This is a genomic window from Corynebacterium sp. HMSC11D10 (assembly GCF_001806995.1).
GTDB classification, from domain to species: Bacteria; Actinomycetota; Actinomycetes; order Mycobacteriales; family Mycobacteriaceae; genus Corynebacterium; species Corynebacterium coyleae.
Window position 1 is genome coordinate 171,924 of sequence record NZ_KV787053.1, and the last position, 57,432, is coordinate 229,355.

Sequence of the window (57,432 nt, forward strand, 5' to 3'; positions counted from 1 at the left end):
ACGTTGCCGGCACTTCGGTGCCGCTGAAGCTCTACGACACCGCTGATCAGCAGGTGAAACCTGTGGATACCACGCCGGATGCGAAGGGCGAAGTGGGGTTGTATGTCTGCGGTATCACTCCATACGACTCGACCCACCTGGGACACGCTGCCACCTATCTCACATTCGACCTTGTGCAGCGTCAGCTGATCGCTAACGGTCACAAGGTGCACTATGTACAGAACATCACCGATGTTGATGACCCTCTGTTCGAGCGAGCCGAGCGTGACGGTGTGGATTGGCGCGAACTCGGCTCGAGCCAGATCGATCTGTTCCGCAGCGACATGGAGATTCTCTCCGTCATCCCGCCGCGCGATTACATCGGCGCGATGGAGTCTGTCGATGAGGTCATCGAGATGGTGCAGAAGCTTCTCGACGAAGGCGTGGCCTACACACTCGACCAGGGCGATGTGTATGCCTCGATCGATGCAACCGAGCAGTTTGGCTACGAGTCGAACCTCGACCGAGCAACGATGGAGGAGTACTTCGCTGAACGCGGTGGCGACCCGGAGCGTGAAGGCAAGCGCGACAAGCTTGACGCGCTGATCTGGCGTGGTCACCGTGAGGGCGAGCCAGCCTGGGACTCGCCGTTCGGCCTAGGTCGTCCGGGATGGCACGTAGAGTGCTCCGCGATTGCGACGAACCGCTTAGGAGCAAGTTTCGCGATCCAAGGTGGTGGTTCGGACCTTGCGTTTCCACACCACGAGTTCTCGGCCGCGCACGCAGAGGCCGCGCTGCACGTGGACCGGATGGCCGGCCACTATGTGCACGCGGGCATGATCGCACTTGATGGTGTGAAGATGTCGAAGTCACTAGGTAACCTCGTCTTTGTTCACAAGCTCACCGAGCAAGGCCACGAGGCTTCCGCGATCCGGCTGGCGGTGTTTTCCCAGCACTACCGGGAAGACCGTGATTTCTCCGACGCGATTCTTCACACCGCTGAGGAGCGACTCGACCGGTGGCGTGAGGCCCTGGCGAACGAGGTGTCTGAAGACGAGGCGCTCGGTGTCGTCGATAAGTTGCGCGCTGCGCTGGCAGACGACCTTGACACGCCCACAGCTCTTCGTGTGGTCGATGGAGCACGAGGCGACTACGACGGTGTGATTGCGACAGCACTTGAGGGGCTACTCGGTGTGCATCTCTAGGCCTCATCCAGCACAATGGTGGTCATGAGCGCAGCAGCACACACGATTCGTGCCCAGTTCCAGCCTGAAGTCGACGAGTTTATCGATGACCTGACGATGTTCGCCTCAGGCTCCTACCTTTCTGAGGAAGACAAGGAGTTGTGGGACGAGCCATTCGACCCGTCCGTGTTGCCCGAGTTGCGGAAAATGCTTGAGCAGTACCTCGACGAGGTCGACGCACTCGGTTCCCAGCCAGAGGACCAGCAACTGGTGGGGCTAGTTGGACCGTTCTACGAGCGCTTGGAGGCATTCAATGTCCGTCATGCGGACGCGGTGCTTGAGCCAGAAGAAAAGGCAGATATTGAGACGCTCGTGATTCGGGTGTGCACCGCGGCGGGCGCGACCGATGAGGCGCTAGAAGCGCTGCCGGAATTTGAGTAGGCAGCGTCCGGCGGCCGTCTTCTGGGATATGGACGGCACGCTGATAGACACAGAGCCGCTCTGGGGACAGGCGACCTACGAGTTAGGGGAGTTGCTTGGTCGGCCACTGACCCCAGAGGTTCGCGAGCGCACCATTGGCGGGAGTTTCCCGAACACGCTTCGCATTGTGGCGCAGTGGGCGGGGCACACACTGACTGACGGCGACGAACAGCGATATAAAGATTGGATGTTCGGTCGAATGGCTGAACTGTTTTCTGCAGGTATCGAATGCAACCCAGGGATTCTTGAAGTGCTGCAGTCGCTGAAGGAAGACCACAGGCCTATGTTCGTGACGACGAATACAGAACGCGTCCTGGCAGATCCGTGCATTGATGCGATTGGGCGTGCGTTCTTCACCGGCACCATTACTGGCGACGAAGTGATCCACCCGAAACCTGCCCCCGACATGTACCTCGAAGCAGCCCGGCGCGTCGGCGCCGCTCCGCAAGACTGTCTCGTGGTCGAGGACTCGTTCAGTGGCATGTCAGCTGCGGCTGCAGCGGGATGTGCAGTGTTGGGGCTCGCGGATCATGTACCTGCCGGTGTGTATCGGTTTGATCCCCACCTGTTTGTGGGGGCCAGTGCCGACGACGTTTACCGCTGGTTTGCTGCAGCCTGCAGCGCGTAGGTGTCACGCGCACAATCGTCGAGAGGCTTCGCTTTGCTACGTATAGTGGTGTGCCATGAGCACTCGTATTGAAGAAGACCTGCTTGGCAAGGCTGAAGTCCCCGCTGATGTGTACTACGGAGTGCATACGCAGCGAGCAGTAGACAACTTCAAGTTGTCGGCCAGCACCCTGAACGATTTGCCGGAGTTCATCCGTGGCATGGCCCAAGTCAAGAAAGCTACCGCTATTGCGAACCGTCGCCTGCATGTGTTGCCGCGCGAGAAAGCCGAAGCAATTGCGTGGGCCTGCGACCAGATTCTGGATGAGGGACGCTGCATGGATCAGTTCCCGATCGACCTATTCCAGGGTGGCGCGGGTACCTCGGCAAACATGAACACGAACGAGGTGGTGGCTAACCTCGCACTGGAATACGTTGGTGCTGAGAAGGGCTCCTACGACATCATCAATCCGAACGATGATGTGAATATGTCCCAGTCCACCAACGATGCGTACCCGACTGGTCTGCGTCTCGGTGTGTACTACGCGGTGCAGGGCTTGCTTGAGGAGCTCGACGAGCTGCAGAAGGCACTGCGCGCGAAAGGCGACGAGTTTTCCGACATCATCAAAATGGGTCGTACTCAGTTGCAGGACGCGGTTCCGATGACGCTGGGTCAGGAATTCACTGCGTTTGGCGCAAACCTCAATGAAGAGCAGCGCACCATCAGCAACGCTGCAACCTCGTTGCTGGAAGTCAACCTTGGCGCAACCGCAATCGGTACGGGAATTAACACTCCGAACGGCTACAAAGATCAGGTTGTCACGGCACTTCGCGAGGTCACCGGCCTGGACATCCAGGCCTCTCCGGATCTGATCGAAGCCACTTCGGATACCGGCGACTACGTCATGATGCACGGCGCTATCAAGCGTGCGGCAATGAAGCTCTCCAAGATGTGTAACGACCTGCGCCTGCTGTCGTCCGGTCCTCGCGCTGGTCTGAACGAGATCAACCTTCCGGAGCGCCAGGCTGGTTCCTCGATCATGCCGGCCAAGGTCAACCCGGTTATCCCGGAGGTTGTTAACCAGGTGTGCTTCAAGGTCTTCGGCAACGACGTGACGGTCTCCATGGCTGCTGAGGCAGGTCAGCTCCAGCTCAACGTCATGGAGCCGGTCATTGCTCAGTCCTTGTTTGAGTCGATCCGTCTGCTGGCCAATGCGGCACGTACGCTGCGCGAGAAGTGCGTTGTGGGCATCACTGCGAACAAGGACGTGTGCGAGGCTTACGTGACTAACTCGATCGGCATCGTCACCTATCTCAACCCGGTGATTGGTCACCATAACGGTGACATCATTGGCCGTGAGGCTGCTTCCACCGGTAAGAGTGTCTATGACCTGGTGCTGGAGAAGGGCCTTATTGAGGAAGAGGATTTGAAGCGGTTGCTGAGCAAGGAAAACCTCATGCACCCGGAATTCCGCGGCAAGCTCTACGTTGATGAGGACGACGCTAATTAGGTTTTAAAACCGCATTTCCTTCCGCGTCAGCGGTGAACCGGGGCAGGGTGGTAGCCAATCTCACACCTGCCCCGTTTCCTTTTGGTGTGATCAATACGGGATAATGGCGGAAGTTCTTACTAACCCGTAATGAAGGAGCGCACACCATGTTGGTTGCCCTGCACACCCTCATTCTTTTCGGGGCAATCGTGTTGGGTGCACGCATTGGCTCGATCGCGATCGGCTTCGCCGGAGGACTGGGGGTGTTGCTGCTCGGTGCGACAGGCATGCCGGTCACCGCAGATGCAATCCCGTTTGATGTCATCGGCATCATCATGTGCGTTATCGCAGCAATTTCTGCAATGCAGCTCGCCGGTGGCATGCAATACCTCGTGGATCTTGCGGAGCGACTCTTACGCAGAAACCCTAAGCGCATCACTGTGTACGCCCCGATGGTGACGTGGTTGATGACAGTCTTCGCGGGAACGGGGCATACGGCATTTTCCACGATGCCGGTTATTACAGAGGTAGCTAAGGAAGGAAACGTTCGTCCTTCACGCCCCTTGTCAGCGGCCGTGATCGCTTCACAGATGGCGATCGTCGCTTCACCAATCTCTGCAGCAGTTGTGTTCATGGCGTCAGCGCTTGAACCGCTTGGGGTGGGGTATCTCCAGATTCTTGCGGTGATGCTTCCTGCGACGTTCCTCGCAATTTTCCCGACGGCGTGGGTTGCCAACCATATGGGCAGTGAGCTTGACGACGACCCGGTGTACCGCAAACGCAAGGCCGCTGGACTCGTCGCAACGCATCAAGCTCATGATGATTACGTTGCCGCACCAGGAGCGAAGCGCTCGGTCGCTATCTTTCTGGCAGCGATCGTCATTGTGATGGTCTACGCAACGCTGATTTCGGATCAGATCGGTCTGATTGCGGAGCCAACAGTGCCGCGTAACGAGGCAATCATGGCCATCATGCTCAGCGCCGCGGTCGTCATCATTATGAGCACCCGCACTGCTGCCGCGGAGATTCTGAACACCCAAGTCTTTCGATCCGGCATGTCCGCATGTGTCTGCGTTCTCGGCGTAGCGTGGCTGGGTACGACGTATATCAACTACTACATCGACGACATCCAAAACATCGCCGGTAACGTGCTGACCTCAAAACCTTGGCTGCTCGCGGTCGTGCTCTTTGTCGCCGCATCACTGTTGTATTCACAAGCCGCTACGGCGAAAGCGCTCATCCCCGCCGCATTGGCGATAGGGGTCAGCCCACTCACGGCACTTGCAGCATTCCCGGCGGTCTCCGCACTATTCGTCCTGCCCACGTACCCAACGCTGCTCGCGGCAGTAGAGATGGACGACACGGGCTCGACCCGCATTGGCAAGTATGTGTTTGACCACCCATTCCTCGTCCCCGGAGTGGTCTGCATTTTAGTCAGCGTAATCCTGGGATACCTCATCGGTGCGGCGGTAGTGTGAGATGCATGACTGCACAACCATTGACTGACGTCGAAATCGCTCAAGCACACGAACTCGAACCCATCACCGACATTGCCGCCCGGGCCGGCGTGGATGAGGATGCGCTCATCCCGTACGGCAAGTACATGGCTAAGGTGGACATCAACAAAACCCCGAAGGGCAAGCCGGGCAAGCTCGTCCTGGTGACCGGTGTTTCCCCGACCCCGGCAGGTGAGGGCAAGTCCACCATGCTGATCGGCCTGACCGATGCCCTTGCCAAGCTTGGGCACAAGGCGATGGTGGCACTTCGTGAGCCTTCGCTGGGCCCGGTCATGGGCGTCAAGGGTGGTGCAGCCGGTGGTGGTTACTCTCAGGTCGTCCCGATGGAGCAGATCAACCTGCACTTCACCGGCGACTTCCACGCGATCACCAGCGCCAACAACACCTTGGCTGCGCTGATTGACAACCACATCCATCAGGGCAACGAGCTCAACATCGACCCGCGTCGTGTGACCTGGCAGCGCTGCGTGGACGTGAACGACCGCGTGCTGCGCAACGTGATCACCGGTCTCGGCGGCCCGACCTCGGGTGTTCCGGCAGAAACCGGCTTCACCATCACGGCTGCGTCCGAGATCATGGCGATCCTTGGCCTGGCCACGGACCTGGAGGACCTGAAGCGTCGCCTCGCAGCGATCACTATTGGCCTGACGTACGACGGCAAACCGGTCACTGCCGGCGAGATCGGAGCACAGGGCGCGATGGCCGCTCTACTCAAGGACGCTGTGAACCCGAACCTGGTTCAGACGCTCGGCGGCACCCCGGCGTTTATCCACGGCGGACCGTTTGCCAACATCGCACACGGCTGCAACACCCTCATCGCTACCCGCACGGCACTCGACTATGCCGACATCGTGCTCACCGAGGCCGGCTTCGGTTCTGACCTGGGTGCGGAGAAGTTCTTCGACATCAAGGCACGCTACGGTGATCTGGATGTCGCAGGTGCGGTGATCGTCGCTACGATCCGCTCGATCAAGCACCACGCTGGCATTGCGAAGGAAGACCTTAAGGCTGAAAACGTCGATGCGCTGGCAGAGGGCATCGTGAACCTGGAGCGCCACGTAGAAAACGTGCGCAAGTTCGGCGTCACCCCGGTGGTTGCGCTCAACCGCTTTGTCACCGATACCGACGCCGAGCTCGATTTCGTGCGTAACTGGGCAGAGTCCAAGGGCATTGCGCTTGCCGACGCCAACGTGTGGGCCGAGGGCGGCGCCGGCGCCACCAAGCTCGCTGAAACCCTGCTGGCGAACCTCACTGAGGGCGAATCACACCCGCTGTACGACCCGGCTGAGGGCGTGGAGAAGTCTATCGAAACCATCGCCAAGGAGATCTACCGCGCAGGCGAGGTGCAGTACTCCGCTGCAGCTCTGAAGGACCTAAAGACGTTGAAGGACAACGGCTTTGACAACCTGCCGGTCTGCGTGTCCAAGACGCAGTACTCCTTCTCCGACGACCCGACGGAGCTCGGTGCGCCAGAGGGCCACACCCTGCACGTACGCAACCTCATCCCGCGCACTGGCGCAGGCTTCGTCCTCGCGCTGACCGGTGATGTGATGACTATGCCGGGCTTGCCGAAGAAGCCGGCAGCCAACAACATCGACGTTGACGAGAACGGCGTGGTCAGCGGACTGTTCTAGTCCGTTTCCGGTCCCGGCTCCTCCTCTGCGCGGGAGCCAGGCCAACCGGGATACTCGGGTGGTGTGCCGCCAAACACTGGACACAGTGATTGGAAGGCGCACCACCCGCAAAGCTTTGACTGCTGTGGACGGAACGAGCCGGCTTTGCCGTCGGCTTCGATCTTCCACCACAACTCCGCCAGGTCGCGCTCGAAGTACTCCAGCTCCTCGCGCGAAGGCGTGAGGATCATCGAGTCCATCACCTTCAGGTACATCAGTTTCAGCTGGGTCGGCACAACGCCGAAGAGCCGCCAGTACACCAGCGCATAAAACCGCATCTGGAACTGCGCGTCCTGGGAGTAGCGGGGCAGTGGCTTCTTGCCGGTCTTGTAGTCGACAACACGCACCTCGCCGGTCTGCGCGATGTCCACCCGGTCGATGAACCCGCGCACGGGAACCCCGTTAGGCAACGTGAAGTCAACTGGCATTTCTTGCGCGTGCGCGTCGAACCCGAGTGGGTTTTCCATGGTGAAGTAGCCACGTAGGAGCGTGCGTGCATCTACGAGCAGCTGGTAGTCGTCTTCGACGGGTTCGGCGCAGGTGGGGTCGTCGATACGCATCTGCTCCCACGTCGGCTTGAGCCGCTTCACGGCGGCGGGGTAGGTGCGCTCCTCCCTGGGCCAGGAAAACATCTCCTCCAGGACAGCGTGCACCAGGGTGCCTTTCACCTGCGCTTCCGTGGATGGTTCCGGCAAGCGGTCGATCGCGCGGAACCGATACTGCAGCGGGCAGCGCTTGTAATCGGACGCGCGGGAGGGGGACAGGGCGAGTGGTCGTGGCGTATTGCTGGGAGTCATGGTGCCCAACATCTTAGAGTGGGGGTATGACACAGCCGTTCATCGATTTCATCAGCCAGAGTCCATCCGCCTATCACGCAGCGGAAAACGTCGCCAAAAGCCTCGAGGCAGCAGGGTTTACTCGCCGGGCATTGCTTGACGACGACGCCACCCGCCCCGGTGGCCACCTCATCATCAGCGATGGCGCCGTGATTGCGTGGTGGGTCCCGGAAAACCCCAACCCGCGGTTCCGTGTTGTCGGCTCGCACACGGACTCGCCTGGGCTGATGGCCAAGCCCGATCCGGATGTCGTGCGCGAAGGGTTCCGCCAGGTTGCCACCGAGGTCTACGGCGGGCCGATCCTGGCGAGCTGGTTCGATCGCGACCTCACCTTCGCCGGTCGAGTGGTGACCACCGACCGTAAGGAACACCTCGTGAACACGGGTGCGGTTGCGCGCGTTCCCAACCTGGCTATCCACCTCTCCCGGGGTGACATGCCGGAGATCGACCGCCAGGTCCACACCCAGCCGATCCTGGGTGTGGACCGTCCGCTGCTCGAGCTAGCGGCGGAGTCGGCGGGCCTTGCTGCAGACGACATCGTGGCGCACGAACTTATCACCGCGGACGCACAGCGGGGCGAGGTCATCGGTGATCTTCTGGCCGCTGGTCGCCTGGATAACCTGACCAGTGTGTGGGCGTCGCTCGAGGCGATGCTCGCAGCCAAGGACAATGCCCAGGACATCCTGGTGCTTGCGGCGTTTAACCACGAGGAGGTGGGCTCTGCATCCACCGCCGGAGCCGGTGGCCCGATGCTAGAGCGCGTCCTGACCAAGGTTGCGGCGGCATTCGGCGATCCGTCTGAAATCATCGCGAACTCCATCCAGGTTTCCGCCGACGCGGCACACGCGGTGCACCCAAACTATCCGGGCAAGCACGATCCGACGCACCACCCGCTGATCAATAAGGGACCAGTGCTGAAGATCAACGCCAACCAGCGTTACGCGTCCAATGCCGCCACAGAGGCCGAGTGGATCCTGGCGTGCCGCGCTGCCGGCGTGCCGCACCAAACCTTTGTGGGCAATAACGCTGTGCCGTGCGGGTCGACGATTGGCCCGATTTCCTCGACGCGTCTGGGCCTTCCGACGGTCGATGTGGGTGTGCCGCTTTTGTCCATGCACTCCGCGCGCGAGCTGTGCGGAGTGGACGACATGGATTACTTCGTGCGCGCACTGTCGGCTTTTTACACCGGCGCACAGTAGGGCATACTTACCGGCATGTATTCGGGACCGTTCCAGCCAGGCGACAAGGTGCAGCTCACTGACGCGAAGCGCCGCCACTTCACCATCGAGCTCAAGGAGGGTGGCCAGTTCCACTCCCACAAGGGCATCGTCAGTCACGATGACATCATCGGTGCCGACGAGGGCACGGTGGTCAAGTCCACGCTGGGTTCGGACTACCTCTGCTTCCGCCACCTCCTGGTGGATCACGTCCTGTCCATGCCCCGCGGCGCCGCGGTGATCTACCCGAAGGATGCGGCCCAGATCCTCGTTGAGGGCGACATCTTCATGGGCGCACGCGTGCTGGAGGCGGGTGCCGGCTCCGGCGCGCTGACCATGTCGCTGCTGCGCGCGGTCGGACCCGAGGGGCACGTGTACTCCTACGAGATTCGCGACGACCACCTGGCGTTCGCCAAAGACAACGTCGCTGAATACTTCGGTGGCGAACCGGAGTGGTGGACGCCGCGCCTCGGCGACTTCGGCGAGGTCACCCCGGAAGACCTCGACGGCCAGGTGGATCGCGTCATCTTGGACATGGTCGAGCCGTGGCACTTCATCGACACCGTGAAGAACGTGCTCATCCCAGGTGGTGTGTTCATGACGTACGTGGCCACCGTGCCACAGCTGATGAACATTATGGAGGCTATCCGCGAGGCGAAGTGCTTCACTGAGCCGCGCGCCTGGGAGACCCTGCTGCGCGAGTGGAAGGTCGACGGCCTGGCCACGCGCCCTGAACACCGCATGAACGCACACACGGCGTTTCTTGTCTGGACCCGCAGGCTCGCTGATGGTGTGACGCCGCCGCGCCCGCAGCGTAAGGCTCGTCGATAAGCACTTGCGTCCTATCGGCGATAGGTAGGCTCGGATCCATGGTTGGACACATTGAAGACGATGCTTTCGGGCCGGAATTGCGCAACCTCAAGCGCGAGAATCAAGATCTGGGGGCGCGCAACAAGCGGCTTGCGGAGTTGCTGAAGTCCAGCCGCGACAAGCTCAATGACCTCTACGTCAAGGTCGAGGAGCTCGGCGAGCCCGCGTCTACCTACGGCATCTACCTTGCCCCGGGTACTCGCGATGGGGAAGCGGAGGTGCACACATCAGGTCGGCGGATGCGCCTGAAGATTTCGCCGCTGGTCGAGCCGCAAACCCTTGTACCAGGCACGCTTGTGCGCCTCGGCGAGGGAACCGTTGTGGTGGAGGCCTGTGGGTTTACCCCAACTGGCCAGATTGCCACGATGGTGGAACGCATCGGCACAGATCGCGCCGTGGTGGCCGACCAGCAGGGTGCGGAGTCGCTGGTCATGCTCGCCGAACCGCTACTCAAAACCACGCGTGCAGGCGATACGGTGCTGGTGAACTCATCCGCCGGTTACGCGTTTGAGCGCATCCAGAAAACCGAGGTCAACCAACTCTCGCTCGAGGAGATCCCGGATGTGACCTACGAAGATATCGGCGGGCTGTCCTCCCAGATTGAGACGATCCAGGACTCCGTCGAGCTGCCGTTTTCCCACCCCGAGCTTTACGCCGCGTACGACCTCACCCCGCCGAAGGGCTTGTTGCTGTACGGCCCTCCGGGTTGCGGCAAGACGCTGATTGCAAAGGCTGTGGCGAACTCGTTGTCGCAGCGTATTGGCGACGGGGGACAGGCGCACTTCATCAACGTCAAGGGCCCCGAGCTGCTGAACAAATTCGTCGGCGAGACCGAGCGTCGCATTCGCCTCATCTTCGAGCGCGCTCGCGAGCTCGCCTCAGAAGGTAACCCGGTGATTGTCTTCTTCGACGAGATGGAATCTATTTTCCGCACCCGCGGTTCCGGTGTCTCCTCGGATATGGAAACCACCGTGGTGCCGCAATTGCTGACTGAGATCGATGGCGTAGAGGACATCGCGAACGTTATCGTCATCGGCGCGACGAACCGCGAGGAACTCATCGACCCCGCAATCCTGCGCCCGGGTCGCCTCGACATCAAGGTCCGCGTGTCGCGGCCGAACAAGGAGGAGTCGAAGGACATCCTCGCGCGCTACCTCACCGACGCGATCCCCCTTGCTGCTCCTCGCGAGGAACTTATCGACGCAGCCGCTGCCGCCATGTTCGCCCCGCGCCCCTTCGTGCGCCTCGAACTTGTCGACGGCACCGCCGAGGTACTGCACTACTCCGACTTCGTCTCTGGCGCTTTGATCGCCAACGTGGTGGACCGTGCGAAAAAGCTCGCGATCAAGGACCACCTCTCAGGTTTGTCCACCGCGGGAATCACCGCCGATCACCTGCGCGAAGCAGTACGCGACGAGCAGGACGAAAGCGAAGATATGCCGAACACTGCGAACCCAGACGAGTGGGCGCGTATTACCGGTCGCCACGGCAAGCGTGTCGTCGCTGCAGAAGTCATCGGGTAGCGGATCACTGCTTATTCGCCGTAGTGATATCGGCAGGCTGCGATGCGCACCTCCTCTTCGGTGAGTTTGTATACCAGCCGATGTTCACTCGTAATACGCCGGGACCAGTACCCGCTGAGTTCGTGCTTCAACGGTTCGGGTTTTCCGATGCCATCGTTGCCGTTACGTTGAATATCGCGGATGAGGACATTGATACGCTTCAGTACCCGTTTGTCGGTGGTTTGCCACTCCACGTATTCGGACCAGGCGTCCTCGTCCCAGCTGAGGATCATTCTTCATCCTCGATGAGTTCCTTGCGTACAGATGCGCCACGTTCGAGCCGCTCAATCCGTTGCTTGAGCACCCGCGCATTAGCAGGGGATTGCAGTAAGTAGTTGGTTTCCTTGAGTGATTCGTACTCAGCTAGAGAAACGATGACGACCGGGTCGTGACCTGCCCGGGTAATGACGACCTCTTCACAATTGTCGACGACATCGGAAAGCACCTCGGCGTAGTTAGCTCGAGATTCCGAATATGACATGACCTTCATTGTTCGCTCCCACCAGTATGATGACGTACAACTTTCTGTACAACTCTAAATAGAGTAGCGAATCAGCGTCAATAGGGGTGCATCGTTTGTCGAATGATGTCTACAGTCCGCGTGAAGTCTCCGTCACTCAGGTGCGCGAAACTAAGGACGAGACCGTCGCCGCCGTCCGTCCAGAGCGACGACTCGTGACCGCATTCGATGCCTGCCTCGAGCAAACGGGTCTCAAACGTGTCGCGCTCCAGGTGGGACGCAAACTGGACTGTGAAGTCGGCGCCGTCGCCCGGCGCGAGGCGTGCGTCGTCGAAGAGCGGTACCAGGCGGTCGTGCAGTACCTGTCGTCGTTGCGCTAGCGCCCGATGCACGGCGCGGGTGTTGCGGCGAACAACACCTCCGCGCAGCAGCGAGGCGATCGCGCGTTGCGTCACGGTTGCGACGGGCATGCCGAGGATGCCACGGACCTCTTTCAGCCGGGCCACGGTCGCGGGGGAGGCGACAACATATCCGGCGGCGAGTTCGCGCGAGAGCAGCGTGGAAAACGTGCCGAGGGTGAGCACGTCCGCTGCTGGCGCGAGCGTGGACAAGGTCGGTTGGGGAGCGATACGGTAGCGCAGTTCGGTGTTGAAATCGTCCTCGATTATTACCGTGCCGGTGCGGTTTGCCCAGTCCAAAAGCTCCGACCGGCGCGGCGCCGGCATTGCGCCGCCGAACGGGTAGAGGTGCGAGGGCGTGACCAACAGCGCATCTAAATCTGCGGGCAACTGCTTGACGACGACCCCTTCTGCGTCCGTTTCACACTCCACGACCTGGTGGCCACCGAGTGGGATGACACGTCTGAGTCCTGGGTGGCCGGGGTCCTCGACGCCCACCTTGAGGTCTGCCCCGAGCGCATAGAGGATGCACATGAGACCCTCGCGGGAGCCGCCGGTGGCGACGATTTGCTCCGGGGATACCGCCATGCCACGGGCAAGGCGGAGGTGCTCCGCGATGGCGTGGCGTAGTTCCGGCTCGCCGGATTTATCCACCCCGCCACCGGGTTCCGCTGCGGCCTCCCGCCAGGCCTTACGCCACGCCGTGGGTTTGATCGTCCCGGCGCTGCCGGGGGAGGGCTTCAGCGAGATCCGGGTGCGGGGGATCTTGGGCGAGATGCCGGTTGTCAGGTCATTTTCGTGCGCCGGCGCAACCGCAAGTTCGGGGTGGACCCGGGTCGGCGCGCCTTGCCGGGAGAGGAGGTACCCCTCGCCTTCGAGCTGGTCATATGCAGTGACAACGCTGCCGCGCGATACCCCGAGTTGCTCGGCTAGGGCACGAGTAGACGGGATTGCGTCGTTAGGCGCAAGCGCACCGGTAGCAACAGCGTCGCGGATCCCTGCCGCAATTTGAGTGGGAATGGGTGTGGGGTGGTCGCGCGAGACGTCGAGAAGCATCAACTGGTCCAAAGAATCTAAATATAACTGGCTCTTGGAATCTACCAGTTCGCCGTGCAGACTGAGCGGTATGTCTGATGTAGAACAGTTGAACCAGAAGTTCCTCGGCGGCGTGATTATGGACGTCGTCACCCCAGAGCAAGCGAAGATCGCCGAAGACGCCGGCGCGGTCGCTGTGATGGCCCTCGAGCGCGTGCCCGCCGATATTCGCGCCCAGGGTGGTGTGGCCCGCATGTCGGATCCGGACCTGATCGAAGGCATCATCAACACCGTCAGCATCCCGGTCATGGCCAAGGCCCGCATTGGCCACGCCGTTGAGGCGAAGATCCTCGAGCACCTGGGCGTGGACTACATCGACGAGTCCGAGGTGCTCAGCCCGGCTGATTACGTCAACCACATTGACAAGCGCGGTTTCAAGACGCCGTTCGTCTGTGGCGCGACCAACCTCGGCGAAGCACTGCGTCGCATCAACGAAGGTGCTTCCATGATCCGCTCCAAGGGCGAGGCTGGCACGGGTGACGTCTCGGAGGCCACCAAGCACATCCGCAAGATCACCAGCGAGATCGCTGGCCTGCAGGCGATCTGGGAGAACAACCGCGACGAACTCTACGTCGCCGCCAAGGAGCTGCAAGCTCCGTACGACCTTGTTGCGTGGGTTGCCGAGAACGGCAAGCTGCCAGTGCCGTTGCTCGTCGCCGGTGGCGTGTCCACCCCGGCTGATGCGGCCTTCATGATGGAGCTCGGCGCAGACGGCGTGTTTGTCGGCTCCGGCATCTTCAAGTCCGGCAACCCTGAGGCCCGCGCAAAGGCTGTGGTCAAGGCGACGCAGAACTGGAACGACATCGCGGTAGTCACCGAGGTGTCCCGGGGCCTGGGCGAAGCGATGGTGGGCATCAACGTCTCTGACCTGCCAGCACCACACCGCCTGGCTGAGCGCGGCTGGTAGGGCTCTTATTGAGGACTGCAAGACGGTAACAACCGAAAATGCTATTCGTACGTTAGCGTACTTCTAGCTAGCGAAAGATCGGGAAGATTAGCCAGCAACAGATTATGTTCGATTCGACGGTTTTGAGCATCGTTTTAGCCTCCTTAGGATTGCTGATCCCGCTCTTTTTGGCCTGGGCCGGCGATATAAGCGTTAAGAGGAGCACAAATCAGATTTCTGAGGAAATCGACATTCTCGAGCGATTAGCTCCCGATTCAGAAGTAAGGAGAGAACTAAGCGAAGGAATCGAGTTCTCGATTCGAAACCACCTAAGTCAGGTTGCAAGGAAATCCGCAGGCCGAACGGTGGTTAGCTTCTACGCCCCAATCGCCGTCCTCGTGATCATTAATACCTCGGTTTTTATGCTTACAGGGGCGAAGATGTCGTGGATTAACTGGGCCATATTCGCAGTCTCTTCCGCAGTTTCTCTATTTTACGCTATACAGCTGTTCTCGAGCCTTCGTGGCCTCGTAAGCGCGGAAGTAATGGCCGCGCGCCTAAATTGGCGATTGAGGCGAAACGAACAGCGCATTTCGAAACTTGAGGATCGGATTCAAACATCCAAGAGTTTAGTTGTCCAACACTCGGATTTTTTCCACCAATACGACGCTGCAGACGCCGAGGGGAAGAAATTACTGCTTCACCAGCATGCTATTTCTCTGCTCATCCACGGTGTGCGTCCGAGTGATGTTCGGAAGTTTGCTAAACAGTTTGCGGACGCCGAGGCGCCGTCAGTCGTAAACAATGCGATCTCAAACTTCAAATCGTGGCAAGCTCGGAACGAACCGCCTCCGTGGAATCCACAATCGGAATAGCAAGCAAACTGCGTCACTGCTCTCCAAAATTGCGGACCCCACCCACTAGGCTTGGTCCTCATGACGCGTTACATGGGTACCGAGACCGAATACGGCATCACTTGCCCCGATAATCCGCTGATCAGCCCGCTAGTTACCTCCACTCACGCGGTGGTGGCGTACGCGGCGTTGCGCACAAAAGCGCGTACGCGATGGGACTATGCGGAAGAAGCCCCGCTGAAGGACGCCCGTGGGTTCGATCTGCAGCGCTACCGCAGTGTGCCGGTGGTGGACGCGAATGCGATCGGGGTGGCGAACGTTGTCGTCGCTAATGGTGCGCGTTATTACGTTGACCACGGCCACCCCGAGTACTCAAGCCCAGAATGCTCGAACGCTTTGGACACCATGATTTATGACGCAGCGGGCGATCACATCCTCAATGACGCCGCTGCTGACATCCGTCACCTGTGGGAGGAGCAGGTTTCCGTCCTCGCCAATCACGATCCGTGCCCGCCGCTGAAGTTCTACAAGAACAATGTCGATGGCAAGGGTCGCTCGTACGGCAGTCACGAGAATTACCTGTACTCGCGCCACACCAATTTTGAGCGGCTCACGCAGGCGTTGATTCCGTTCTTCGTCACTCGCCAGGTGATCATCGGCGCGGGACGCGTCGGAATCGGCCAGGCATCGGAGAAGCCTGGTTTCCAGATCTCGCAGCGCGCAGACTACTTCGAGCAGGAGATCTCGCTCGAGACGACGCTTAACCGCGGCATTGTGAATACCCGCGACGAGCCACATGCACCGGAGGAGGACTTCCGTCGCCTCCACGTCATCGTGGGCGATGCGAATATGAGTCAGTACTCGAACTTCCTCAAACTCGGTATGACGAAGTTGGTGCTCGACGCCATTGAGCAGGACGTGGACTTCTCAGACCTGCGACTGAAGGACCCCGTCGCGGAGATCCATGCGGTTAGCCACGATCCGGCACTGACGCACGAGCTTTCGCTTGTCGACGACACCACGCGCACCGCAATCTCCATCCTGCGGACCATCCGTGAGCGGTGTGCAGGCCTTGAGGGACTTGGGGTCGTCGATAAGCAAGTGCTCGAAATGTGGGGCGAGATTCTCGACGACTTGGAGCGCGATCCACTCTCGACGGCTGACCGGCTGGACTGGACCGCAAAGTGGTCGCTGATCCAGCGTTTCGAGCAGCGCGGCGCGACGATGGCGAAGCTGCAGGCGATTGACCTGCAGTACTCGGACATTGACCCGTCGCATTCGCTGTATCACGCGCTTGTCCGCAAGGGTGCGATGCACACGATGGTTGATGCGGAAACGATCAAACGCGCCGCCGCAGAACCGCCACGCGACACGCGAGCGTACTTCCGCGGCACTGCCGGCCAAAAGTTCGGCGAAAACCTGGTCGCCTCTAGCTGGCAGTCCATGCTGTTTTCTGTCGACGAGCAGCTCTACCGGGTCCCGCTCGACCTGCTTGGGGAGCACACCGCAGCCGACACCGAAGAACTCATCGCCCAATCCAACACGGTGTCCGACTTGCTGGCCGGACTGGGCTTGAAAACGAATAGGTAAAGGTAGGCTGATAGCCATGGCTACGCAACAGATGCACGCCGCAGGTGGCGGCGGTGAAGATAACGGTGACAACTTCGACGCATCGCAAGGCGCCGGTCAAGCCCAGATCAACACAACCGGTACGGATGATCTGCTGGACGAGATCGACGCGCTGCTGGACACCAACGCGGAGGAGTTTGTGAAGTCCTTCGTGCAAAAGGGCGGTCAGTAAACGCAATGGTGGCTGGGTACCCGCGGCGCATCATGGGCGTCGAAACAGAATTCGGCGTGGCTGCCTATGACGGTGCCCGCCAAGTGCTCACCCCGGAAGAGATCGCCAGGTACCTCTTCCGCCCGGTAGTAGCGCAGCACCGCAGTTCCAACGTGTATGTGGACAACGCTGCGCGTCTTTACCTCGATGTCGGCTCGCACCCGGAGTACGCGACAGCGGAGTGCGACTCGCTGTCCCAGCTCCTCGCGCACGATAAGGCGGGCGAGTGGATCTATGCGGATCTTGCAGAAACGGCTGACAAGGCCCTTGCGGCAGACGGCCTCGGCGGGTCGACCTATTTGTTTAAGAACAACGTGGACTCCCGTGGCAACTCCTATGGTGCACACGAGAACTACCTGGTCAGCCGCGAACTCGCGCTGAAGTCCTTCGGTCAGCAACTGCTGCCGTTTCTAATCACACGCCAGCTCATCTGCGGCGCCGGCAAGATCGCAGGCGACACATTCGTCATCTCGCAGCGCGCCGACCAGGTATGGGAGGGTGTGTCCTCTGCGACGACGCGCACCCGCCCGATCATCAACACCCGCGACGAACCGCATGGGGATTCGCACCGTTTCCGTCGCATGCACGTCATCGTCGGCGATTCCAACATGGCCGAGCCCACCTTTGCACTGAAGGTTGGCTCGATGCTGCTGGTCATCGAGATGCTCGAGGCAGGCTTTGACCTGCCCGACATGGAGCTCACAGACCCGATTGCGCATATCCGAGACATCGCAGCCGACCCGACCGGATCGACGCCACTCGACCTAGCAGCGGGTGGCACCGTGACCGCCTTGGAGGTACAGCGCACAACGCTTGAGGCTGCAAAGCGCTGGTTGGCGCAACGCCCAGACGAGGGTACGCCGAACGAGGAGATGGCCCGCGTCGTGGACCTGTGGGAGCGCACCCTCAATGCAATTGCGACACAGGATTTCTCCCAGGTAGATACAGAGATCGACTGGGTGATTAAACGCAAACTGCTTGAGCAGTTCCGCGCCAAGCTCGGTTGCGGCTGGGACCACCCAAAACTCGCTCAGATCGACCTGACCTACCACGACATCAACCGCAAGCGCGGCCTGTTCTACCTGCTGGAGCGCAAAAGTCTTGCCAAGCGCTGGATTACCGACGACCAGATCGCTCAGGCTGTGGCGAACCCGCCTGAGACCACACGTGCCGCCATCCGCGGGAGGTTCCTCGCGGCAGTACGTGAGGCAGATACGCCACACAACGTCGATTGGGTGCACCTGAAGGTCAACCGTCCGGAGCCGCGCACGATTGAGTTGCTCGACCCGTTTGCTAACACCAGCGCCGAGGCTGATGACCTCATCGACTACGTCAACGCTCACAACGGGGAAGGGGAGTAGCGCATGGCCGACGATTCTGACATGATCATCCGCCAGGTCGGCCTTACCTTTGCACTGCTCAACTCACCCGAAAAGCAGTCCGTCGCGTGGGTGCAGCGCCACGTCGACGGTTACGGGGGTCGCAGCCGTGACGCTGCAGGTCATCTCATCCGCCGTGACGTCGCAGAACTGCGCCGACTCTGGGTTCCCGCCCACTTTGTGGACGGGGAAGTGTGGGTCGATAAAGACCTCTACGAACTTCCGCCGGTGGATCTCACCGCCGAAGAAGCATCCGTCGTCGGGCTAGCAGTTGATCTTTCCCAGCCGGGCTCGCTTGGCAGTTTCGCGCGTTCGGGATGGACGAAGCTCGCCGCGTCCGGTGCGACGCGGAACCTGGATGCTCCGACGTTGGTGTCGGTGTCCAACGATATTTTCCAACTCCGCCCAGAGACGTTGCGCGCCATCGTTGCGTGTGTGCGCAACAAGCAGCGCATGTCCTTCGACTTCGTCCGCGCACCAGGCAAGGATCCTGAGCGTCGCGTAGTGGACCCGTGGGGCGTGGTGTCGCTGAACAACCGCGCCTACTTCGTCGGCTACGACATCGACCGCGGCGCCGAGCGTGTCTTCCGCGTGAAGAAAATTTCCCAGGTGAAACGTGTCAACGCTTCAGAGCCGTTCCACGAGCAAGAAGGCGAGCTCCAAAACATTGTGGAGGCATCGCTGCGAGGTGACCTGGTCGATGCCACCGTCACCGTTACCAATGGCGCCGGTGAAGAACTCGCAATGCGCGGCAAGCGTATCGACGACACCATCACGCTCACCTCCGTCGACCGCGATTGGGTCGTTCGCGCGATTGCCAGCATTGCGGGCAGCGTTATTGCGGTGGAGCCAGCTGGGGTACGGGAGGACGTCGTCAAGCTTCTGCGCTCTGCAAAGGGAAAGGATCCGCATGAGCACTGATCTGCAGCGTCAAGAGCGCGTGGTGCGTTTGCTCAACCTAGTTGCTTACGCATCCAACCACGCGGACCTGACGGTGATGGAAATCGCGCGAGACCTCGGCGCAGATCCACAGCAGGTGCGCGATGATCTCGACTTGCTGTACATGTCGGGAGTTGGCACCGGGCCGGGGGAGATGATCGAGCTTGAGCACTCTTGGAAGGGCGTGCGGATCATCGACGACCAAGGTTTGACCAAGCCGCTCCGCCTCACCCCAGTCGAGGCAAGCGCGCTGCTGGTGCTGCTCGACTCGTTAGAGACAATGCCTGGGCTTGTCGACGCACGCGCGGTCCGCTCCGCCGCGGACAAGATCCGTACCGCGACAACCTCCAGCGGCATTGGCGATGCGGAGCACCCCACGACGTCGAGTGTTGCGTCCACTGTCGCCGACGCACTCTCTGCCAAGAAGCAACTTGAGGTGACGTATTACTCGGCAACCTCAGACACAACGAGTAAACGAATAATCGAACCGGCGAGCCTCTTCCACGAAGACGGCAACACCTACCTCCGAGCAGCAGATGCCGGCGAAATGAAGACGTTCAGACTTGACCGTATCCGGGAAGCGGTACTTCTCGACGAGCCGTCAACCGCCACGGACACCGACTTCGACAGCGCCGATCCCTTCGGGATGGCCCAGCAGGCAAAAGCGCAACTGTTGATCCACCCAGACGCGACGTGGCTGGCGGACTACTGGGATATCGATATCGAAAGTGACGTAATTGACTCCGAAACGGGGTGGATTCCGGCTACGATGCACTACGGCAGTGGCGACTGGCTGATCCGGTTCTGCCTAGGTCAAGCCGACCGCGTGCGCATCCACGAGCCTGTGGATCTCGCCGACGAACTCGAGGCGCGCGTGAATTCTGCACTCAAAGCGTTAGACTAGGAACCCTTAACTCGTCTGTTGTTGAAAGGAATGCAATGGCAAGCATCGGTTGGGCAGAAATCCTTATCTGCCTCTTTGTCGTGCTCCTGCTGTTCGGCGCCAACAAGCTGCCGGATCTTGCACGCTCCATGGGGCGCTCCGCTCGTATCTTCAAGTCCGAGGTGAAGGAGATGAAGAACGACGAAGCGGCAGAGCAGCCCAAGCAGCAGCACCAGATTGAGTCTGCTGCTGCCCAGGAAACGCGCAGCGCCGCACAGGATGCCGATTTCTGGGAGCACCCGGAGAATCAGCCGCGCGCCTAGGTGCGTCTGATGACGAAGTTAAAGAGAAGAGGGAAGAACCCAACCGGCGAAATGTCGCTGGTTGAACACCTTCAGGAGCTTCGCCGCCGTGTGATTGTGTCGCTTATTGCGATCACCATCGGCACGGTTATCGGCTTTATTTGGTACCAGTACGCCCCTTGGCGGTTGATGCCGCTAGGTGAGATCATCCGAGGCCCATACTGCAACTTGCCGCAAGAGCTGCGGGCCTCATTCACGGCTGACGGGGAATGCCGACTGCTGGCTACAAGCCCGTTTGAGATGTTCATGCTGCGCCTGAAAGTCGGGGCGCTGGCTGGTCTCGTGCTGGCATCCCCGGTCTGGCTGACGCAGATCTGGAACTTCATCACGCCCGGTCTGCACAAGAACGAGCGTCGTTACACCATGACGTTTGTCTCTTTGGCGGTGTTCTTGTTCGTGCTCGGCGCCCTGCTGGCGTACTTCGTGCTCGACCAAGGCCTATACGTCCTGATGTCTATAGGCTCCGAGTTCCAGATCGGCGCATTAACCGGTGAGCGCTACTACAACTTCCTGCTTTCCCTCATCGTGATCTTCGGTGTCAGTTTCGAGCTGCCACTGATCATCATCATGCTCAATCTCGTCGGCGTGCTGCGCTACGAGCATGTGAAGGACAAGCGTCGATTCATCATTGTGTTGATCTTCATCTTCGCGGCCGTGATGACGCCGGGGCAGGATCCGTTCTCGATGGTGGCACTGGCGCTTTCGATCAACTTGCTTGTGGAGATCGCGTTCCAGTTCTGCCGTTTCAACGACCGCAAGCGCAAGCGTGAGCGTCCAGACTGGATGGATCTTGACGACGAGCAGGGTTCCGGCCCGATCGACGCTCCGACTCCGGTTGGGTCTGCGAGCCCGATTGGCTCGTCGACAAGCATTAAGGCTGCACCGATCGAGCGCCCACAACCGGTACACCGTGCCCCGGCGGCAAAGTCGAGCACCTCGCAGAAGCGAGGCTTCGAAAACGACATTGACTTTGGGGACGTACTGTAGGGGGCATGCTTTCCTCCGAGAACTCCACGCCGTTTCTGCAGGAATTCGCCGCAGCGAAGCCTTTCGATCTCGACGACTTCCAGATTGAGGCCTGCAAAGCCGTCGAGGAAGATCGTGGCGTGCTGGTTTGCGCGCCAACCGGCTCGGGCAAAACCATTGTTGGCGAGTTCGCCGTGTCCCTCGCCCTGCACCGTGGGACGAAGTGTTTCTACACCACGCCGATCAAGGCGCTGAGCAACCAGAAGTACAACGACCTCGTTGCCGAGCATGGCGAAGAGGCTGTCGGTCTGCTCACCGGGGACACCAGCATCAACGGCTCGGCTGAGATCGTCGTCATGACCACTGAGGTGCTTCGTAACATGCTCTACGCCGAGTCACCACAGTTGGATCGCCTGACCCATGTGGTGATGGATGAGATCCACTTTCTGGCAGATCGGGACCGTGGTGCCGTGTGGGAGGAGATCATCCTCAACTTGAGCGACTCGGTCAGCCTCATTGGTCTTTCAGCTACGGTGTCAAACTCCGAGGAGTTCGGCGAATGGCTGTCTACCGTCCGTGGCGATACAGAGGTGATCGTCTCTGAGCACCGCCCGATCCCGCTGAGCCAGTACATGATGGTGGGGCGCAAGATGTTCCCGCTGTTCGAACCCGGCACCGACGGGCGAGTCAACCGCTCCCTCGAGCACGCCATTGAGCGCATCGAGTCCGGCCATTCCAATGAGGGTCGCCGCGACTTCGAAGAAGGCCGTGGCTTCCGTTCGCGCTCCCGCAGCGGCCGTACCCGCGGCCAGGACAAAGTGCGTCCAGTAGGGCGCCCGGAGGTCGTCTCCGTCCTGCAGGGCCAGGACATGCTGCCCGCGATCGTGTTCATCTTTTCCCGCGCCGGCTGCGACGGCGCACTGTTCCAGTGCCTGCGTTCCCGCAAAGAACTGACGACTCCGGAGGAGCGCTCCGAAATCGAGCAGATTATCGACGACGGCGTTGACGGCATCCCCGATGAAGACCTCGAAGTACTCAACTTTAAACAGCTGCGCACCGCTTGGATGCGCGGCTTTGCCTCCCACCACGCAGGCCTGCTGCCAGCGTTTAAGCACATCGTCGAGCAACTTTTCGTACGCGGCCTGGTCAAGGTGGTCTTCGCCACCGAAACGCTTGCGTTGGGCATCAACATGCCAGCGCGAACCGTGGTGCTGGAGAAGATGGTCAAGTTCAATGGCGAGGCACACGTCGATCTCACGCCAGGTCAGTACACACAACTGACCGGGCGTGCAGGTCGTCGCGGCATCGACCACATCGGCAACGCCGTGGTGCAATGGGCCCCGGCGCTTGACCCGCATGCGGTTGCCGGGTTGGCCTCGACCCGCACATACCCGCTGATTTCGCAATTTCAGCCTGGCTACAACATGGCCATCAACATGCTGGCCATGAATGGGTTCGACGATTCGATTCGGCTTATAGAGCAGTCCTTCGCCCAGTTCCAAACCGACCGCTCCGTGGTCGGGGAGGTCCGCGACATTGAGCGTCTGCAAACCAAGGTCCGGACCCTTCGTGAGAAGTTGGAGCGCGACATCTCTGCGTTCGCGCCGCCGTCCGAAGACCCGGCTGCAGAGCTTGTGGAGTACTCGCGGTTGCGTCGAGACCTCAACGATGCGGAGAAGAAAGCGCGCCGCGAAGCGATTGAGAACCGTCACACGGAGACGGTGAAAATCCTTGCCCGCCTTCAAGTCGGCGAGGTGATCGCGCTGCCAGGCAAGCGGAAGCCGGAACTGGCCGCTGTGGTGCAACCCGCGGCGAAGCAGCACGACCCGCGTCCCTGGGTGACCACGGAGCGCGGCTGGTCGGCGCGTATCGACGCCGCCTCGTTCCGCAACCCACCCATGGTCGTCGGCCGCATCAAGGTGCCACGTCATATGCAGCAACAGCCACGAAAACACGCACGCAAGGTGGCTGACATGCTGCACCGTGGCCACTTCAACGCGCCGAAGCGACTGCGTGAGAAGGCAAGAACCCGTCCGAACAAGCAGGTGCTGGCGCTGCAAGCGGCGCTTCGCAACCACCCGGTTCATCACTGGCCAACCCACGACCGCGAGCTTCTTGCCCGGACCGCTGAAGACATCGTGCGCGACGAGCGCAAACTGGCCTCACTTGAACGCCGCGTCGATTCGTCGACTGATTCGCTTGGCCGGACGTTTGAGCGCATCATCGGCCTGCTCACGGAGATGGACTACGTCGAACTAGTCGACGGCGAACCAAACGTCACCGACGAGGGCGAGCGTCTGTCGCGTATCCACAACGTCTCAGACCTCTTGGTCGCACAGTGTCTCAAGCGCGGCATCTGGGACGAGCTAGATCCAGCGGAACTCGCCGGTGTCGCATCCATGGTGGTGTTCGAAAACCGTCGTGCGACCCAGGGTTCGCCGGAGGCGGCAACCGACGCGATGGCTGATGCGATGAACGACACCATGCGCATCTATGGAGAACTGGTGTCTGATGAGCAACGCCACCAGCTCCCTGCGACCCGCCTGCCGGACGCTGGCTTTAGCCTGTCCATGCACCAGTGGACCGCAGGCGCGCCGCTAGGCTATGCCCTTGCAGCTGCGGCAGAATCTGGCGCAGAACTGACACCTGGCGACTTCGTGCGCTGGTGCCGCCAAGTCATCGACCTGCTCGAGCAGATTAAGAAGACCGGTTACTCGGACCAGATTCGCGACAATGCGAACCGTGCGGTCGACGCGATCCGACGCGGTGTGGTGGCTATCGGTAACTAGCGGGCAACAGCGACACGGTGGCGATTCGCAGGTTTCGGTACATCGGATCCATGATGAGCGACTGCACTGCGAACACCTTGCCGTGTGCAAAGACCGGCCCGCCAGAGTCTCCTTTGATCGCCGGGGGAGAGGCGTAGACCAGGCCCGCGGGGCGGATCCGCGTGGCAAAGGACCGTGACGCGGAAAACGGCAGCTTGCCCAGGTAGAGGCCTGGCTTTCCCTGAGGAGTTTTCGCACGTCCGCCGAAGCCAACCGTCAGCGTCGATGCGCCAATCTTCGGAGGAGCCCCAATCGCAAGCAGCGGAGCCGATGAGCGTTCGGTGAGCCGTGCCAATGCAATATCAGTACCGGGAATCGGTGCGGCGGATTTGAGGCGGTACGTGGTGTCGTCGATACGCACACGCACCTTCGATTCATCCACACCGCGAAAGAAATGCGCACACGTGAGCACCGTATCGGGCGTGATCAGCGCGCCTGAACAGTAGCTACGTCCAGGCATACTGATGCGGGCGATTGATCGTGCGAGGGATTCAGACACAGCAGCGATGGTATCGATCTACCATGGCCAGCATGACGTTTGATGCAAGTGTGTACGCGAAGCGCCGACAAATGGCTGCCGACTTGGTAAAGCAACGTGGCTTGAGCGGATTGGTGATCGGGACTGGTGCAGAGTTTGCCTACCTCACCGGCTCCTGGGCGTCCTCCCACGAACGCCTCACCGCCCTCGTCATCTCGGCCGATGGCGCGCGTGTCGTCGCACCGATGACAGACCTGCTTTCGTTGGGGCTCGACGGCGCGGACGACGTCGAGGTGATCGGCTGGCGCGATGGTGAGAACCCGTACCGCCTCGTTGCTGACTCGCTCCCGGATGGCCCGGTCGGTCTCGGCTCCTCTTTGACCGCCGACCACGTGTTCGCACTGCAGGCCCTGCTGCCACGTACAGATCTGGCTGAGACTGAGGTCGCGGAATTGTTCATGGTGAAGGACGCTGCAGAGCTTGAACAACTCGAGGCCGCAGGCAGGGCAATCGACCGTGTGCACGAACGTGCTGCGGAGCTGCTTCAGCCGGGCCGTACGGAGCGCGAGGTCGCTGCAGAACTGAACGCGCTGATCCTCGAAGAGCACGAAACGGTCGCGTTCGTCATCGTCGGTTCGGGACCAAACGGCTCGAACCCGCACCACGACTTTTCGGACCGTGTGCTCGAGGAGGGCGACCCCGTGGTCGTAGACCTGGGCGGTGTGCTGCCATCTGGCTACCAATCGGACTGCACCCGTACTCACGTCGTGGGTGGTAGGAACAAGGCGAAGCCAGACTTCCTGGAGGCGTACGACGCGCTTCAGCGCGCATTCCAGGCGGCCTGCGACGCAGCCCGCCCCGGCATTACCGCAGGGGAGCTCGACGCCGTCGCACGAGGCGTACTGGAGGAGGCCGGCTACGGCGAGTGGTTTACCCACCGTCTTGGACACGGTATCGGATTGTCGGGCCATGAGCAGCCGTTCATCATCGCAGGTAGCGACGTCATCTTGCGCGAGGGAATGGCCTTTTCCATCGAGCCGGGCATCTATAAGCCAGGTGAGTGGGGCATGCGCATCGAAGACATCGTGACGCTGACGGCTACCGGCATGAAGACCTTCAACACCACTCGTCGCGACCTGGATGCAGCGCGTGGATAACCCCGGGGTTGTGCTCCTGCTCGGTGCTCGCAGCGACATCGGCGGCGAGATCGCTGTGCGCATCTGCAGTGGTCGTGAAGTTGTACTCGCAGCGCGTAGCAGCGATGGCCTCGACGACGTGAAACGTCGTTTGCTTGCAGCGGGCGCGACTGTTGTCCGAGCCGTTAATTTTGACGCTACCAACCTCGACTCGCATCGCCGCATCGTCCGCGAGGCGGGGGAGGTCACGTCCGCCATCGTCGCCTTCGGCATTTTGGGCGATCAGGAACTGGCAGAGCGCGATGAACGCGAGGCCGCTTGCATTGCCACGGTGGACTACGTGGCACAGGTCAACATGCTCACCGTCCTTGCCGACGAAATGGCACGCGGCGAGATCTTCGCCTTTTCTTCCATCGCTGGCTGGCGGGCACGTCGCGCCAACTACGTCTACGGATCGACGAAGGCAGGCCTCGACGCGTTTTGCCAAGGACTCTCCGACAAACTCCATGGGACAGGCCTGAACCTGATACTGGCGCGCCCGGGCTTTGTCATCGGTGCAATGACTGAGGGCATGAAACCAGCGATCATGTCTGTGACCCCGGATGTCGTTGCAGATGCTGTCGTTGAGGCCGCAGTCAAGGGACGGAGCACGACAGTGTGGATTCCGCGTCGCCTTACCGTTTTGGCCACGATTATGCGCTTGGTTCCACGTCCAATCTGGCGTCACATGCCGAGGTAGCCATGGCGTCGTTGCTCCTTCCTCGTGTGCGCTCACTTGTCGGGCTCGGCCTTGACTTAGTTCGTCCTGCTCAACGAACCGGGCCAGACTTCGGCCGAGCTACCTGGCTTATGGGCGTGACGCCGGGGTCCCTTCTCGAGGCCGTACAGATCCGACCAGTAGGGGCAAGCGGACTGCTGAACCCCTCAGACTCCTGGCGAATCGAATACGCCACGAGCGATACTCAAGGCCGGATCTTGTCCGCGACAGGCGCAGTGTTTCGCTCTCGTACGCCGTGGATGGGGAAAGGTGAACGGCCCACGATCGCGTTTGCGCCATCGACGCAGGGCGTTGCACGGCGTTGCGACCCGTCATATTCCTGCACCGTGGGCATCGGACCACGTATCAAGCCCATAGACTTGATCGCCGCGTATGAACAACCCGTAATCAACTTGTTCCTTGCAGCCGGCGCCGACGTAGTCATCACCGACTACCCACGCGACCCCGGGGACGATGTGGAGCTCTATTGCGACCACGTTGCGGCAGCACGCTCCCTCGCCGATGCCGTGCGCGCAAGCACCCACCTGGGTGTCGGTACGTCCAAACTCGGCCTGTGGGGCTTCTCCCAGGGCGGGGGAGCCGCCGCAGCGTGGCTCGAGGAACCTGAGTACGCACCCGATCTCCAACTGCTGGCAGCTGTGGTCGCAGCTCCGCCAGTGGACATGGTCAGCATGCTCCATCACGTCGATGGCGCGCTTGCCTCCGTAGTGATCCTCTACGCGGTCGCGGGCCTCATGGCCAGCGACGACGCAATTGCTGCCGAGATTGCTCCGCACTTGAGCCCAAGAGGTGTTGCGGCCATTGCGAACGGGGCGCGCACGTGTGCTTTAGGGGCGGTGCTGCATCGCCCGTGGTCGCATACTCGCTCTTGGACGAGGACCGGAGTGAGCATGGCATCGCTTCTCGACGACCTCCCGTTGACCAGCAGCCACCTTGATGCAACACGCCTAGGCACCAAACGCCCGCTAGGTATTCCGATTCGTCTGTGGAGTTCGCTATATGACGACCTTGTCCCGCACGCCGATGTCTCAGCCTTGGCAGAGAGTTGGGGAGTGGAGTTCCTCTCACGTACGGCCAAGCGTATCCGTGGCAGGACCGGCACGAACCACTTCGGCCCGTATTTTCTCTACGCTGCAACTGACGTGGGTTGGTTGCTCGATCGGCTCAACGGGTAGTCTCTGGCCCATGCCTGTGCTCCTGTTGTCCTACTTCGTTGTTGAAGCGATCGCGTTCTTTCTCGTCGCCAAGTGGATTGGTGTCGGATGGGCGCTGTTGGCAATTTTCGCACTGATGATCTTCGGCGGCTTTGCCGCCAGCATGTCGCTTCGCAGTGAACTTACGCAGATGGCTCGTGGGCGAACCAGCCTTGGCAAGTTGGCTGGCGACTCCGCGCTGTTGATGGCGGGTTGGGCGCTAAGTCTCGTCCCTGGTTTCGTGAGCTCGGTCATCGGCCTGCTATTAGTGTTCGGTCCGACACGAGCAATCGCGCGTCGTTCGATGACCAAACGCGCCCGTCGCGGCATGGAAGACCTCGGCGCGCGCCTCTACGAGGCCACCCCGATGTCGCAGTTCACCACCTCCTACGGTTCGTTTACCAATCCCAATCAGCCCTATCCGCAGAAAGGAGCGGATGCTGACGACGTCGTTATTGATGCCGACGAGTTGGAGGAATGGTTCCGCAACAGCGGCAATGAGCCGGGGGAGAAGTAGGTGACGGCCCTTACCCGCTTCCTCCGGTTCGTACTCGCGGCCTGCTCTGGCTGGCTGGTGTTCTTCTCGTACGAACCGCACGGACACTGGTTCTCCGCCATCGTCGGCATATCCGTGTTTTATCTTGCGCTCATGCCATGGCAACGCTGGCCGGGTACTGATCGTCCTTCCGCAGCCTTCGGCGGCCTACTGGGCTTTACGCAGGCTGCGTTTTGCTACCTCTACCTGCTGCCGTGGATCGGGGAGTTTGTCGGCGCAATGCCGTATGTCGCTTTGTCGATCTTCCTCGCGCTCTACGGCATCGCTATAGGTGTGTTTGGTGTGATCGTCGCGCGTTGGCGCTTTGGCTTCCTCGCGTTTGCGCTGATCTACCTTGCGGTTGAGTTTTGCCGCTCGTCGTTTCCTTTCGGCGGGTTTAGCTGGGTACGCCTGGCGTGGGGGCAAATCAATGGTCCACTAGCTGCTCTCGCACCTTGGGGTGGTCCGGCGCTGATCTCAATTGCGGTGGCGCTGGCAGGGGCAGGTCTCATCGTGGCCATCCTGCAGCGTGGGACGCAACGCTGGGCCGGCCTTGTAGCCGCAGTACTGCCCCTCGGTCTCGGCACCGTGGCGCAGATCGGGGTCAATAACCCTGCCTCGACAGTGGGCGAAGCAACCGTTGCCGCGGTACAGGGCAACGTCCCTCGCATGGGGCTTGATTTCAACGCACAGCGCCGCGCGGTGCTGGCCAACCACGTCAACGAAACGCTTGCGCTTCGCGACGACCTCCGCGCGCAAAACATGGATGTCGACGCCGTTTTCTGGCCAGAGAATTCCTCCGACGTCAATCCGTTCACCGACTCGGAAGCACGAGCGCTTATCGACGTCGCCGTGCGCGGCATCGACGCACCGTTGCTCGTTGGCACACTCACACGAGACGACGTTGGCTCCCGCAACACCATGGTCGTCTTCGATCCAGAGGATGGGCCAGGGGAGTACCACCACAAGCGGTTCCTCCAGCCGTTCGGCGAGTACATGCCCATGCGTGACTTTTTCCGGAGGTTCTCCGACATGGTTGACCTGGCTGGCAACTTCAAACCTGGTGACGGCAACGGTGTGGTGCACCTCGGCAACATCGCAGTCGGTGTGGCGACCTGCTACGAGGTGGCGGAGGACGAGGCCTACCGGATGGCGATTCGCAACGGCGCCCAGTTGCTCAGCACACCGACGAACAACGCCACGTTTGGATTCACCGGCATGACGTATCAACAATTGGCGATGAGCCGCATGCGTGCACTGGAGACCGATCGTGCAGTGGTTGTTGTAGCCACCTCGGGTGTCTCCGCCATCGTCCATCCCGACGGCTCAGTATCGCAGCAGACGGAAATCTTCACGGCAGATCATCTCGTCGAAAAGCTGCCGCTGCGCGATTCTGTCACCCCGGCTGTGCGATTTGGAAAGATTCTGGAGTGGTTGCTTGTCGCGGCAGGGATCATGCTGATGGCTGTGGCAGGCGTTTCCGCACGTACCCGGGCGCACGGGTATGCTGCACCAAGGAATAAATAAGTGTGACAACGAGGAGACGTAGCACCGTGGCGAATACAACCCTGGTGATTATCCCGACCTACAACGAAGTGGAAAACATCCCGCTTATCGTTGGACGCGTGCTGGATGCCAACAAGGATGTGGACGTCCTTGTCGTCGATGACAACTCGCCTGACGGCACCGGAGCAAAGGCTGACGAGCTCGCAGCTACTCATGATGAAGTTCACGTGCTCCACCGCACCGGCAAAGACGGCCTGCTGGCTGCGTACCGTGCCGGTTTCGAATGGGCCCTTCAGCGCGAGTACGAGGTCATCGTTCAGATGGATGCAGACGGCTCGCATGCCCCTGAGGAACTCGTGCGTTTGCTCGACGCAGTATCCAACGGCGCAGATCTGGCAATCGGTTCGCGCTACGTCGACGGTGGGGAAGTAAAGAACTGGCCGCGCAGCCGCTACCTGCTGTCCAAGCTGGGCAACGAGTACATCTCGATCGCCCTTGGCGACGATGTCAAGGACATGACCGCTGGCTACCGCGCGTTCCGCCGCGAAGTCTTGGAAGAACTCGACCTGGATGCACTGTCCAACAAGGGCTACATCTTCCAGGTGGAGATTGCCCACAAGGTAGCAGACGCTGGATTCGGGGTTGTTGAAGTCCCTATCACCTTTGAAGACCGCAAGCTTGGCGAGTCGAAGCTGGACGCAAGCTTCGCTGCCGCATCGTTTGCAGAGGTAACCAAGTGGGGAGCGAAGGAAAAGGCTTCCTTCGTTGGCAACCTGGCGAGCGAAACCTGGCGACAGATTGAGTACGCTGCCGCCAACTCAAAACTTGCAGATCTTCCAAATCGTGCGACCAAGGCTCCGTCGCAGGTAGCTGACTTGGCTAACGAGGTTGCTTCCTTGACCAAGTACGAGCTCTCCGGCAAGAACCTGGATAAGGTCGGCCGTCGCGTTGCAGAAGGTGCACAGACGGCAAAAGACCTGACCACGGAAACCGTGCGTCAGGTCCTTCACGTATTCAATTCCGGTTCAAAGTAGGGAATTAGCCTTCCTTCTGCGCGGCCTGCTCCTTAGCGAGGCGGGCCGCGGTGCGACGGCGCTTCCGGAGCTGCTCTAAGCGCTCCTCAAGCAGCACGTCAAGCTCCTCAATGCTGCGACGTTCCAGCAGCATGTCCCAGTGGGTACGCGGCGGCTTCGTCGGCTTCGACTCGACACCTTCGCCCTCCATGAGCGTGCCGGTCTGACCGTTCTTGCACATCCACTCTTCGGGGATCTCAGCCTCATCGGCGAACGGAACCTCAAACACCTCACCATTGGGTGTTTGGTACTTCGCCATGCGACGCGGCGCGAGATCATGGTCGCGGTCAGTTTCGTAGCTCACGGCACCCATGCGGCTACCGCGTAGCACTCGATCAGCCATGTTGTCTCCATCCTTGTCGTCGTTATTGCCCGGTTGCCCAGCAATCGCTCAAGTATAACGGTCCACTAATTCGTTTTGTTCCCTGACCTCACCCAGGCTTGACACCTGTAATAGACTTGCCGCCGTGAAGATCAGGAAGCGGAGAATAAACGAGACTACAAACGTTTGCGCGTGGTGCGGTAAAGAGATTGAAATCAACCAGGGGCGTGGCCGCAAGCGGAAATATTGCAGTTCTTCGTGCAAGCAGCGTGCGTATGAGCAGCGCACACTCCTTGCAGGTACGACCGTGGACCCTGACGCTGTGATTCTGAGCCGTCAGCGCGTCGCAGAGATCCGCGATCGACTTTACGAGTTGCGCTGTGCCGCTGAGGATATCCAAACTGCAGCGGCCGAAGGCGCGACGGCGGACGAGTTGCATTCGTTGTGTGACGAATTAGTAGGCTTGGTCCAGAAACTCGAAAAACTGAGGTGAGGTACGTGAAGACCAGCTCCCGTAATACGAAGCTGCTTATGATCGCAGTTTTAGCCTTTGCCATTCTGGCGCTTGCAGTGGCGTTCATCCCGTTGGGAAGGACGCTGTTTTTTAGTCACGGTGTCAAAACTGAGGGTATCGACGAGTCCAGCCTGAAATCCGCCACAACGGAAATTGACGGCGTCTGGGAGGTAACAAACAAGCCTGGACCCAACCAAACGTCTGCAGGCTTCACATTCGCCGAGGTGCTGCCAGGTGATCGCCGGACTACGTCAGGCTCGACACAAGGCGTTCGCGGTAGCGTGACTATCGAGGCGGGCACGCTGAAGGCTGGCGAGATTGTCGTCGATATGACAAACATTCGCACCGACTCTGATGTCCGCGATGAAAGCGTGCGACGCAAAATTTTCCATACGGACGATTTCCCGGAGGCAAAGTTCGTTGTCGCCGAGCCAGTGGACCTTAGCAGCGTGCCAGAGGACGGGACGATGGGCACCGTAGACCTGACGGGCAACATGACCATCCACGGCGAGACGAACACGATCACGCAGACATTCAATGTCGCGCGCTCGGGCGATCAGCTGCTCGTCGCAGCAGACATTCCGATCAACCGAGAGGACTACGGAGTGAAGACTCCGGAGCTGGTGGCCGCAAAGATCGCCGAGGACGGCGAAATTAACGTCCGTCTGGATATGCGGAAGTAACCCTATATAACGTCACCTGACGTTATATAAAGGATATTTGTCCGATAATGTACATTATGTCAAGTAACATTTGGTGACACCACAGCGTAATCTGTCCCCATGGCAAAGCTCCTCTCTCCCGATCCCCGCAGGATCCCCAAGCCGGTTTACGACGATTCCTACCCGGACGCTGTCAGTGAGCAATTCACTGGCGGCTCCGACCCGGAACTCGTCGCGGCGCTCGCAGCAATCGTCGGCTCGGACAATGTTCACTCACGCGTCTCAGATCTCGTGCGTTACGCATCAGACGCCTCTCCGTACCGCGACATCCCGTCCGTGGTCGTTCAGCCACGCAACGCGCAAGACCTTTCCGCTCTGATGCGCTATGCCCGCCGCGCAGGCCGGACGCTGACGTTCCGCGCCGCCGGGACGTCGCTTAACGGCCAGGCGATGACGAACGACATCCTCGTCGATGTGAAGACCCACTTCGCCGGCATGGAGGTCCTCGACGGCGGCAAACGCCTTCGTACGTTGCCGGGTGTTGTGCTTGGCGACGCTCAAGCGGTCCTGCGACGCCACGGCTACATGCTTGGACCCGATCCCGGCTCGACCGCATCTGCTTGTATCGGTGGCGTCCTCGCTGACAACGCCGGCGGCATGCGCTGCAAGATTGAGCGCGATTCCTTCCACACCATCGATCAGGCTGAGTTTGTATTGACGTCTGGCGAGATCGTCGATACGCGCAAAGGCGACGACGCCTTCCGTAAACAGTGCCCTGAACTGCACAAACAACTCTCTGATTTCCGTGATCGTTTGCGTGCCAACGAGACGCTGGTCGCTCGCCTGCGCTCAAAGTTCTCCATCCGCAACACCAACGGCTTGCGCATCGATGCATTCTTGGATGAGGACGAGCCGGTCCGTATCCTCATGCGCTTGCTCGTCGGCTCCGAAGGCATCCTCGGCGTATTTACCGAGGCTGAGATTCGCACCATCGAGTTGCCAAAGAAAAAGGCTGTGACCTGGGTGGTTGTGCCCGACATCACTGATGCTGCCAACTATGTTTCACAGCTTGTCGACGCCGGCGCTGAAGCCTGCGAGCTGCTCGTCTCCGATGTCATGCGCAGTTCAGTTGGCCAATTTAGTGCTGCTCCTGCTGAATGGGCAGATATTGATCAGTCCACCGCTGCCCTACTCCTCGAGGTCGGTGGCACCACCGAAGACGAGCTTCAGCAGGCCATTGCCGCCGCCGAGGCCGTGCTCGAGGGCGCGGAGCTGCTGGCGCCGCTGCACTTTGAGACCGACCCAAAGAAGCAAAACGCCATGTGGCAGCTACGTAACGGCCTGTTTGGCCTGATCGGGCAAAACCGCCCTCAAGGCGCCGCGCTGATTACTGAGGACGTGTGCTTCCCACCTGCGCAGGTCGGCGAAGGCGCTGCTGAACTCATGGAGTTGCTCCGGCGCTACGGCTACCCCGAAGGCGTGATGGGACACGCACCCTACGGGAACCTGCACTTCTTTATCACCCCGGACTTCTCCAACACTGAGGAGCTCGAGAAGTACTCGCGCTTCCTTGACGAGCTGGTTGAGTTGGTCGTCGACAAGTACGACGGCTCAATGAAGGCTGAGCACGGTACCGGTATCAACATGGCGCCGTTCGTGCGCCATGAATGGGGCGACGCAATCTGGAACCTGTTCTGGGAGGTCAAGGAGATGCTTGACCCGGACATCATCCTCGCGCCGGACGTGAAGTTGACTCGCCAGTCGGACATCCACCTGCAGCGCTTCAAGTCCTTTCCCAAGGTCGAGCAGGAGATCAATATGTGCGTCGAGTGCGGCTTCTGCGAGCCGGTATGCCCGTCACGCCACGTCACTGTGACTCCACGTCAACGTATTGTGCTGCGCCGTGAGATGGCGCGTCAGCCGGAAGGCTCAGAGGTCTTGGGGGCGCTGCGCGAGCAATACCAGTACGACGCGATCGACATGTGCGCTGCCGACGGAACCTGCGCTATCCCCTGCCCTGTTGGCATTGATACCGGCAAGGTAATGAAGCAACTGCGCGCAGCTCAGGCAACACCTGCAGAGAAGCGTGTCGCAACTGGGATCGCGAAGGGATACGGCGCGGTCGAGGCGTTGGGCCGTACTGCGGTATCTGGCGTCAATATTCTCGGGCCTGCGCTAGCCAATGCTGTCACCCAGGTTGGACGTGCACTCATCTCGCCCGAGCGCCTCCCCTCTGTGCCAGGGCCCATGCCGCACAAGGCACCACAGATGCCGGAAACCTCGCGCAGCGGTGCCGCAGCTGTCTACTTCCCTGCCTGTGTAAACCGTATCTTCGGCCAACCTGCTGGTTCCGCTGATCAGATTGCTGTGCCGCAGGCGGTTGTTGAACTCGGCCGACGAAGCGGAGCACCTGTGTGGATCCCGGAAAACGTTGACGGCGGTTGCTGTGGCATGCCGTTTTCTTCGAAGGGATTCGACGATGCATACCGTGCGAAGGCACTCGACCTGCTGGAGCGCATGTGGCAGTGGTCAGAGCAAGGCGCACTGCCTGTGATCATCGATGCAGCCTCGTGCACCCATACCGTGGTGGATTCCATGCCGGAGGTACTCTCCCCTGCTGATCTTGAACGTTTCGAGGCGATTCGCGTTCTCGACCTGGTGCAGTGGCTCGACGAAGAGATCATGGAGCACCTGCCCATCACTCAGGACCAGGGGCGTATTGCTGTCCACCCGCCATGCTCCGGTCAGCACCTTGGTACCACGGAAGCGCTCATGCGTGTCGCAGCTGCGTGTGGCGATGCGGAAGTGCCCGCTGGGGCGGCCTGCTGTGGCACAGCTGGCGATCGTGTGATGTTGCACCCTGAGCTGGTTGAGTCGGCGACTCGCGAGGAACGCGAGGGGCTCAATCGTGGCAATTATGCACGCTTCGTGTCAGCAAACCGCACCTGCGAGATGGGCCTACAGATGGTGGCCGGAAAGCCATTTGAGTCGATTGCAGTACTGGTCGAGCGTGCATCCCGACCGGAGGTCACGTTAGCCTAGCGACGGCCTCCGCGGTGGCGCTGCACCATCGTGACCTGCGCGAGGTCCAGCATTTCCAATCGTGCAAGGGCTTCGCGCAGGGCTAGCTGCCAAGTCCACATTCTGCGGAATACAACGTCGTAGCCATCCGCTGCGGCGTCGCGTAAGTGGGCGTCGAAGGCCATTCGCTGCAGCCTCAGCGATGCTGCGAGGTGTTCAGGTGCGGTTGTCACCGCAGTCACGCGCAATGCAGTGTGCTTATCGACGATCCGGGCAACGTCATCGCAACTCACAACGTTCATCCGTGGCCACGCATAACCGGCGGTTGAGGCCAACGCTGTCGCTGCACTCCGGGAATAGTTGTTCGTGCGGACAATTGTTTGCAGCACTACCTTGCCGCCCTGTGCGAGCATCTGTTCCGCAGATGCGAGATACGCGACCTGCTCCGGGTGCGGCATGTTCTCAAACGCCTGCATGCTCACTACTGCGTCGTACACCCCGCGACGCTGCCGTGCCAACGCTTCGATTTCGGCTGGGGAATCCAACACGTCAATGCGTGCAGCACCTTCAGCGCCACTGAGGATCAACTGTTCTTCAAGACTTTTTCTCACGCGGGCGTCAAAGGTAACCACATCCAGGGTGCAGCGTCGATCAAGTGCTTCCGCAGCCACCGCTCCTCCACTGCACGGCATCTCAAGCAAATGTGTGCTGGGCCCGGCAGCGGCGGCGTCGAGAAGCATCGAAATGCTCCTGCGTTGCGCATCAGCTAGGTCATCGCGATGAGCGTCAAGTGGAGCGCCGATTTCGGTGACGTCGACGAAGTGGTGCCCTGGCTCGTTTCCTCGCCCTGCCCCCGGAGTGTGGGACTTCATCCGCGTGCGCTGAGTCGTCGGCACACCCGTGCCAAAGTGTCCCTGTGCATGCGTTGCGGTGCCACCATCAAAATGCTGCACCAGATCCGGAGGTAGCTCCCCGATCACCCCAAGGGGTGTGCGACCGTGCTTCGGAGCAGACACGCGTGCTGGTGACGGCCTGTACCCCGCACCGATCAGCGCCTGGAGTGCATCTACAAGCCCTTCGGACGTCGAGGTCACCCACTCGCCTGCCATATAACTTTCAGCAAGGCCAGTCCACCCACGCGCAGCGATACGCTCAAACATGTCCGCGGATTCCACGGTGAGCGCTGCATCGTCTCCTTCTAGAGCAAGTTCTGCTTTCGCACAGGCACGAGCAAATGTCGCCTCAGCGATCTTCGTGCGCAGCGCTCCTCCACGGGCCCTGGGTACCGCAGCAACAGCCGGCCAGGCCGCGGCGTCGATGGAACTTTTGCGTGCGCGGGAGATATCGGCCATTTCACAAATGCTAGTGGCCAAGAACCTGCTTCTGCGGTACGCCACGGCTCAGATAAAATGCGGCGCGTACTATATAGGCGTTGCACATATAAAAATTCAACCGAGGAGAGATATTTATGGCCTCTACGGTCATTCGCCCAGACGGAAACCGCCATCATGTTGTCATCATCGGCGCTGGCTTCGGTGGCGTCAACGCAGCCAAGGAACTTGCGGATGCTGATGTCGATGTGACCCTGATCAACAGCACCAACCACCACCTTTTCCCGCCACTGCTCTACCAGGTGGCAACCGGCCTGATGTCCTCGGGCGAGATCACCGGTGACATCCGTCAGATGTTTGCTAACCAGCAGAACGTCCGCATCGTTCGTGGCACTGTTGAGACCATCGACGTCAAGGGCAAGACCGTCACCTCTGTTGAAAGTGGCAAGGAATACACCTTCGGCTACGACTCCCTCATCGTCGCCGCTGGTGCTGGCCAGTCCTACTTTGGCAACGACCACTTCGCCGAGTTCGCGCCGGGCCTGAAGACCTTGGATCACGCGTTTGAGATCCGCGCACGCCTCATTGCAGCATTCGAGCGTGCAGAACTTGCGGAAACCGCAGAAGAGCGCGATCGCGCTCTGACCTTCGTCATCGTTGGTGCTGGCCCGACCGGCGTCGAGCTTGCTGGCCAGGTTGCGGAGATGGCGCACCGTGCCTTCACCTCGGGCCGATACTCCTTCAGCACCGAGCAGTCGAAGATTTACCTGCTTGATGGCGCACCGCAGGTGCTGCCTCCATTTGGCAAGCGCCTGGGCAAAAAGGCACAGCGTGAGCTTGAAAAGGCCGGCGTCACCGTGATCCTCAACGCCATGGTGACCAACGTTGATGCGGACTCTGTCACCTACAAGGACATGAAGACCGAGCAGGAAACCACGATCCAGACTCCGACCAAGATCTGGTCCGCTGGTGTTGCGGCTTCCCCGCTGGGCAAGCAGGTCGCAGACCAGATCGGTGTTGAAGCGGACCGTGCTGGCAAGGTCGCTGTTAACGCGGACCTTTCCGTCGGCGACGAGTCCAACGTCTTCATCGTTGGCGACATGATGAATCGCGACCGTCTGCCAGGTGTGGCCCAGGTTGCAATCCAGTCCGGCGCTTTTGTGGGCAAGGTCATCAAGAACCAGGTCGAGCACGATATCGCTCCGGAGGATCGCGCTCCGTTCGAGTACTTCGACAAGGGCTCCATGGCGATCATCAACCGCTTCAATGCTGTGGTGAAGATGGGCAAGGTCGAGATCACCGGCTTCATCGGCTGGCTGATGTGGCTTGGCGTCCACATGTCCTTCCTCACCGGCCGCCGTAACCGCATTGTGGCTGCCAACGAGTGGACGATTAACGCGTTCTCCCGCACCCGCCACAACCTGGCTGTCACCGAAGGCCAGCTGGAGAACATCCACCTGGAAAACGGTGAGAAGTAAGCGTTCGTAGCGCCCCCAACTTCCCCGGCCCTTCGCCCTCAACGAGCGCAGGACCGGGGTTTTTGCTACTCTCCACCCCCGAAGACTTTGTGTGACCAACACCACCCCAAACGTATTACCTATAGTCGGAAAACTTCTTTATACTCTTAGGTAAGCGGCAAGCGCTTTAAAGAGACTGTGTTTGGGAATGGGTAAGCGCAGCCGCATGAAGACCACTAGTTATCTATGTGAAAGATCGTGCAACTGTGACTGTTTCTACAGAGCCGCAAATCCAGAACAAGGCGTGGGAAGGTTTCACGCCAGGACCGTGGACCGAGCACATCGACGTCCGCGACTTTGTTCAGCGCAATTACACCCCGTACGACGGGGACGCATCCTTCCTCGAAGGCGCAACTGAAAAGACACTGCGCCTCTGGGACTACCTGGATAAGAATTACCTCGCCGTTGAGCGCGAGCGTCGCGTCTACGACGTAGACACTGACACCCCGGCCGATATCGACGCCTTCAAGCCCGGATACATCTCCGAAGACGACGACGTCATCGTCGGCCTGCAAACCGACACCCCAACCAAGCGTGCCATGATGCCTAACGGTGGCTGGCGCATGGTTGAGCAGGCCATCAAAGAGGCCGGCAAAGAGGTCAACCCGGAGGTGAAGAAGATCTTCACCCACTACCGCAAGACCCACAACGATGCCGTCTTCGACATCTACACCCCGCGCATCCGCGCAGCACGCTCGTCCCACATCGTCACGGGCCTGCCGGACGCCTACGGCCGTGGACGCATCATCGGTGATTACCGTCGTGTGGCGCTTTACGGCGTTGACTACCTCATCGAGCAAAAGCAGCTGGCCAAGGATGCGTCTTTGGAGAAGGGCTTCTCCGAGCACTGGGCACGTTACCGCGAGGAGCACGCGGAGCAGATCAAGGCACTCAAGAAGCTAAAGAAGATGGCTGAAGACTACGGCTTCGACATCTCCGGCCCGGCAACCAACGCCAAGGAAGCTGTGCAGTGGACCTACTTCGGCTACCTTGCCTCCGTAAAGAGCCAGGACGGCGCCGCAATGTCCATTGGTCGCCTCTCCCCGTTCTTGGACGCATACTTCGAGCGTGACCTAGCCAACGGCACCTTGACCGAGGTTGAGGCGCAGGAGATCATCGACGCGCTCGTCATCAAGCTGCGCATCGTGCGCTTCCTCCGTACAGAGGACTATGACCAGATCTTCTCTGGTGACCCGTACTGGGCAACCTGGACCGACGCTGGTTTCTCTGAGGACGGCCGCCACCAGGTCACCAAGACCGCCTTCCGTCTGCTGCAGACGCTGCGCAACCTGGGTCCTGCTCCGGAGCCGAACATCACCATCTTCTGGGATCCGGCGCTGCCGGAGGGCTACAAGGAGTTCTGCGCCGCGATCTCCATCGAGACCTCTTCGTTGCAATACGAGTCTGACAAGCAGATCCGTGACCAGTGGGGCGACGACGCCGCTATTGCGTGCTGTGTCTCTCCGATGAAGGTTGGCAAGCAGATGCAGTTCTTCGGCGCACGCGTTAACGCTGCGAAGGCACTGCTCTACGCCATGAACGGTGGTCGTGACGAAGTTACCGGCAAGCAGATAACTGACGGTGACCACAAGCCGATCGAGGGCGATGGCCCACTCGACTTCGACGAGGTCTGGCAGAAGTACGAGGAGATGCTCGACTGGGTTATCGGTACCTACGTCGAGGCTCTGAACATCATCCACTACTGCCACGACCGCTACGCCTACGAATCCATCGAGATGGCACTGCACGACTCCGACATCGTCCGCACCATGGGCTGTGGCATCGCTGGCCTTTCAATCGTTGCTGACTCTCTGTCCGCGATTAAGTACGCGAAGGTCACACCGGTGCGCGACGAGACAGGCTTGATCGTCGACTACATCACCGAGGGCGACTTCCCGTTCTACGGCAACGACGATGACCGCGCGGACGACATTGCCGCAACCGTGGTCCACACCGTGATGCAGAAGATCAAAGCGATCCCGATGTACCGCGACGCTATTCCGACCCAGTCGGTACTGACCATTACCTCTAACGTGGTCTACGGCAAGGCAACTGGTTCGTTCCCGTCCGGGCACAAGGCCGGCACTCCGTTCGCCCCAGGTGCGAACCCGGAGAACGGCGCAGACAATCACGGCATGGTCGCTTCGATGCTGTCCGTGGGCAAGCTCGACTACAACGACGCATTGGACGGCATTTCGCTGACCAACACGATCACCCCGTCGGGCCTGGGCCGTAACAAGGAAGAGCAGATCACCAACCTGGTTGGTGTTCTCGACGCCGGCTTCATCATGGACAACGCCGATGCGGTAGTTAACCCCGCCTAATCAGACTTTCCCACTCACCTATTCACTCCGAAGGAGACGACATCATGACCACCCCTACTTTCGACGAGCGCCTCGCTTCCATGAAGGCTTCCCGTTCCGCGAACAACATGGACTCTGGCCTGTACCACGCCAACATCAACGTGCTTGACGAGTCCACGCTTGAGGATGCAATGGAGCACCCAGAGAACTACCCGAACCTCACTGTTCGTGTCTCTGGCTACGCCGTGAACTTCGTGAAGCTGACCAAGGAGCAGCAGCGCGACGTCATCTCTCGTACCTTCCACCAGGGCGCGTAGTTTATGGCCCAAGACGGAACGAGCGGCGTCGTCACGCTATCGCCTGAAGCAGGCGAGCGCGTGCGCGGCGTCGCTGCCGGTTTAGGCGGACTTTCCACCGACGACCTTGAGATCACTCGCCCAGAGTTGTTTGAGGCTCGCCGCACTGGCGAGATCGGCCTCATCCACTCTTGGGAACTGGTCACTGCCGTCGACGGACCGGGCACCCGTATGACGATTTTCTTGTCGGGCTGCCCACTGCGGTGCAAGTACTGCCACAATCCGGACACGATGGAAATGAAGGAAGGCACACTCGAGCGTATCGACGACGTCGTGCGCCGCGTACTGCGATACAAGCCTGTCTTTAACGCTTCCGGTGGCGGGCTGACCCTTTCAGGCGGCGAACCACTGTTTCAGATCGCGTTTACACGACGACTGCTCAAGGCAGTGCATGACGCTGGTGTGCACACCACAATCGACACTTCTGGTTACCTTGGTGCACGCTTGACCGACGAGGACCTGGACAATATTGATTTGTTCCTCCTCGACGTCAAGTCCGGTGATCCTGACACATACGAAAATGTCACCGCGCGCCAATTGCAGCCAACCATCGATTTTGGTGATCGACTGCACGAGAAGGGCAAACCGGTCTGGATCCGGTTCGTTGTAGTCCCAGGTCTGACCGACGCTGAGGAAAACGTGCAGCGAGTCGCCGATATCGTCGCGCGTTGGAAGGGCACCGTAGAGCGTGTGGAAGTGCTTCCTTTCCACAACATGGGTGCCGACAAGTGGGACAAGATTGGCCTCGACTACGAGTTGCAGGACGTCACTCCCCCGTCCGCAGAGTCCGTTGAGCATGTGCGATCAATCTTCCGCTCGCGTGGTTTGACGGTGTTTTAACCCTAGGATCACCCCCGTTAGACATTGGGGTGCGCACGCGTAATATCACCTTTGATATCCGTGCGCACCCATTTTTGTGTGCTCATTCATCCTGGGCTTTGCCGTGTTCGGCCTGCCCTACGACGTGAAAGGGGGCTAAAGCTATGCCGCCACGTATTTCAATTCCAGGACAGCGTCCTAAGAAGGTGCAGCCCCCGTCTGTGAACCAAATCCCGGTGCCTGTCGAGCGTCAGATCGACTTTTGCCGCGTTTTTGTCGACGGCAAACGCCAGCCGGGAAATGTGCGCATGACTCACGCACTTGAGGTGGCAGAACGCTACGAGAACGCCTTTGTTTGGTTGTCGCTGAAAGAGCCGACTACGGAGCAAATGGAGCGCGTCGCTGAGATCTTCGATATTGAGGACCTGGTTGTGGACGATGTTGTCGCAGCACATCAGCGACCGAAGGTTGAACGCCACGACGAGCAGTTGTTCCTGGTTGTGCGTTCAGTGTCGTATCGTGACGACGAAGAGGTGTCGGACGCCCGTGAAATCATTTCCACCGGCGAAGTACAGATGATTATCGGCGAGAAGTTTGCCATCACGATTCGCCATAATGTCCGTCTCCCTGACCTCACCAACAAGCTCGAGGACGAAGAAGAGCTAGCGCTGCTCGGGCCTTCCGCTGTGGCGTGGGCGGTATCTGACTATCTGGTAGACAACTACCTGAAGGTCGCGGATTTCCTCGAAAGCGACGTCGACGAGCTGGAAAACGAAGTGTTTACGCCACGTCGCACGATCAACATTGACAAGATCTACACCTACAAGCGTGAGATTTTGGAGATGCGTCACGCGATCGACCCACTGTCACCAGCGCTTCGCAACGGGTTGACGAACAACAAGGACTTTATGCGTAAGGCTCTGCGTACCTACTTCCGCGACGTCCAAGATAACTCCACGATCGTCAGCGACCGTCTTTCAGGCTTCGACGAACGTCTCACGTCCCTGCTGGACGCGTCGGTAGCGAAGATTACGATGCAGCAGAACTCTGACATGCGTACGATTTCGGCCGTTGTGGGCATGGCGGCGGTGCCGACCTTGGTTGCCGGAATCTACGGCATGAACTTCGAAGTCATGCCAGAGCTTGGCTGGCGTTACGGCTACCCCGCTGCACTTCTCGCAATGTTCATTGCTATCTCGGTGATGTGGTGGTGGTTCCGCAAGAACCACTGGCTTTAAACAGCCGCTATTTGCTCAAGATCATCAGTTTGAGGTTGGTCACCGCGACCAACCTCTCCTCGCAGTACATGTTCACGCGCCACAGGTGGGTGCGCGCACCGATGTGGACCGGCTCCGCGGTGGCGTCGATACGTTGCCCCGCGCGCACGCTGCCCAGAAGGTCGGTGGAGTTGCTCATCCCCACTGCTGGCTTGGCGCTAGCTGCCACCGCCGCAATTGACCCCATGGTTTCACCGATTGCGCAGTAGACACCGCCGTTGACAATGCCGGTTGGCTGCAGATGCTCCTCAGTTGCGACGAGGTGTGCATCCATCCGTTCTTTTGAGCAATAATCCAGCACCAAACCGAGTCGCTGGGCGAAGTCAACGTTGAGGTTGTTGATCACGGCGAGTTCTTCTTCGCTCAACGGCGTGTCAAGCACTTCGTTGTACAGGCGAAAATCGAATTCTAGGTTCATGCTCGTCGATGATACGGATGATCTGTCCTCAGCCACGTAGAATTCGCACTATGACTGCAGATGCTTCAGAACCTCTTGCTCAAATCGGTGTCGTCGGTATGGCAGTAATGGGCTCAAACCTTGCCCGTAATTTTGCATCGAAGGGCCATACCGTCGCTATTTACAACCGCTCACCAGAGAAGACGCGGGCGGTTATCAACGAGTATGGCCATGAGGGAAACTTCATCGCCGCCGAGACCATCGAGGACTTTGTCGCATCTCTGCAGCGCCCCCGCAAGGCAGTGATCATGGTGCAGGCCGGTGCAGCAACTGATGCGGTCATCGAACAGCTCGCTGATGCGATGGAAGACGGTGACATCATCATCGACGGTGGCAATGCCCTGTTCACCGACACGATTCGCCGTGAACGTGAGATGGCCAAGCGCAATCGCCATTTTGTCGGCGCGGGTATTTCCGGCGGTGAAGAAGGTGCATTGCGTGGCCCGTCGATTATGCCGGGTGGCCCAGTCGAATCCTGGGAGACACTTGGACCACTCCTCGAAGACATTGCTGCAAAGGTCGATGGCACCCCGTGCGTGACCCACATTGGCCCGGACGGCGCTGGCCACTTTGTCAAGATGGTGCACAACGGCATCGAGTACGCCGACATGCAGGTCATCGGCGAGGCGTACCACCTGCTGCGTTACGCAGCAGGCCTGGAGCCTGCGGAGATCGCCGACATTTTCACTGAATGGAACAAGGGCGATCTGGATTCCTACCTCATCGAAATCACCGCGGAGGTGCTTCGCCAGGTCGACGCCCGCACCGGAAAACCGTTTATCGACGTCATCGTGGACGCTGCCGGCCAAAAAGGCACCGGACGGTGGACCGTCAAGGAGGCACTGGATCTTGGTGTACCGACCACAGCTATTGGCGAGGCAGTGTTTGCCCGCGCGCTGTCGTCGGCACTTGCCCAGCGCGAGGCCACGACGGAAGCCGAACTTCCGGCGGGCGAGTTGAGTACCCTCGAAGCACTTGGCGTGGAGAAGACTGCGTTTATCGACGATGTCCGCCGAGCCCTGTACGCCTCCAAGTTGGTCGCCTACGCGCAAGGTTTCGACGAGATTAACGCCGGGTCCGCTGAGCACAACTGGGATATCAAACCGGGCGATCTCGCACGTATTTGGCGCGGTGGCTGCATCATTCGTGCGAAGTTCCTCGACCGCATTACCGAGGCCTACGAAAACGATCCGAATCTTCCGTCGCTGTTGCTCGATCCGTACTTCACTGGAGAACTGCAAAAGGGCCTGGTAGACGCATGGCGCCGTGTGGTTGTCGTCGCTACGCAGCTTGGACTCCCAGTGCCGGTGTTCGCTTCCTCGTTGTCCTACTACGACTCGCTGCGTGCCAAGCGGCTGCCAGCAGCACTGATCCAGGGACAGCGCGACTTCTTTGGTGCACACACCTACCGCCGCGTGGACATGGAAGGCACCTTCCACACCACCTGGTCCGGCGAGCGGGAAGAGTTGAGCTACTAAAACAACGACGCGCGTACACTGATCTGAATGACTACATTCGCCGACCTCGGCCTACCCCGTGAAATCGTCGCCACGCTGAAAAAGCAGGGCATCACGGAGCCCTTCCCTATCCAAGAGGCGGCTATCCCCGATGCCGTTGCGGGCCGTGATGTTCTCGGGCGGGGTCCAACAGGCTCGGGCAAAACGTTTACGTTCGGTTTGCCTATGCTTGCCCGTCTCGTTGGAGCCCCATCACGCCCGGGTCACCCGCGAGCGCTCGTGCTTGCGCCGACGCGTGAACTTGCAACGCAGATTCGCGAGCGTCTCGACGACTCCGCTGCCGCCCTCGGCCTACGCGTCCTCGATGTTGTCGGTGGCGTGAACATCAATAACCACATTCGTGCGTTGGCCTCCCCAGTCGATCTCCTTGTGGCCACCCCAGGCCGCGCCGAGGATCTCATCAACCAGAAGAAACTCTTCCTGGATCAGGTGGAGGTCACTGCTCTGGACGAGGCCGATCAGATGGCCGACATGGGTTTTTTGCCACAAGTTCGCAAGCTGCTCGACCGCACTCCCAAAAACGGCCAGCGTTTGCTGTTTTCCGCCACACTGGATGGCGACGTGCAAAAGCTCATCGACCGCTACATGCACAACCCAGTGACGCACTCCACTGCGCCGGTGGAAGCGGCTGTGGACACCATGGAGCATTTCCGACTTTTGGTCGGTGGCCGTGAGCAACGCAATGAGATCGCGATGCAGATCGCCGCACGTGACGGCAAGACCATCATGTTTATGCGCACGAAACACGGTGTTGACCGTCAGGTGAAGAAGCTGCGACGTGTCGGCATCAATGCCCAGGGGTTGCACGGCGATAAAACCCAAGGGGCGCGTACGCGTGCCTTAGACGGCTTCAGCGACGGCACCACCCCGGTGCTCGTCGCTACTGATATTGCTGCACGCGGTATCGATGTCGACGACGTCTCGCTTGTCGTCCACGTCGATCCGCCAGCCGAGCACAAGGCGTATTTGCACCGCGCAGGGCGCACCGCCCGTGCTGGCACGTCCGGCACAGTGGTCACGCTCGTCATGGACGAGCAAGCTAAGGAAGTCGCGCAACTGATGCGCAAGGCAGGCGTGAAGGCTCCGGAGGTCAGAGTGGCTCCAATGTCGGAGTCGTTGGTTACGATTACAGGAGCACGTGTCGCAGATGGAAAGCCACTGCCTCCGCCGGGGGCTCCGAAGCAGGCTCCTTGTGGTGGTGGCGGGCAAGGTTCCCGCGCTGGGCGTCGGTCGTCGCAACGATCGAGCCGCGCTGGACGTTCCCGTTCTACACGTGGGCAACGCGGCAACTCGCAGGGTCGTCGTGGAGAGAATAAACGAAGGAGTAACGGCCGCTAAGGCGCAGATCAACACACATGGACATATTCATATCCATACTTTCTCTTCTGGCGTTCGTATTGCTGACAGCCTCTACCGGGTTGTTCGTCGCAATCGAGTTCGCCATGACGGGGCTCGAGCGCTCCACAATCGATGCCCACGTTAAACAACGCGGGGATGCTACAGCCCGCGCTATCGCGCGTGATCACGCGAATCTTTCGTTCGTCCTCTCAGGCGCCCAGCTCGGCATTACGGTGACGACGCTGGCGGCAGGTTTCCTTGCCGAGCCTGTACTCGGTAAGTTCTTCACCCCTGCGTTGGAGGCCGTCGGACTTAGTGCGTCGGCCTCAACCACTGTCGCACTTATTTTGGCCCTTGTCATCGCAACGTTTTTGTCGATGGTTTTCGGCGAGCTTGTACCGAAAAACATGGCTATTACGGACCCGCTGGCGACAGCTCGCGTGGTCGTGCCACCGGTGCACTGGTTTAACACGGCGATGAAGCCGTTTATCAACCTTCTCAATACCTCCGCTAACTGGATTGTGCGCAAGATGGGTATCGAGCCTGCCGACGAGCTTGCCTCGGCCCGCTCTTCTCAGGAGCTTGGCGCCATGGTGCGCTCGTCGGCAGAGGCTGGTGGTTTGGATGCTGAGACCGCTGCAGTGATCGACCGATCACTGCGCTTCGGCGAGACCACAGCTGAAGAGGTGATGACGCCCCGTTCCACCATCGACTCCCTCGACGCGGAGGATACTGTTGTCGACCTGATCGCACTTGCTCGCGAAACTGGGCGTTCGCGTTTCCCAGTGCGGCGTGGCGATCTCGACGACACCCTCGGAGTCGTCCACATCAAGGACGCATTCTCCGTGCCACCCGACGAGCGTGCGACCACACAACTTGCCACGCTTGCCCGGCGTGTCCCAATCGTCCCGGGCACGCTGGACGGCGATTCCGTGCTGAACCGGGTGCGCTCTGCTGGTTCGCAGGTCGTACTTGTTGCCGATGAATACGGCGGCACCATGGGCCTGGTTACCATCGAAGACCTCGTTGAGGAGATTCTTGGCGAGGTGTACGACGAATACGATGACCGCGAAAGCGAAAAGGACTTTGTCCGTTACGGCACCTCATGGGAGGTTTCCGGGCTCGTGCGTCTCGACGAGCTCGAAGAGCGCCTCGCCTACACAGCACCCGACGGCCCCTACGAGACGTTGGGCGGTCTGATCATGGCAACACTCGGTCGCATCCCGAAGGTTGGCGACGAGGTCGTCCTGCGCGAAACGTTCGGTTCGCTGCAGGAGGAGTTCCAATCGGCAGGCGCCGGATCATGGCTTGCCCAGGTCACCGCAATGGACGGCCGCCGTGTGGATAAAGCGATGCTGCGCCCGATTACCCCTGAGGAGGCCGACCGATGAGTATCTGGCTCGCTGTTGTCCTGATTGTCGCCCTCCTCGCTGCTAACGCATTCTTTGTTGGAGCCGAGTTCGCTCTCGTATCCTCGCGCCGCGACCGTCTCGAGTCACTCCAGGCCCAAGGCAAAACCAAAGCCCAGGACGTGATGTACGCAACCGAGCACCTTTCCATCTACTTGGCTGGTGCGCAGTTCGGCATTACTGTGGCCTCGCTGATATTGGGCAAGGTTGCCGAGCCGGCGATTGCAAAATATCTGGAGGAGCCGTTCCTCGCGCTGGGTGTACCGGCAGATATTCTGCATCCAATTTCGTTCGTTATTGCGCTTGCATTCATTTCTTTCTTGCACATTTTGTTCGGCGAGATGGTGCCGAAGAATATTGCCATCGCGGGGCCTGAGCAATCCGCAATGTGGCTGACCAGACCGATGACGGTTTGGATGAAGCTAACCCGCCCCGTGCTGGAAGCACTTAACTGGGTGGCTCGTCAGACATTAGCTGCGTTCGGTATCCAACAGCGCGACGAGTTGGATTCCACTGTCGACCAGGAGCAGTTAGCCACAATGATTCAGGAGTCTCGCAAAGAGGGGCTCCTGGATGCCGAGGAAACTGTCCGTTTGGCAAAGGCGTTGCGTCAGGATTCCCGCAGCCTCAACGAGGTGCTCATCCCGCTTGTAGAGGTAAAGACGATCCCCTACGACCCGCGCGGCATCCGTCTTTCGATCATCGAGCAGGCAGTGCAAGACACCGGTTTTTCACGCTTCCCGGTACTGATCAGCACTGGATCCCTGGCGGGCTACCTGCATGTGAAGGACATTCTGGACTTGATGGAGACAGATGAGAAGGATCCACGCGTGCCGCTTTCACGCATTCGACCGCTCATCACAGTCGACGGCCACGAGTCAATGGACGACGCTCTTACTTTGCTGCACCGACGTTCAGCGCACATGGCGGCAGTGCATGAGAACGGCCGCCTCGTCGGGATCGTCGCCCTCGAAGACCTCATCGAGGAATACGTGGGTACGGTGTCGGACTGGACACACGAAAACGAATAGTTAGCGTGCGTATGACCACAACCCTGCAACCTGAGGAATATCTCGCACGCATACACGAGCACGAGCAGCGTGCGGCTCCTTGGGCGGACGCCCGTGCGGCTCGGCGTGCGCATGGCGAGTACCACCCAGTATGGGACTTCCTCTTTGAGTACTACCCCGTTCGCCCATCACATTTGAAGCGCTGGCATCCAGGGGTTGGGGTCGCTCTCGCGCAGGCTGCGGATACACCGCAAGCGTCTTGGCGCGACTACGTCACAGCACCTGACGGAACCGTGTCCTTGAATCTAGGCCTTTTCCTCCAGCATCGACGCAATGATGTGGAGATGGTTGGCCGGCTGCTGCGTGCCGTCGATACGCGTCCTGCTCACTTTGATTGCTTCGGCATGCACGAGTGGGCGATGGTGTATAAGACCGACCACCCACGTCACGATTTGCCACTTCGCCTTGGAGCAGAGGGCACCAACGACGTGGTTGAGTCTCACCACATCAAGTGCTCACATTATGACGCGTTTCGTTTCTTCACCCCTGCAGCGCGTCCGCTGAATCTGACTGTTCTTACTCGCGAGTCTCAGCCTGATCACGACCAGGCTGGCTGTGTACATGTCAGCATGGATCTGTACAAGTGGGCGTTGAAGTTAGGACCGCTGGTACCTGGCGAGCTTTTCCTGGATTGCTTTGAGCTTGCGGCACGGGCTCGGCGCTTGGATATGGAAGCGTCGCCATACGACTGTCGAGAGTTGGGCTTTGATGTTGTCGCGGTAGAAACTGCCGAAGGTAAAGCGGAATACGTTGCGCGTCAACGCGCATTGTCTCAAGCCGCTGCTCCACTGCGCGCCAGGCTTGTCGCGACCGTAGAAGCTGCGTTGGACAGCTAAGCTCGGAGCAGGTTTTCTCAATCGTTCGACGTTGAAGGGGCTACGACCACAATGGCTAGGCACGCAAGCGGTAAAAACAATTTCAGGCTAGCGGGTTGGCTTATCGCCCTGCTTGTCGCTCTCGCTGTAGCTGCAATGCTTGCAGTGGTTTTGTGGCAGCGCGACGGCGCCGACTCGAGCGCTGCAGCTCCGGATTGCGTATCCGGTGATCTGGTTCTGCCGGTCGCCGCTTCCGATGAGAAAGTGGGCCGCGCGCTTATCGACGACTACGCAGCCGCCAACCCCGTTGTCCGGGACTACTGCATCAAGCCGCAGTATGTTGACTCGATCAAGGAAGCCGCAGTCTATATCGCTCCAAATACCTCGATTACGCATACTGCGTTGAAGTCGGCTGAGCGCACTGCAGCGGTTGCTGACCCCCAAGCTGTCCATAGTGAACCTGTAGGTGTCGCTGGCACCGAACAGGTGAAGTTGGAGGACGTGAAGACCGAGTCTGTGCTGTTCCCTGTTGAGGAAGAGCCTGAGGCTTCCGCGTTGGTGGCGGCAAAGATCGCCGGCAACGACAATGATGCTGTGAAGGCCCTCACCGATCAGCGTCTGGGTAAGCTGACGGACTTCGCAGGAGCAGACGGCAAGCTTGTGGCGACTGCGAAGGACAGTGTTCCGGAAGGTCTTTCATTTACCTCAGTCGGCGCAGACATTGTTTACGCGGCGATCCCATTGAACCAGAACGACGCAGTAAACGAGGATCAAGCGCGCGCTGGCCAGGACTTCGCACGTGCCGCAGCCGAGAAGTTCGATGGCTCCGAGAAAGATCAGCCGGTGATTTCGGATCTGGTCTGGGCTGCTGCCCTGCCTTCTGGTGGAGAGAAGCTCGGCGATCAGGCGGAGGCAGCGAATATTCTCGAGCCGGTCAACACGTTGTTCCTACTTGACACCTCTGAGGCAATGGCGCCGTTTATCGAGCCAGCCAAGGATGCGATTGGCAACACCGCGCTTGAACTTGCCGGTGCAGGGAAGGAAGTAGGTCTGTGGAACTACTCCTCACCGCTGACCCCTGGCGTGGTGAATGGTTTCCGCCAAAACATCTCCGTCTCCCCTGATGCGGAGTCGGTCAACGTGGCGGTGCGTCGCTTCCTTGTCGGCGGAGTCCCCCAGACCCGCGAAGCACTCCAGGCTGCGGCTGCTGCATACGGCAACGCAAATGCGCCAATGCGAATTGTGCTCGTTACCACCGGCACCGCTGATGCCGGGGATGACGCAGCATTTATTGACGGCTTCCGGCAGGCAGCGGGCAACAACCTGGACCTGACTGTGGTGCGCGTCGGAGAAGGCGATCCGGATGCGGCACTCGAGCAGATCGCCAAAAAACAGTTCGATGCCAAGACTGCAGAGAGCATCGCGGATGCGGTGAAGCAGGCCGCAGGGTTCTGACGGCTAACATCGGCAAGCAACAAAGGCCCGGACTGGAGGGAGTACCCAGCCCGGGCCGTTGTTGTGTGGCCTGTTTAGGAAGTCTTGCGACGACGGCGATCAGCCAGCTCGTCGAAACCAATGACGTTTGGAGCGTCGATCTCTTCTTCGACACGCTCGGACGGGAACGCGGAGATGGTGCCGGTGAGTTCTTTCATAATCTGCGGCACCGCGATGCCGAACACGCCCTGGCCGCCGCCAAGGAGGTCGATGATCTCTTCGTTGGAGCGGCACTCGTAGACGGTTACACCGTCGGAGACCAGGGTGATTTCCGCAATGTCGGAGACACCGCGGTCACGCAGCTTGTCCACCGCGAGGCGAATGTTCTGCAGGGAAATGCCGGTGTCCAAAAGACCCTTGACGATCTTGAGTACCAAGATGTCCTTGAAGGAGTACAGACGCTGGGAACCAGAACCCTTTGCGCCACGGATCGACGGGCGAACGAGCCCAGTGCGTGCCCAGTAATCCAGCTGACGGTAGGTGATGCCTGCGACCTGGCATGCGATCGGTACGCGGTAGCCCACTTCGTCGGACGGGCCGACGTCGAAAAGCGATTCCTGCACCGCAGCCGAGGTGGTCTCCTGCTCGCCTACCTGGTTGAGATCGTTGATACTCACGTAATTACTCCCATGAAAGTTATATGAGGGCCTGCTGACTATTAAATGCCAAGCATAGGACCTGGGTCAAGAGTTTCACGCGCAACACGCCGAACTCTCAACCTCAACTTTACACTGAGACTTTATTTCGCCTCGTCTGCCCCATCGTCCCCATCAGTATCAGGAGTATCACCGGTGTCGAGGTCATCCACACCAAGATTGCGCATGAGCTCTTCAAAATCAGCGTCAGCCTGGGCGTCGCCGCTTGCTGAAACAGATTCCTGAGGATCAATGACCTTGAGTTCAGCACAAAGAAAACGCTGCGCGTCTTCCGGCGAAAGGTAGATCGATGCCTGGCTTGCTACGAGGTCATCAACGCTGAGTTCGTGGTCTAATTCAAGCGCAAGCAGAAGCGCGTCACTCGCCCGCAGGTCCAGTTCAGAGCCGTCCGCAAACGACACGGTTGCCATAAACATGCCCTCTAAGTACGAAGACAGCTCAATGGTTTCTACTGTTTTTCCGGTGTTGCGAATCAGATCCACAACGGCATCTATGGTGCGGGGGCGGATTGGCGACCAACCTGAAAGCCGGGCAGCCAATTCCCCACCCTCATGCGTTGGTACCCAGACAGGAATGCACCGGCCGTTAGAGGATCGCTGCAGCAATGCGCAAAGGTATTGCTCGGGACCGACGGGGTACACCCCGACCAGCTCGACTGTTTCCATAACGACTAGTTGCCGGACTGCTTGCGCAGTTCGTTCTTCACCAGCGAAGCGTGCAGCGAGACCACCAGCGCGGACATCTGCTGGCCAATCTCTTCTGCTTGCTGCTGCGCATTGACCTTGCCGGACTTTGCAACCGGTTCGGTGACCTGACCGATCATGTCAGCCTGACGAGCAGCAGCGGTACGCAGCGTCTTCAGATGACGCGAGTCCAAGCCGAACTCAGCCAGGGACATTGCGGTAGTGACAGTGCGGACATCGTCGACATTGAACAGCCCTGCCGCGTCTGGGGTGATGAGGCCTACCTTGATGTATTCCTCAACCGTGGACTGCGAAGCCTGAGCCTGTTCCGCAACATCCACGTCGGTCAGGCGCGTCGGTGCTGGGGCCCGGAAGTTCTCTGGAGAGATCATCGGCTCAGCATCGTTTGCAGTCAGGATCGCGGTGACCTGGCCGGAATCCATGGCCTCGAGCTGTTCGCGGATCACCTTCAGCGGGAGGTAGTTGTCACGTTGGGTGACCAGAATGTAGCGCAGGCGCTCCACGTCCTGATCAGTAAAACGGCGGTAGCCCGACGCCGTGCGCTGCGGTGTGATCAGTCCCTCGGATTCGAGGAAACGGATCTTGGAGACGGTCACGTCCGGAAACTCAGTCCGCAAACGCTCAAGCACAACACCAATCGACATGGTCTTTGCCGGTTTGTTGGGCTTGGCTTGCTTCGCGGCCGTCTGCTGCGGTGCGGTTTTGCGGATTGCGCTCACGTGATCGTGCTCTTCTTCTCGTGGGACGTCGGGCTAAGGATGAACGGAAAGCTTAGGCTTCCGCGGTGATGAATACGAGTCGGAACTTGCCAATCTGGATTTCATCGCCATTGGTCAGCTGCTGCGTGTTTCGCGGCTCGCGGTTGACGTAGGTGCCGTTGAGCGATCCGACGTCGACAACCTCGTAGCCATCCTCGTTGGCACGGAACTCGGCGTGACGACGAGACACGGTCACGTCATCGAGGAAGATATCCGCCTCTGGGTGGCGGCCTGCCGTGGTCGACTCCTGGTCGAGCAGGAAGCGTGCACCAGCGTTCGGGCCACGCTTGACGACGAGCAGCGCCGCACCTTCGGGGAGGTTTTCGGTTCCTGCTGCGGAATCCACAGATGCCGCGGCACCAGATTCCATCTCCTTGAGCAGGTCTGCTCGGAATACCGAGGTGGTTTCGACCTGGTTCTGCGGCGTGTTGTCGCTCATGACTAACTCCTTGACTATCGAGTCGAGATTGAGAACTTCTGCAATAGTACCGCCCAAGTCGGGATTGGGTGGTGTTTAGTGACTTAACGGAAAATATTGCCGATGCCACTAATGACCGAATTGCCTGACCCGGCAAGCGGATTATCCGAAACCATGTAGGTCCATGTGGCGCTTGGTCGCTTCCATCCTGCATCAGCAAGATGCGCCCCGGATTCATCGATATCCACGGTGTTAAAGGTTTCTACCGCTTGGTCAACCGCACGGTTGGCGAGGTCTTTGAACTCGCGCACAGCAATGCGGTGGTACTCATCGATCGGGGTCTCGCGTGCGATAGCTCGAAGGTGAATAGATTCACGGACATCGTCCATCAGCGCGAGGTGTTCGGACCACTCTGCGTCGAGGTGGAACAGCATGATTTCGCGCGCTGCTTGGTCGAGAACCGGCTGCGGTAGTTGCGACAGTTCGGCGGCGCGCTGCGGGGAGCGCTCAGAGAGTTCTCGCCACGCGGTGTCAGTATCCAAAATGGTGGCGCGACGCTCGTCGAGAATGTCGCGGTGGTCTGCGAGAAGCTTGTTGTACTTCCACGTCTGGGAGTGGATCTCCAACAGTTGGCCTTCGGTGACGCGCTGGCAGTGCTCAACGAACTGCTGGGCTCGATTGCCGGTGAGGCGCCCATCCGGTTCAGGCTGCGCAGAGAAGGATTCGTCGGCACCTCCGGTGGTGATGATGTCGTCGTCAAGGGAGACGAAGAACAGGCTTAAGCCTGGATCGCCCTGGCGCCCTGCACGGCCGCGAAGCTGGTTGTCCAAACGCGCGGTACGGTGCCGCGCGGTGCCAATGACCGCAAGACCGCCGAGGGCGGCAACTTCGGCATGATCGTTTTCGTTCGCGCCGCCGAGACGGATGTCGGTGCCGCGACCGGCCATCTGGGTCGAGACGGTGACACGTCCGATGTCGCCGGCTTCTGCGATGATGCGTGCCTCTTCTGCATCGTTTTTCGCGTTGAGCACGTTGACGTCGATGCCACGCGCCTCGAGTGCTGCCGCGAGCGCTTCAGATTCGGCCACATCATGCGTACCCACGAGCACCGGCTGGCCAGTGTGGTGGATGTGCTCAATCTCGTCGACGATGGCCGCATTCTTATCCGCCATGGTGGCGTAGATCCGGTCTGCCTCGTCGAAACGCTTGAGCTCGTTGGCTCGGTCGATAACGGAGACGTGCAGGCCGTAGAAACTGCGCAGCTGGTCGGTCGCCTCGACGGCGGTGCCGGTCATGCCGCACACGAGCGGGTAGCGGCGCATGAGCGCCTGCAGCGTGATCGAGTCGAGGATGCGCCCGCCCTCGGACACGTCGAGGCCTTCCTTTGCCTCAACCGCAGCCTGCAGCCCATCTGGCCAGCGCTGGAGTTCTGCGACTCGGCCACGTGAGGCGTCGACAAGTGCGACCTTGCCATCCTCGACGATGTAGTGGACGTCGCGGATCAGCAGCGCCTTAGCGTGGAGTGCCAAGTTCACGCGGACCAGTGTGGTGCCGATGTTCTCGTCGGAATACAGCGAGTCGATGCCCAGCAACTGCTCGATCTTCTGTGCACCTTCGTCGGTAAGAAACGCGTTGCGCCCATCTGAATCGATGGTGTAGTCCTTGTCCTCCACCAGGTGCGCGACAGCCTCGGTGATCTGCCCGGTGGCCTGCTGGGCGCCTTCGGAGCCGGCGAGGACGAGTGGAACCAGGGCTTCGTCGACAAGCACACTGTCCGCCTCGTCGACGAGTGCAACATCCGCCGGCGCCTGCACCGTCTGGTCGCGGGAAGTGATCTGGTTGTCGCGCAGGTGATCGAAGCCGATCTCGGTCACTGGGGCGTAAATGACGTCACAGCGGTAGGCCGCGATGCGCTCTTCGCGTGTCGACGACTCCGTCACCGCAGCCACCGACAACCCAAAAAACTCCACGAGCGGGCGCATCCACTCCGCGTCACGGGCCGCAAGGTAGTTGTTCACGGTAATCAGGTGGACGCGCTTGCCCTGCAGCGCAAAACCCGTGGCAGCCATCGCGCCAACCAGGGTCTTGCCCTCACCGGTGGCCATTTGGATCACGTCGCCTTCCAGCAGGCGAAGCACCGCTTGGTTCTGCACGTTAAACGGCGTCATGCCGAGTGTGCGCTGCGAAGCCACGGACAGCCCAGCGAGGAAACGCGGCTTGTCCTTGACTTCCCCATCGGTGACGGCGGCGCGGACGGTTTCGGCGAGCGCGGTGTCGTCGAGAAGCGAAAGCTCCTCAATGAGCCCATGTGCGTCGGCGACGACAGCCTTGGACTTCTTATTGTTGCGCTCCGCCGTGGAGCCCATGGCTTTCCAGAACCAGTCGAATTTGCCCATAAGGCTTAAGGATAATGCGGTTTGGCGCAACGTTCCGCTGAAGGGGTGCGCCAACGTGCGAAATTGATGGTGACACGATTACGCTGATGGTCAAAATTAAGGAGGGAAGCCAAACCATGCTGTCTATGAACGTGAAAGTCCCCTCGTCAACGGGGAAAATGATGGCAGGCACCATCGACCGACCGGACGGGCCGGCCCAGGCATACGCGATCTTCGCGCACTGCTTCGCCGGGTCCCGCCACACGCCGGGCGCATCGCGCATTTCCAAGCGCCTGACCGAGCACGGCATTGCCACGCTTCGGTTCGACTTTCCGGGCCTCGGCCAGTCTGAAGGCGAATTCAAAGACACGTCGTTTTCGCAGAACGTCGACGACATCGTCGCCGCAGCGCAGTGGCTGGAGGAGAACTACAAGGCCCCGCAGCTGCTGATGGGCCACTCCCTCGGCGGCGCGGCTGCGCTGAAGGCAGCAACCCGCCCTGAGCTGAAGAAGATGCTCAAGGCGGTGGCCACTGTGGGCGCGCCGTTCGACCCCGCCCACTCGGTGCTGCACTACGCACATTCCATCGGCGACGCCGACATGCACGGCTCCGTCCCTGTCACCCTCGGCGGGCGCGAACTGATCATCTCGCGCGAATTCCTCGAAGACCTCGCAGAGACCAACCCAGAAGAATACCTGCCGAAGTTGCGCAAGCCGTTGCTCATCGTGCACTCGCCTATCGACGTCACCGTCGGTATCGACAACGCGCAGAATATTTTCACCAAGGCCCGCTACCCCAAGTCGCTTATGACGCTGGACAAGGCAGACCACCTACTCACCCGCGAAGGCACTGCACAACGCGCTGCAGACATCATCGGGTCCTGGGCCGTGCAATACCTCCAGCCACTGTTTGTGCCAGCGAAGACCACCGACGACAACGCGGTGTCCTACTCTGCCCGCGGCACGAAGTACGGCGACGTGGTGCGCACCTCTAACCGTGCCATCACCACGGACCGCTCGAAGAACACCGGAGGCAAGGGCCAGGGTGTCACCTCCACAGGCCTGTACATGTCCGCGCTCGCCGTGTCCTGCTCCCAGGCAGTGCGCGAGGCAGCCAAGGGCATGTCGCTTGACGACGTCCGCGTGGAAGTCAACCACAACGGCGACGGCACCTTCACCCGCCTGATCACCCTCTACGGCGACCTGACCGACGACCAGGTGGAAACCCTGCGCGCCGCCGGTGCCGCGTCCACTGTCGACGGCTACGTGGCCAAGAGCGAGATCGAAACAACTGCGG

53 protein-coding genes (2 of these 53 running past the window's edge) are annotated in these 57,432 nt (G+C 60.0%); 40 read left to right on the forward strand and 13 right to left on the reverse strand.

What is annotated here, in order from left to right:
* The 6 genes from mshC to HMPREF3120_RS06530 form a co-directional block, all read left to right on the forward strand.
* Positions 1–1,184 carry the 3' portion of a cysteine--1-D-myo-inosityl 2-amino-2-deoxy-alpha-D-glucopyranoside ligase gene (gene mshC / locus HMPREF3120_RS06505; protein ID WP_070451477.1) on the forward strand. It extends 31 nt beyond the left edge of the window, so only the last 1,184 of its 1,215 coding nucleotides appear in the window; the start codon falls outside the window, past its left edge; it ends in the stop codon at positions 1,182–1,184.
* A 24-nt stretch (positions 1,185–1,208) separates the two neighbouring features.
* Positions 1,209–1,604: a hypothetical protein gene (locus tag HMPREF3120_RS06510; RefSeq protein WP_070451478.1), complete on the forward strand. Its 396-nt coding sequence runs from the start codon at positions 1,209–1,211 to the stop codon at positions 1,602–1,604.
* Positions 1,597–2,271 carry an HAD family hydrolase gene (locus HMPREF3120_RS06515; RefSeq protein WP_256366001.1) on the forward strand — a complete coding sequence of 225 codons (675 nt, stop codon included), beginning with the start codon at positions 1,597–1,599 and terminating at the stop codon, positions 2,269–2,271. The genes HMPREF3120_RS06510 and HMPREF3120_RS06515 overlap by 8 nt, the downstream gene beginning before the upstream one ends.
* 55 nt (positions 2,272–2,326) lie before the next feature.
* On the forward strand, positions 2,327–3,760 hold the full coding sequence (gene aspA, locus HMPREF3120_RS06520; protein WP_070451482.1) for an aspartate ammonia-lyase: 1,434 nt from the start codon (positions 2,327–2,329) through the stop codon (positions 3,758–3,760).
* A 146-nt stretch (positions 3,761–3,906) separates the two neighbouring features.
* Positions 3,907–5,217 carry an anaerobic C4-dicarboxylate transporter gene (locus tag HMPREF3120_RS06525; RefSeq protein ID WP_070451484.1) on the forward strand — a complete coding sequence of 437 codons (1,311 nt, stop codon included), beginning with the start codon at positions 3,907–3,909 and terminating at the stop codon, positions 5,215–5,217.
* 5 nt (positions 5,218–5,222) lie between these two features.
* Entirely contained in the window at positions 5,223–6,890 is a 1,668-nt protein-coding gene (locus tag HMPREF3120_RS06530; RefSeq protein ID WP_070451485.1) for a formate--tetrahydrofolate ligase, read from the forward strand.
* Here HMPREF3120_RS06530 and HMPREF3120_RS06535 read toward each other — a convergent pair.
* A complete protein-coding gene (locus HMPREF3120_RS06535; RefSeq protein WP_070451605.1) occupies positions 6,887–7,726 on the reverse strand; it encodes a RecB family exonuclease in 840 nt (279 codons plus the stop codon). The genes HMPREF3120_RS06530 and HMPREF3120_RS06535 overlap by 4 nt on opposite strands.
* A gap of 26 nt (positions 7,727–7,752) precedes the next feature.
* Here HMPREF3120_RS06535 and HMPREF3120_RS06540 point away from each other — a divergent pair, with 26 nt between their 5' ends.
* The 3 genes from HMPREF3120_RS06540 to arc are packed head-to-tail and all read left to right on the forward strand — an operon-like array spanning position 7,753 to position 11,375.
* Positions 7,753–8,964 (forward strand): M18 family aminopeptidase, encoded by a 1,212-nt coding sequence (locus tag HMPREF3120_RS06540; RefSeq protein WP_070451487.1) that lies wholly within the window; start codon positions 7,753–7,755, stop codon positions 8,962–8,964.
* Positions 8,965–8,979: 15 nt separating this feature from the next.
* On the forward strand, positions 8,980–9,813 hold the full coding sequence (locus tag HMPREF3120_RS06545) for a tRNA (adenine-N1)-methyltransferase (protein WP_070423170.1): 834 nt from the start codon (positions 8,980–8,982) through the stop codon (positions 9,811–9,813).
* A gap of 38 nt (positions 9,814–9,851) precedes the next feature.
* Entirely contained in the window at positions 9,852–11,375 is a 1,524-nt protein-coding gene (gene arc / locus HMPREF3120_RS06550; RefSeq protein ID WP_070451490.1) for a proteasome ATPase, read from the forward strand.
* Positions 11,376–11,386: 11 nt separating this feature from the next.
* On the opposite strand, the gene HMPREF3120_RS06555 is transcribed toward arc, so the two are convergent.
* The 3 genes from HMPREF3120_RS06555 to HMPREF3120_RS06565 all read right to left on the reverse strand — a co-directional run bounded on the left by HMPREF3120_RS06555 (position 11,387) and on the right by HMPREF3120_RS06565 (position 13,340).
* Positions 11,387–11,647, reverse strand: a complete 261-nt coding sequence (locus HMPREF3120_RS06555) for a Txe/YoeB family addiction module toxin (protein WP_070451492.1) — start codon at positions 11,645–11,647, stop codon at positions 11,387–11,389.
* Positions 11,644–11,904: a type II toxin-antitoxin system Phd/YefM family antitoxin gene (locus tag HMPREF3120_RS06560; RefSeq protein WP_070451494.1), complete on the reverse strand. Its 261-nt coding sequence runs from the start codon at positions 11,902–11,904 to the stop codon at positions 11,644–11,646. Before HMPREF3120_RS06560 ends, HMPREF3120_RS06555 begins: the two co-directional genes overlap by 4 nt.
* 68 nt (positions 11,905–11,972) lie before the next feature.
* Positions 11,973–13,340: a MocR-like pyridoxine biosynthesis transcription factor PdxR gene (locus HMPREF3120_RS06565; protein WP_246815434.1), complete on the reverse strand. Its 1,368-nt coding sequence runs from the start codon at positions 13,338–13,340 to the stop codon at positions 11,973–11,975.
* Here HMPREF3120_RS06565 and pdxS point away from each other — a divergent pair.
* From pdxS to HMPREF3120_RS06615, 10 genes are all read left to right on the forward strand, one after another.
* Positions 13,291–14,274 carry a pyridoxal 5'-phosphate synthase lyase subunit PdxS gene (gene pdxS, locus HMPREF3120_RS06570; RefSeq protein ID WP_371441197.1) on the forward strand — a complete coding sequence of 328 codons (984 nt, stop codon included), beginning with the start codon at positions 13,291–13,293 and terminating at the stop codon, positions 14,272–14,274. The two genes, HMPREF3120_RS06565 and pdxS, sit on opposite strands and share 50 nt — an antisense overlap.
* Before the next feature lie 104 nt (positions 14,275–14,378).
* The gene (locus HMPREF3120_RS06575; protein ID WP_070451499.1) at positions 14,379–15,128 is read left to right on the forward strand and encodes a hypothetical protein; all 750 of its coding nucleotides are present in this window, start codon (positions 14,379–14,381) and stop codon (positions 15,126–15,128) included.
* Positions 15,129–15,188: 60 nt separating this feature from the next.
* A complete protein-coding gene (gene dop, locus HMPREF3120_RS06580; RefSeq protein WP_070451501.1) occupies positions 15,189–16,697 on the forward strand; it encodes a depupylase/deamidase Dop in 1,509 nt (502 codons plus the stop codon).
* Between the two features lie 16 nt (positions 16,698–16,713).
* On the forward strand, positions 16,714–16,908 hold the full coding sequence (locus HMPREF3120_RS06585) for a ubiquitin-like protein Pup (protein ID WP_070423179.1): 195 nt from the start codon (positions 16,714–16,716) through the stop codon (positions 16,906–16,908).
* Positions 16,909–16,913: 5 nt separating this feature from the next.
* Entirely contained in the window at positions 16,914–18,308 is a 1,395-nt protein-coding gene (gene pafA, locus HMPREF3120_RS06590) for a Pup--protein ligase (RefSeq protein ID WP_070451504.1), read from the forward strand.
* Positions 18,309–18,311: 3 nt separating this feature from the next.
* The gene (locus HMPREF3120_RS06595; RefSeq protein WP_070451506.1) at positions 18,312–19,247 is read left to right on the forward strand and encodes a helix-turn-helix transcriptional regulator; all 936 of its coding nucleotides are present in this window, start codon (positions 18,312–18,314) and stop codon (positions 19,245–19,247) included.
* Complete coding sequence (locus HMPREF3120_RS06600; protein ID WP_070451509.1) at positions 19,237–20,169, forward strand: helix-turn-helix transcriptional regulator; 933 nt, start codon at positions 19,237–19,239, stop codon at positions 20,167–20,169. The genes HMPREF3120_RS06595 and HMPREF3120_RS06600 overlap by 11 nt, the downstream gene beginning before the upstream one ends.
* A 35-nt stretch (positions 20,170–20,204) precedes the next feature.
* The gene (gene tatA, locus HMPREF3120_RS06605; protein WP_070423183.1) at positions 20,205–20,471 is read left to right on the forward strand and encodes a Sec-independent protein translocase subunit TatA; all 267 of its coding nucleotides are present in this window, start codon (positions 20,205–20,207) and stop codon (positions 20,469–20,471) included.
* 51 nt (positions 20,472–20,522) lie between these two features.
* Positions 20,523–21,497 carry a twin-arginine translocase subunit TatC gene (gene tatC, locus HMPREF3120_RS06610; RefSeq protein WP_083284811.1) on the forward strand — a complete coding sequence of 325 codons (975 nt, stop codon included), beginning with the start codon at positions 20,523–20,525 and terminating at the stop codon, positions 21,495–21,497.
* A gap of 5 nt (positions 21,498–21,502) precedes the next feature.
* Positions 21,503–24,265 carry a DEAD/DEAH box helicase gene (locus HMPREF3120_RS06615; RefSeq protein WP_070451511.1) on the forward strand — a complete coding sequence of 921 codons (2,763 nt, stop codon included), beginning with the start codon at positions 21,503–21,505 and terminating at the stop codon, positions 24,263–24,265.
* Here the strand turns inward: HMPREF3120_RS06615 and HMPREF3120_RS06620 are convergent.
* Positions 24,252–24,803 carry a S1 family peptidase gene (locus HMPREF3120_RS06620; protein WP_246815435.1) on the reverse strand — a complete coding sequence of 184 codons (552 nt, stop codon included), beginning with the start codon at positions 24,801–24,803 and terminating at the stop codon, positions 24,252–24,254. The genes HMPREF3120_RS06615 and HMPREF3120_RS06620 overlap by 14 nt on opposite strands.
* A gap of 23 nt (positions 24,804–24,826) precedes the next feature.
* Between HMPREF3120_RS06620 and HMPREF3120_RS06625 the strand changes: the two genes are divergently transcribed.
* The 6 genes from HMPREF3120_RS06625 (at position 24,827) to HMPREF3120_RS06650 (ending at position 30,964) form a co-directional block, all read left to right on the forward strand.
* Positions 24,827–25,939, forward strand: coding sequence for a M24 family metallopeptidase (locus HMPREF3120_RS06625; RefSeq protein WP_070451514.1), 1,113 nt, complete (start codon positions 24,827–24,829; stop codon positions 25,937–25,939).
* A complete protein-coding gene (locus HMPREF3120_RS06630; RefSeq protein WP_371441198.1) occupies positions 25,932–26,657 on the forward strand; it encodes an SDR family oxidoreductase in 726 nt (241 codons plus the stop codon). Before HMPREF3120_RS06625 ends, HMPREF3120_RS06630 begins: the two co-directional genes overlap by 8 nt.
* 398 nt (positions 26,658–27,055) lie before the next feature.
* Complete coding sequence (locus HMPREF3120_RS06635; RefSeq protein WP_246815436.1) at positions 27,056–27,871, forward strand: lipase family protein; 816 nt, start codon at positions 27,056–27,058, stop codon at positions 27,869–27,871.
* 10 nt (positions 27,872–27,881) lie between these two features.
* On the forward strand, positions 27,882–28,406 hold the full coding sequence (locus HMPREF3120_RS06640; RefSeq protein WP_070451519.1) for an FxsA family protein: 525 nt from the start codon (positions 27,882–27,884) through the stop codon (positions 28,404–28,406).
* Positions 28,407–29,951: an apolipoprotein N-acyltransferase gene (lnt, locus tag HMPREF3120_RS06645; protein WP_070451521.1), complete on the forward strand. Its 1,545-nt coding sequence runs from the start codon at positions 28,407–28,409 to the stop codon at positions 29,949–29,951. It abuts the gene before it with no gap.
* 26 nt (positions 29,952–29,977) lie between these two features.
* Positions 29,978–30,964 carry a polyprenol monophosphomannose synthase gene (locus tag HMPREF3120_RS06650; protein ID WP_070451523.1) on the forward strand — a complete coding sequence of 329 codons (987 nt, stop codon included), beginning with the start codon at positions 29,978–29,980 and terminating at the stop codon, positions 30,962–30,964.
* A gap of 4 nt (positions 30,965–30,968) precedes the next feature.
* On the opposite strand, the gene HMPREF3120_RS06655 is transcribed toward HMPREF3120_RS06650, so the two are convergent.
* Positions 30,969–31,346: an RNA polymerase-binding protein RbpA gene (locus tag HMPREF3120_RS06655; RefSeq protein WP_070423193.1), complete on the reverse strand. Its 378-nt coding sequence runs from the start codon at positions 31,344–31,346 to the stop codon at positions 30,969–30,971.
* Positions 31,347–31,470: 124 nt separating this feature from the next.
* On the opposite strand from HMPREF3120_RS06655, the gene HMPREF3120_RS06660 reads away from it, so the two are divergent.
* From HMPREF3120_RS06660 to HMPREF3120_RS06670, 3 genes are all read left to right on the forward strand, one after another.
* A complete protein-coding gene (locus HMPREF3120_RS06660; protein ID WP_224212718.1) occupies positions 31,471–31,818 on the forward strand; it encodes a hypothetical protein in 348 nt (115 codons plus the stop codon).
* A 38-nt stretch (positions 31,819–31,856) separates the two neighbouring features.
* A complete protein-coding gene (locus HMPREF3120_RS06665; RefSeq protein WP_083284812.1) occupies positions 31,857–32,522 on the forward strand; it encodes a YceI family protein in 666 nt (221 codons plus the stop codon).
* A gap of 99 nt (positions 32,523–32,621) precedes the next feature.
* The gene (locus HMPREF3120_RS06670) at positions 32,622–35,543 is read left to right on the forward strand and encodes an FAD-binding and (Fe-S)-binding domain-containing protein (RefSeq protein ID WP_070451527.1); all 2,922 of its coding nucleotides are present in this window, start codon (positions 32,622–32,624) and stop codon (positions 35,541–35,543) included.
* On the opposite strand, the gene HMPREF3120_RS06675 is transcribed toward HMPREF3120_RS06670, so the two are convergent.
* On the reverse strand, positions 35,540–36,874 hold the full coding sequence (locus HMPREF3120_RS06675) for a class I SAM-dependent methyltransferase (RefSeq protein ID WP_070451529.1): 1,335 nt from the start codon (positions 36,872–36,874) through the stop codon (positions 35,540–35,542). The two genes, HMPREF3120_RS06670 and HMPREF3120_RS06675, sit on opposite strands and share 4 nt — an antisense overlap.
* A gap of 116 nt (positions 36,875–36,990) precedes the next feature.
* Here HMPREF3120_RS06675 and HMPREF3120_RS06680 point away from each other — a divergent pair, with 116 nt between their 5' ends.
* The 5 genes from HMPREF3120_RS06680 to HMPREF3120_RS06700 all read left to right on the forward strand — a co-directional run bounded on the left by HMPREF3120_RS06680 (position 36,991) and on the right by HMPREF3120_RS06700 (position 43,086).
* The gene (locus tag HMPREF3120_RS06680; protein WP_070451532.1) at positions 36,991–38,331 is read left to right on the forward strand and encodes an NAD(P)/FAD-dependent oxidoreductase; all 1,341 of its coding nucleotides are present in this window, start codon (positions 36,991–36,993) and stop codon (positions 38,329–38,331) included.
* Positions 38,332–38,576: 245 nt separating this feature from the next.
* Positions 38,577–40,694 carry a pyruvate formate lyase family protein gene (locus HMPREF3120_RS06685; protein ID WP_070451613.1) on the forward strand — a complete coding sequence of 706 codons (2,118 nt, stop codon included), beginning with the start codon at positions 38,577–38,579 and terminating at the stop codon, positions 40,692–40,694.
* 44 nt (positions 40,695–40,738) lie between these two features.
* Complete coding sequence (grcA2, locus tag HMPREF3120_RS12460; RefSeq protein WP_034999039.1) at positions 40,739–40,990, forward strand: autonomous glycyl radical cofactor GrcA2; 252 nt, start codon at positions 40,739–40,741, stop codon at positions 40,988–40,990.
* Positions 40,991–40,993: 3 nt separating this feature from the next.
* Positions 40,994–41,869: a pyruvate formate-lyase-activating protein gene (pflA, locus tag HMPREF3120_RS06695; protein WP_070451534.1), complete on the forward strand. Its 876-nt coding sequence runs from the start codon at positions 40,994–40,996 to the stop codon at positions 41,867–41,869.
* 143 nt (positions 41,870–42,012) lie between these two features.
* On the forward strand, positions 42,013–43,086 hold the full coding sequence (locus tag HMPREF3120_RS06700) for a magnesium and cobalt transport protein CorA (protein ID WP_070451536.1): 1,074 nt from the start codon (positions 42,013–42,015) through the stop codon (positions 43,084–43,086).
* Between the two features lie 7 nt (positions 43,087–43,093).
* Here the strand turns inward: HMPREF3120_RS06700 and HMPREF3120_RS06705 are convergent, their stop codons facing one another.
* Positions 43,094–43,543, reverse strand: coding sequence for a PaaI family thioesterase (locus HMPREF3120_RS06705; protein ID WP_070451538.1), 450 nt, complete (start codon positions 43,541–43,543; stop codon positions 43,094–43,096).
* A gap of 50 nt (positions 43,544–43,593) precedes the next feature.
* On the opposite strand from HMPREF3120_RS06705, the gene gndA reads away from it, so the two are divergent.
* Genes gndA through HMPREF3120_RS06735 form a run of 6 tightly spaced genes read left to right on the forward strand, consistent with a single transcriptional unit; the run spans position 43,594 to position 51,186 of the window.
* A complete protein-coding gene (gene gndA, locus HMPREF3120_RS06710) occupies positions 43,594–45,060 on the forward strand; it encodes an NADP-dependent phosphogluconate dehydrogenase (RefSeq protein ID WP_070451540.1) in 1,467 nt (488 codons plus the stop codon).
* Positions 45,061–45,087: 27 nt separating this feature from the next.
* A complete protein-coding gene (locus HMPREF3120_RS06715) occupies positions 45,088–46,437 on the forward strand; it encodes a DEAD/DEAH box helicase (RefSeq protein ID WP_070451542.1) in 1,350 nt (449 codons plus the stop codon).
* Positions 46,438–46,454: 17 nt separating this feature from the next.
* A complete protein-coding gene (locus HMPREF3120_RS06720) occupies positions 46,455–47,828 on the forward strand; it encodes a hemolysin family protein (RefSeq protein ID WP_070423204.1) in 1,374 nt (457 codons plus the stop codon).
* Positions 47,825–48,877: a hemolysin family protein gene (locus HMPREF3120_RS06725; RefSeq protein WP_070451544.1), complete on the forward strand. Its 1,053-nt coding sequence runs from the start codon at positions 47,825–47,827 to the stop codon at positions 48,875–48,877. Before HMPREF3120_RS06720 ends, HMPREF3120_RS06725 begins: the two co-directional genes overlap by 4 nt.
* 11 nt (positions 48,878–48,888) lie before the next feature.
* A complete protein-coding gene (locus HMPREF3120_RS06730; RefSeq protein WP_070451546.1) occupies positions 48,889–49,752 on the forward strand; it encodes a 3-methyladenine DNA glycosylase in 864 nt (287 codons plus the stop codon).
* Between the two features lie 51 nt (positions 49,753–49,803).
* Complete coding sequence (locus tag HMPREF3120_RS06735) at positions 49,804–51,186, forward strand: vWA domain-containing protein (protein WP_083284813.1); 1,383 nt, start codon at positions 49,804–49,806, stop codon at positions 51,184–51,186.
* 74 nt (positions 51,187–51,260) lie between these two features.
* Here the strand turns inward: HMPREF3120_RS06735 and HMPREF3120_RS06740 are convergent, their stop codons facing one another.
* From HMPREF3120_RS06740 to secA2, 5 genes are all read right to left on the reverse strand, one after another.
* Positions 51,261–51,836, reverse strand: a complete 576-nt coding sequence (locus HMPREF3120_RS06740) for a MerR family transcriptional regulator (RefSeq protein ID WP_070423253.1) — start codon at positions 51,834–51,836, stop codon at positions 51,261–51,263.
* 128 nt (positions 51,837–51,964) lie between these two features.
* Positions 51,965–52,546, reverse strand: a complete 582-nt coding sequence (locus HMPREF3120_RS06745; protein WP_070451550.1) for a bifunctional nuclease domain-containing protein — start codon at positions 52,544–52,546, stop codon at positions 51,965–51,967.
* Positions 52,547–52,551: 5 nt separating this feature from the next.
* Positions 52,552–53,304 (reverse strand): transcriptional regulator FtsR, encoded by a 753-nt coding sequence (locus HMPREF3120_RS06750; RefSeq protein ID WP_070423209.1) that lies wholly within the window; start codon positions 53,302–53,304, stop codon positions 52,552–52,554.
* Positions 53,305–53,356: 52 nt separating this feature from the next.
* Positions 53,357–53,782 carry an oxoglutarate dehydrogenase inhibitor Odhl gene (gene odhI / locus HMPREF3120_RS06755; RefSeq protein ID WP_070423210.1) on the reverse strand — a complete coding sequence of 142 codons (426 nt, stop codon included), beginning with the start codon at positions 53,780–53,782 and terminating at the stop codon, positions 53,357–53,359.
* Positions 53,783–53,865: 83 nt separating this feature from the next.
* Complete coding sequence (gene secA2 / locus HMPREF3120_RS06760; RefSeq protein WP_070451552.1) at positions 53,866–56,157, reverse strand: accessory Sec system translocase SecA2; 2,292 nt, start codon at positions 56,155–56,157, stop codon at positions 53,866–53,868.
* A 116-nt stretch (positions 56,158–56,273) separates the two neighbouring features.
* Here secA2 and HMPREF3120_RS06765 point away from each other — a divergent pair, with 116 nt between their 5' ends.
* Positions 56,274–57,432 carry the 5' portion of a bifunctional alpha/beta hydrolase/OsmC family protein gene (locus HMPREF3120_RS06765; RefSeq protein ID WP_083279529.1) on the forward strand. The gene runs 68 nt beyond the window's last position, so 1,159 of the gene's 1,227 nt are visible here — the first part of the coding sequence; the start codon lies at positions 56,274–56,276; the stop codon falls past the right edge of the window.

What these genes read in the sequence shown, in the direction of transcription:
- HMPREF3120_RS06615 (WP_070451511.1), top strand. Translation starts at nt 21,503, where the DNA reads ATGCTTTCCTCCGAGAACTCCACGCCGTTTCTGCAGGAATTCGCCGCA.
- pdxS (WP_371441197.1), top strand. Translation starts at nt 13,291, where the DNA reads ATGGGTGTGGGGTGGTCGCGCGAGACGTCGAGAAGCATCAACTGGTCC.
- tatC (WP_083284811.1), top strand. Translation starts at nt 20,523, where the DNA reads ATGTCGCTGGTTGAACACCTTCAGGAGCTTCGCCGCCGTGTGATTGTG.
- HMPREF3120_RS06625 (WP_070451514.1), top strand. Translation starts at nt 24,827, where the DNA reads ATGGCCAGCATGACGTTTGATGCAAGTGTGTACGCGAAGCGCCGACAA.
- HMPREF3120_RS06535 (WP_070451605.1), bottom strand. Translation starts at nt 7,726, where the DNA reads ATGACTCCCAGCAATACGCCACGACCACTCGCCCTGTCCCCCTCCCGC.
- HMPREF3120_RS06525 (WP_070451484.1), top strand. Translation starts at nt 3,907, where the DNA reads ATGTTGGTTGCCCTGCACACCCTCATTCTTTTCGGGGCAATCGTGTTG.
- HMPREF3120_RS06720 (WP_070423204.1), top strand. Translation starts at nt 46,455, where the DNA reads ATGGACATATTCATATCCATACTTTCTCTTCTGGCGTTCGTATTGCTG.
- HMPREF3120_RS06560 (WP_070451494.1), bottom strand. Translation starts at nt 11,904, where the DNA reads ATGAAGGTCATGTCATATTCGGAATCTCGAGCTAACTACGCCGAGGTG.
- pflA (WP_070451534.1), top strand. Translation starts at nt 40,994, where the DNA reads ATGGCCCAAGACGGAACGAGCGGCGTCGTCACGCTATCGCCTGAAGCA.
- HMPREF3120_RS06665 (WP_083284812.1), top strand. Translation starts at nt 31,857, where the DNA reads ATGATCGCAGTTTTAGCCTTTGCCATTCTGGCGCTTGCAGTGGCGTTC.
- HMPREF3120_RS06510 (WP_070451478.1), top strand. Translation starts at nt 1,209, where the DNA reads ATGAGCGCAGCAGCACACACGATTCGTGCCCAGTTCCAGCCTGAAGTC.
- HMPREF3120_RS06575 (WP_070451499.1), top strand. Translation starts at nt 14,379, where the DNA reads ATGTTCGATTCGACGGTTTTGAGCATCGTTTTAGCCTCCTTAGGATTG.
- HMPREF3120_RS06530 (WP_070451485.1), top strand. Translation starts at nt 5,223, where the DNA reads ATGACTGCACAACCATTGACTGACGTCGAAATCGCTCAAGCACACGAA.
- HMPREF3120_RS06545 (WP_070423170.1), top strand. Translation starts at nt 8,980, where the DNA reads ATGTATTCGGGACCGTTCCAGCCAGGCGACAAGGTGCAGCTCACTGAC.
- odhI (WP_070423210.1), bottom strand. Translation starts at nt 53,782, where the DNA reads ATGAGCGACAACACGCCGCAGAACCAGGTCGAAACCACCTCGGTATTC.
- HMPREF3120_RS06725 (WP_070451544.1), top strand. Translation starts at nt 47,825, where the DNA reads ATGAGTATCTGGCTCGCTGTTGTCCTGATTGTCGCCCTCCTCGCTGCT.
- HMPREF3120_RS06675 (WP_070451529.1), bottom strand. Translation starts at nt 36,874, where the DNA reads ATGGCCGATATCTCCCGCGCACGCAAAAGTTCCATCGACGCCGCGGCC.
- grcA2 (WP_034999039.1), top strand. Translation starts at nt 40,739, where the DNA reads ATGACCACCCCTACTTTCGACGAGCGCCTCGCTTCCATGAAGGCTTCC.
- gndA (WP_070451540.1), top strand. Translation starts at nt 43,594, where the DNA reads ATGACTGCAGATGCTTCAGAACCTCTTGCTCAAATCGGTGTCGTCGGT.
- HMPREF3120_RS06585 (WP_070423179.1), top strand. Translation starts at nt 16,714, where the DNA reads ATGGCTACGCAACAGATGCACGCCGCAGGTGGCGGCGGTGAAGATAAC.
- HMPREF3120_RS06735 (WP_083284813.1), top strand. Translation starts at nt 49,804, where the DNA reads ATGGCTAGGCACGCAAGCGGTAAAAACAATTTCAGGCTAGCGGGTTGG.
- HMPREF3120_RS06555 (WP_070451492.1), bottom strand. Translation starts at nt 11,647, where the DNA reads ATGATCCTCAGCTGGGACGAGGACGCCTGGTCCGAATACGTGGAGTGG.
- HMPREF3120_RS06680 (WP_070451532.1), top strand. Translation starts at nt 36,991, where the DNA reads ATGGCCTCTACGGTCATTCGCCCAGACGGAAACCGCCATCATGTTGTC.
- dop (WP_070451501.1), top strand. Translation starts at nt 15,189, where the DNA reads ATGACGCGTTACATGGGTACCGAGACCGAATACGGCATCACTTGCCCC.
- HMPREF3120_RS06705 (WP_070451538.1), bottom strand. Translation starts at nt 43,543, where the DNA reads ATGAACCTAGAATTCGATTTTCGCCTGTACAACGAAGTGCTTGACACG.
- HMPREF3120_RS06600 (WP_070451509.1), top strand. Translation starts at nt 19,237, where the DNA reads ATGAGCACTGATCTGCAGCGTCAAGAGCGCGTGGTGCGTTTGCTCAAC.
- secA2 (WP_070451552.1), bottom strand. Translation starts at nt 56,157, where the DNA reads ATGGGCAAATTCGACTGGTTCTGGAAAGCCATGGGCTCCACGGCGGAG.
- HMPREF3120_RS06595 (WP_070451506.1), top strand. Translation starts at nt 18,312, where the DNA reads ATGGCCGACGATTCTGACATGATCATCCGCCAGGTCGGCCTTACCTTT.
- HMPREF3120_RS06640 (WP_070451519.1), top strand. Translation starts at nt 27,882, where the DNA reads ATGCCTGTGCTCCTGTTGTCCTACTTCGTTGTTGAAGCGATCGCGTTC.
- pafA (WP_070451504.1), top strand. Translation starts at nt 16,914, where the DNA reads ATGGTGGCTGGGTACCCGCGGCGCATCATGGGCGTCGAAACAGAATTC.
- HMPREF3120_RS06670 (WP_070451527.1), top strand. Translation starts at nt 32,622, where the DNA reads ATGGCAAAGCTCCTCTCTCCCGATCCCCGCAGGATCCCCAAGCCGGTT.
- HMPREF3120_RS06730 (WP_070451546.1), top strand. Translation starts at nt 48,889, where the DNA reads ATGACCACAACCCTGCAACCTGAGGAATATCTCGCACGCATACACGAG.
- arc (WP_070451490.1), top strand. Translation starts at nt 9,852, where the DNA reads ATGGTTGGACACATTGAAGACGATGCTTTCGGGCCGGAATTGCGCAAC.
- aspA (WP_070451482.1), top strand. Translation starts at nt 2,327, where the DNA reads ATGAGCACTCGTATTGAAGAAGACCTGCTTGGCAAGGCTGAAGTCCCC.
- HMPREF3120_RS06540 (WP_070451487.1), top strand. Translation starts at nt 7,753, where the DNA reads ATGACACAGCCGTTCATCGATTTCATCAGCCAGAGTCCATCCGCCTAT.
- HMPREF3120_RS06655 (WP_070423193.1), bottom strand. Translation starts at nt 31,346, where the DNA reads ATGGCTGATCGAGTGCTACGCGGTAGCCGCATGGGTGCCGTGAGCTAC.
- HMPREF3120_RS06745 (WP_070451550.1), bottom strand. Translation starts at nt 52,546, where the DNA reads ATGGAAACAGTCGAGCTGGTCGGGGTGTACCCCGTCGGTCCCGAGCAA.
- HMPREF3120_RS06700 (WP_070451536.1), top strand. Translation starts at nt 42,013, where the DNA reads ATGCCGCCACGTATTTCAATTCCAGGACAGCGTCCTAAGAAGGTGCAG.
- tatA (WP_070423183.1), top strand. Translation starts at nt 20,205, where the DNA reads ATGGCAAGCATCGGTTGGGCAGAAATCCTTATCTGCCTCTTTGTCGTG.
- HMPREF3120_RS06715 (WP_070451542.1), top strand. Translation starts at nt 45,088, where the DNA reads ATGACTACATTCGCCGACCTCGGCCTACCCCGTGAAATCGTCGCCACG.